Genomic DNA, 57,671 nt, shown 5'->3' with positions numbered 1-57,671 from the left:
TGGGGTAGCTCGAGGGGGGTGCTTGTCGGTGTCATTAGCGCAATGCTCCTTGATCAAGCAGGTATTTAGCAATTTTTTCAGGGGATTCGTTAATATCAAACAGTTGATGATGAATACCTATGGTGGCCAGTTTTTTTCGCAATCTAGCATTGTCTTCGAAGAAGTCTTTTTTGGCTTGTTCGGTGCTTTTTTTTGTTACTTGAAGGGTTTTGGAGCCATTGGCATCGGCAAAGCGGTATTCCCCCGGAGGCAGTTCAAACGCATGATAATCGAAAACTTGTACCCAATGGACTCGATTATGTTTGGCTAATTGCCACAAAGAGAGCTGCTCTTGTTCGCTCCAGCTTTGCTTGTCTGTTAAAATAATGACATCTCTATTGTGAGCCTTGTTGGTGATGGCCGAGCGATGCCAGCAAGCAGTACTTGGTTCATGTTGGCGGTTTTTGACTTGGGTGGCAGTGGTCAAGTGTGAGAGTAGCTGGTGAATGGATTGTTTGTTGTTTTGTTCGTGGCTTTCGTTGCCAAATACAAAGCGATAAGACAGTTTGTCGCCTTGTTGTTCACTACGCCAAGCAATAATACCAGCTAGTTGGCTCAACCGAGTCGAAATAAATGTATGGCGAGTGCTAAAATACGCCGTCTGCGATAATCCTAAAAATAATAAACGTTGATGATCATTTTCCTGACTATAGACGCGGGTGTGTGCGTGACCTGTTCGAGCGGTGACGCGCCAGTCGATGTGTCTTAAATCATCGCTAGGCTGATATTGCCGCAGTTCCAGCATTTCCATGCCGTGCCCTTTTTGATTAGAGCGGCGTTCACCGTTCTTAAGCGTAAAGCGTGTTGCTTTGTTGGCGCGCCCTAGGTGTTTTGCATAATGGGCTAATAGCGCAAAATCTGTTTCTGCAAGTTCTGGTGAATCAGGTGATAATAGTGGGTTCATGGTAAGGCTTATAAAGCAGGTACATGGTTAATTAACCGTGTGAGTAATTCGTCCGTTGAAATACCGCTTGCCTGTGCCTCAAATGACGTGATAACACGGTGACGTAGAACGGGCAAGGCGACTACTCTTACATCGTCGGGTGTGACAAAGTCACGACCATTTAGTAAGGCGTTTGCTCGAGCACAACGATCTAATGCGAGAGTGGCGCGTGGGCTTGCACCATAGTCAATTAAACTTTCGCCGTTTGGACTCAGCCCTAGGTAGTGCTCAGGATGGCGAGTCGCCATAACCAGTTGTACAATATAATGTTCGACGGATTCCGACATGTAAAGTGACAAGGCTTGTTGTTGTAATGCTAGGATGTCTGTCGGTGTACAAATAGCGGCAGTAGTCGCGGCAAGTGTTTTGTGTTGATCTTGCTGACGGACGAGTCGAAGTACTTCTAATTCGCTTTCTGTGCTGGGATAACCTAACTTTATTTTTAGTAGGAAGCGGTCAAGTTGAGCTTCTGGTAGAGGGTAGGTTCCCTCTTGTTCAATGGGGTTTTGTGTGGCTATCACAAAGAACAGAGGAGGTAGTTGGTAGCTGTGGTTGCCAACTGTGACTTGGTTCTCTCCCATGGCTTCAAGTAAGGCGGATTGTACTTTTGCAGGGGCTCGGTTGATTTCATCGGCTAGGACGACTTCATTCATGATAGGGCCAGCAACAAATGTAAATTGCCCCGTTTCCTGCTGATAAATATCTGAGCCTGTGACATCGCCAGGTAAGAGGTCCGGGGTGAACTGGATGCGTTGAAAACGACAGTCAATGGCGCCTGCAAGGGCTTTAGCTGCGGTGGTTTTGGCGATACCCGGTGGCCCTTCAAGCAATACATGGCCGTTTGCAATGAGTGCAATCAGTAGCTCTTGGGTTAAGTCAGGCTGGCCGATAACGGCGTGATTAAGGTGATCTTTTAATCTTTCAATTACTGATTCCATCGAAGCTAAGGACCTCATGCATCTGTCAAAAAAGGTGTCAACACAATATAATGCGTACCATCTTATCGGATTCAAAACTTTACATACAAGGCGTTAGTTGTAAGAGTCGCGTAAGCATAGGAAAGAAAATTGGCAAAAATTGTCGTAGAAGTGACACTGAGTGCATCACAATACCAGACTTTGTATTCAGGGCAAGCCAAAAACGTTGTGGCATACAGTCTAGATGGGCGTAAAGTTCAGTTGCCTCTATCTGCTTTTCGGCGCTTTGTTACCCATGGAGGCATTGATGGAATTTTTGACGTAGAATTTGATGATAAACATAAGTTAGTGGCGATAACGCGAATACGTTAGTACGCCCATTTTATACTTAACACGGTTAGGAGCCTTGTCTATGTATCACCTTGCTCGAGCACTACTTTTCAAATTAGATCCTGAAGTGTCTCATGAATTATCATTGGATCTTTTGACGGCGAGTAGTCGGTTGGGGCTAACGAGGTTTTTTGATGGTTTGCCTTCTTCTCAGCCCGTTGATGTAATGGGGTTGCGTTTCCCGAATGCGGTAGGGTTAGCCGCTGGATTAGATAAAAATGCCGATGCGTTTGAAGCACTTGGTGCATTGGGTTTTGGTTTTGTTGAAGTGGGCACGGTGACGCCAAAAGGTCAGTCTGGAAATCCCAAACCACGCCTGTTTCGTTTACCTGAATACGACGCCATTATTAATCGTATGGGATTTAATAATAAAGGTGTTGACCATATGGTTGCGCGAATTAAGTCTCATCGTTACCCAGGCGTTCTTGGGGTGAATATTGGTAAAAACTTAACCACGTCAGTAGAAGAGGCAGCAGCAGATTATTTGACTTGTTTTGAGCAGGTGGTGCCTTATGCCGATTACATTACAGCCAATATCAGCTCGCCGAATACGCCTGGGCTGCGTAGCCTGCAATTTGGTGACAGTTTGGCACAATTAATTAACCCACTGGTTCGGGCTAGAGACCGTTATCAAGATCAACATGGCAAACGCGTTCCTTTGGCAGTGAAAATTGCCCCAGATATGACAGATGATGAGATTAAGTTGGTGGCGGATACTCTAGTAGAGCAGGGCGTGGACGGCATTATAGCAACCAATACCACTTTATCTCGTGATGCGGTTCAAGGTCATCGATTCGCAAATGAAGCGGGCGGTTTAAGCGGTGTCCCTGTTCGTGAGGCTTCTACTCATGTGGTCCATGTTTTGGCGGAGCGCCTTAAAGGCGCCTTACCTATTATTGGTGTAGGGGGAATTTCAAGTGGTGATGATGCAATAGAGAAGCTTCAAGCAGGGGCTCAACTCGTGCAGATCTACTCCGCATTCATTTATCAAGGGCCTGAGTTAATTAAAGAGGTGGTCGCCAGTACGGATGCATACTACCGAGAGTTACGATTAGATAAATAGAGAGTGTTGTTCGCTCATTATGGCGGATAAACACCTTTGATATAAGTAGAGTTACAAAAGCAGGCGGGATAGTCCCGCCTGCTTTTTATAAGAGTTTTTCTGATTCGCTCATCGTGATACGACATCAGAATAGCGGGAAAATTAATGAACCATGCTGAATGTTTTGTGGGTGCCTTCGACGGGTGTTAAGCCATTCCACATATCTTCACGTCCTTCGCGCCATCCAGCGAGCCAATGCGGGCGGGTATTTTCATGGTATTGCATTGAAAGGCCTTTTGTTTTGCCTGCCATCCCTGCGCGGTAGCCACGGATGTAAGCGCGATGATGAAGATCTCTTTTTTGCTTCTTCATTAGTTTTTCCTCTTATTCTGTTCCATGTTGAACTTTGAAATTAGTCGAGAACTGATGGATTGTCTAAAAACTCTTTGCTCTAACACATTTATAGAACGTTTAAAAAAGTAATTAAAAATGAACACACCAGTAGAAACAGTGGATACAGTTGGTCAGATGTATCACTTAGAGATTACCTGCCCACTAGGATTAGAGAATGTGCTTGAACAAGAGTTGCACAGCGAAGGCCTAATGGATACTCGTTTAGGTGAGGCGCAGGTAAAATTAACGACCGATTTAGAAGGTATGTACAAGGCCTGTCTTTGGTCTCGAGTTGCGACTAGGGTTATGTTGCCAGTTGCCAACTTTAAGATGGAGTCAGCCGATGACCTTTATGAAGGTGTAAAGGCTATTGTGTGGTCTGATCATATGACGGCAGCGAATACCATTGCCATTGATTGTCATGGAACAAACCATCATATTCGTAATACGCAATTTGGCTCGGTCCGTGCGAAAGATGCGATTGCTGATTACTTTGTGGCACTTTCCGGCGAGCGTCCTAATGTGGAAAAGGTACAACCGGATGTGCGAATTTCCATTCGTATTAAGCGTGATATTGTGACCGTGAGTATCGATCTGTCGGGTGACAGCATGCACCGTCGTGGTTATCGTCAACAAGGCTCTATGGCGCCGCTTAAAGAAAATCTTGCCGCAGGATTGCTGCTCCGAGCGGGTTGGAACCGTGATTGTGGCTTAACACAGCTGATTGATCCCATGTGTGGGTCTGGAACCTTCTTAGTCGAAGCGGCGATGATGTCACTCGATATGGCGCCCGGTTTACGCCGAGGCTACTGGGGGTTCAAAGGTTGGAAGCAGCACGATCATCGTTTATGGCAGCAACTGATGGATTTTGCCAAAAACCGCAAGAAAGATCCGGCTGAGTTAGGTATTCGTTTCCAAGGTACGGATCGAGAGCAACGTGCTATTGCCGCGTCCCGGGAGAACATTAAGCGTGCTGGGCTGGTGGGCGTGATTGATGTGTCCATGGCGTCTTTCCAGCAGCATGATTTTGTCATTGACCAAGAAAAGCCTGGATTAGTGATTTGTAACCCTCCTTACGGTGAGCGTTTGGGAGATGAAATGGCGTTAATTGCTTTGTATCGCCAATTGGGGGAATGGGTTGTAACGCATGTGCGTGGTTGGCAGTTTATGATGCTAACCAGCAACGAACATTTAGCCCGTCAGATTCCGGTTCGTCCTGAGAAAAGTACCCGAGTGATCAATGGTGGTTTAGAGTGCCGTGCCTATCGATTCCCGTTGTTGGACGGTCATATTAAAGAAGATGCCGTGGCTCAATCTATTATGACCCCTGGTGCTCAAATGTTTGCCAACCGTTTGCAGAAGAATGCCAAGAAATTGAAAAAATGGGTCGAAAAGAACAACATTGAGTGTTACCGAGTTTACGATGCCGATATGCCTGAGTATGCGGTTGCCATTGATGTTTATCAGGACTGGGCACATGTTCAAGAGTATAAAGCGCCCAAAAGTGTTGACCCGGAAAAAGCGAAGCAGCGATTGTTTGAAGTGGTGTCGTCTATTCCAACGGCGCTCAATATTGCTGAAGCTAATGTGATCGTCAAGCACCGCCAAAAACAAACAGGCAAAGCGCAATATGAAAAGCTAGATCAGTCTAATCATGAGATAATCGTCAAGGAGTACGGTTGTGAGTTTATCGTTAACTTGAAAGATTATTTGGATACGGGTTTATTCTTGGATCATCGCCCTGTACGGAAATTGATACAAGATCGCGCTAATGGTAAACGATTTTTGAATTTGTTTTGCTATACCGCATCGGCTTCAGTCCATGCGGGTGAAGGGGGGGCTCGCAGTAGTTTAAGTGTCGACATGTCTAACACTTATACCGAGTGGGCGCGGCGTAATATCGAGCTAAACGAATTCTCTGAACGTGATCATAAGGTTGAACGGGCCGACTGCATAGAATGGCTGCGCCATAGTACAGATGAGTTTGATTTAATTTTTATGGATCCCCCTACTTTTTCTAACTCGAAGAAAATGTCTGAGATCCTAGATATTCAACGTGATCATGGGGAATTACTGCGTTTATCAATGGCACGTTTATCGAAAGATGGTGAGTTGATTTTTTCAAATAACTATCGTCGTTTTGTCTTGGATAAGGATATTGAAGAGGAATTTTCTGTGCAGAATATTACCAAGTTGAGTATGGACCCAGATTTCGAACGAAATACGAAAATTCATCAATGTTGGATTCTTCGTCATCGTTCTGAAGGCTAAGCTGTGCCTTCGATGGGTAAAGGGGGTATCATTTTGCCCATTAAAGTGATGGGCTGTAACGAGCCCTAATGATGTGTATTTAAAGGTTTTATAAGTTTTAGTATGAAAAAAACATTTCGTCTTGTTATTAGTTGTCCCGATCGTATCGGGATTGTTGCGGCCGTGTCTCAGTTCTTGAATGAACGTAAGGGGTCGATAACAGAAGCCAGTCACCATACGGATCAAGAGTCTAAATGGTTTTTTATGCGTCACGAAATTGATGCGGAGTCCTTGTCGGTTGATGTGGCAACCTTTCGCGAACAATTTGCGCCGATCGCTGAAGAATTTGATATGAAATGGTATGTCAAAGACAGTGAAGTACTTCCTAAAGTCATGTTATTAGCCACCAAAGAGTCCCACTGTTTAAACGATATTATGCATCGTTGGCATACTGGAGAGTTGAATTGTGAGATTGTTGGGGTGATTGCTAATCATGAATCGCTGCGTTCTATGGTGGAATGGTATAACATTCCTTATCACTACATCTCCGTGCCGAAAGAAGATAAGATGCCAGCCTTTCATCAGATTGAAAAATGTATTGATGATGCACAGGCTGATACCATTGTGTTGGCGCGTTATATGCAGATATTCCCTGAGTTTTTGTGTCAGAAATATCAGCATAAAGTCATCAATATCCATCATAGTTTCTTACCTTCTTTTATCGGTGCGAAGCCTTATCATCAAGCGGCAGTTCGTGGCGTGAAACTGATTGGGGCAACCTGCCATTATGTCACCGCAGATCTAGATGCTGGCCCAATTATTGAGCAAGATGTAATTCGTGTTCGCCACAGTCATACAGCAACGGATATGGTACGCTTAGGTAAAGATATTGAGAAGCTTGTATTGTCTCGAGGTCTACGATACCACTTGGAAGATCGAGTGATAGTGCATGGTAATAAAACCATTGTGTTTGCTGACTAATCCTATTTATTAGATGTTCCTTAAAAAGAAGGCCAAGTGCCTTCTTTTTTTGTATAAGCACTCAAGGATAAATGTAGTTTATTGTTGTTCACTTTTTGTTCTGTAAAATATTGTCTATAGTTAAGTTCAAGTGGTTCGAGAATAGACAGCTTATGAGGGGAACGTTATGAAGCTTAAGCTAACACCAACTCAAAACTTATGCGTCGGTTTTTTGGAATCAGGTTTTGAAATCGTGCAGATGGAAGAGCAGTTTTTCTTTGTAAAAGGTGATAAGCGTCAGAAGGTGTTGCCAAAAACGCTGGAGGCACTGGTCAACCGTGGGGCCTTAAAATACACCTCGCAAGGGGACTATGAATTGAGTGATGAGTTTGTCGAGCACAGAAAAAAAATGCGCTCTCCTGTGCATAGAAAACATACTCGACATTAATTTTCACTGCGCTTGATTTATCGTCGAGTACATTCATTGCCAAGAAAAAAACCAATCGCACGAAACGATTGGTTTTTTTTATTAGGTATTGTGCTATTGCCCAGATTGTGAGGCTATCTACTGCAGAGTATTGGGTGCCTGGGTAAATAGGTGACTTACTGCTTGTGCCATAGTTGCGCTAATGTGCTCTTGTCTAAGTAGGACCCAAAGTGGTTGTCGTGTTTCAGGGTGTTGGCTTAGCTCAATAGCAATTTGTTTAAAGGCAATAAAAGCATCGTCTCTATGTGCTAGTTTTTCCATGATGATTCTTAATAGTTGGGGGTTACTGGCTAGCCAATGAGGGCATTTTGCTGCTAATGCGGTAATCGGATGAGTTTGCTCATCGGAACATTCTGTTAAATTGCCTAACATAGCAAACAACGGCAATAATAGGTTGTTGTTCAGTGGTGTATTGGAAAGTGCTCGGATATAGCTTGCTTGCATCAGTGGATTTTGTTCAGCAAGTAATTTATCAATTAACGTTTTTTCAATATCTGCGGGTAGCCTGTGATGTTCTAAAGAATGACAAAGTGCACTAACAAAAGGATTTGGAGCGTGCTTCAGTGCCTTGTTGATCAGGGGGCTGTATGTTGTGCTCTCGACTTGCACGGCTAATTCAGCAATCCCTTGAAGGCCAAGAGCTTGCCATGAGTCGTCCTGTTGATCAGCTAGACTTTCGTTTAGTCTATTCGTGACGTAATCCAAGACGCCTTCATAATAATGAGAGGTGGGGGTGCCGAGTTGTTTTGCTAAGATGGCGTGGAAATTTGCCATTCGTTCTTGGTCTGGTTTAAATGCATAGGGGCTATCTTCTAACGCTTCTGCTAGTCCTGCCTCTTCCCCTTTGTGTAATATTTTATCAACGATGGTTTTGATAAAATGGTCACGAGTTCCCAAGTTCAATGCGCCTGATTCGTCTAATGGTAGCTTGATAAACCAGATAACAGCATGGTCTGCTGCCTTTGCTTTATTGGTATCTTTCGTTTTCAGTAAGCAAGCGAGCCAAGCATGTTGGCGGAATGGGTATGGGTAAGCCTGCTGTTTTTTATCAAATTGGATGGCTTGTTGTGGTGTGATTTTCGTGATGCGGCGACCAATATCAAAAAAGCTTGCCTCACATCCTACCATCTCAAAAAGATCGCCAAGCGATTCAATGTTTTTCATGATAAATTAGATGCCTATCAAAGGGTTAAAATTTTCCTTATGTTACCGTTTTTTACAGGAGAAATCAGGTTGAATACAGCTTATCCAATGCATTCCCGACTAGCCGAGCTCTTAATCAATGTAGAAATGGTGATGCGTGAGGGCGGCCTTTGGGAATGTGAGCCACCGAGTGAACAGGCCATGCAAAGCAATGTTCCTTTTTGTGTTGATACAATGAGCTTCGCTCAATGGTTGCGTTACATTATGGTAGAAAAGTTTAAAGTCTTGATTGAACATGGCGCACCATTGCCAAAGCAATGTCATGTTTCTCCCATGGCTGTCGAAGCGTTTAAGGAGATGGATCCAACGGTGCTTAAGAATCTTGTGAAGCGTCTTGATAAAATTGATCAACATTTGAGTAGTCAAACCTTGTCGGATAATTCAGTGTCATGATGACAGCCGAGATCAACCAATATCTCGCTGATTTGGCTTGGGTGGTCGGTAGTGAACAAGGGGAGTTCAGTTGCTCCCCCACTACTAACCTCATTGAAAGCGATATGGATGTGTCTAAGTTTTGGGTGTCAAATAAGAATGAGAGGTTAGCAGCATTGGCTTTGAATCCTGAGCCATTGGGAAATGCGGTTCGTGCCTGTAAGTCCCATTTCTTAGGCAGCTATTTCGAAACCTTGTTTTCATTTGCTATTCAGCATTTATCCAGTTTTAACGTCCTTTTTGAGCATATTCAGATTATGGATAAGGACAAAAAAACGTTAGGTGAAATAGATATGCTGGTGGAAGCCCTAACAGGAGAGTGTATTCAGTTTGAAGTGGCTATCAAATTTTATTTGGAGCGTACCGATTTATACCCGCATCATTGGATTGGTCCCAATAAAAATGACAGTTTGAAAAAGAAAGTAGATCGGGCTCGTGGTCATCAGCTACAAATATTGAAAACGACAGATGGAAAGCAGTTGTTACAGTCTGTTACTAAAGACTCTAACTTTCAGGCAAAACTACTCATTTTTGGTCGTTTGTATTTGGCTTTATCTAGTCCTGAAAAAGTGATTTCGTTTTGTGATAATTCTCATTTTGGCGGGTGGATCAGAGTATCCCAAGTCGATCTTTTGCTGCCTTTCTTTTCATACTATATGCCTTTGAGCAAGCCTCATTGGCTGACGTTTTCAAATAGTTCTCGCGATTTATGCTTCTTTGAAGCACAATGTAAGAATGAATGGAGAAAATCATTCCAAGAGGATGTTCGCCCAAAACATATTATGTTGTTGAGGGAGTTGGAAGGTCGTATGTCCTGTCACTTTGTTTTTATCGTGCCAGACAATTGGTAACGCTTTAAAAGTGAAGGCGCTTTTAATATTCAGCTTTTCCTTATGTAGAATGAATTTTTCATGAGTCAGACTGCGAATAAAATGAGTAATGCTCTGTGCATTGCGTTGTGGGTTGTTGATACTGATCGAGCTAGCATTGCTTGGAGTAACTGTCATGCTAAAACTTTGTTGCGGCAGAATAGTTCGGCTGCCAATTTTGATAGGGAGTTCTTCTTTGATGATGACTTTCTAGCCACGCTAAGATTGATGACCGTAGCTTACGATATTGGTGAGCAAGTCACCTTTGACTGGCCAACGCCCCTAGGTAAGGACGATATTATAGAATGCGTTAGCACCATTATTTCATTGGGTGGTGAGCGCCGTGGTTTGTCTGTTCAAGCACTCTTTTCAAATAGTTCTCCTTTGGATGCCGAAATTGGGCTGATTAAACAGCTTGGTAGTTTATCTGTGGCTATGCTCGATTATGATGGCGGCTTTCTTGAAGTGAGTGATGTGTTTGCCTCTCGTTTTGGTACTGTCTCGTCGATGAGTGATTTGTTTGTCACGAACAGCAACACCTGTGCATTTATGAGTAAGCTGTCTCTTGGCCAGCCTTTTACCCAAGAAATTCGACTCTCCACCCTTAATAGCGTGCACTGGCATCAGCTGGAGGTGGTATTTCATCCAGAGGGTAAAGTGCTCTTAATGGCGAATGATATTCAGCAAGAGAGAGGTCGAGAGAACGAAATTTTTCGCTTACATCATTTTGATGTTTTGACAGGCTTGCCGAATCGCTACCATTTATATCAAACATTAGAGAATATCCTAGAAAGCGGTAATAAACGTTTTGAACATTGGGGTATTCTCTATCTGGATTTAGATAATTTTAAAATTGTTAATGATACTTTTGATCACCGCGTTGGTGATGAGTTGATTCAGCAAGTTGCTTTGAGAATTCAAAGTGTGATTCCGAACAATGCGGAGTTATATCGTTTAGGTGGTGACGAGTTTGTTATTTTGTTGACCAATATATTGGGTGTGGAGAGTTTACAAGAAGTTGCGAACCTCATTACTAGAAATGCGCTGAATACATATTTTATTGCCAATATGGAAATGATGGTAACGGCCAGTATCGGTATCGCTTGTTACCCTGAGCATGGTGATAATGTCGACCATCTACTAAAAAATGCCGACGCAGCGATGTATCGTGCAAAATCGATTGGTCATAATACCTCCTTTGTCTTTGATGTGGATATGATCGATACCATTCGAGCGCATTTAACGTTAGGTGGCGGTTTACGTAAGGCCATTGAAGAAGAAGAGTTCGAACTGTTTTATCAACCTAAAGTGCGCTTGTCAGACGAAGTAACGGTGGGTGCTGAAGCTTTGATTCGCTGGTTTCATCCTGAGCTGGGGCTTATTAGTCCCGATCAATTTATTCCTATGGCGGAAGAAAGTGGGATGATCTTACCTCTTGGTGAGTGGGTTATACGCACGGCATGTAAACAAATTAAAACTTGGCAGGATCAAGGCATTCCCCCCATTAGTGTGTCGGTAAACTTATCTGGTCGTCAGTTTATGCAGACAGATTTAGTCGAAATGGTTGCACAAGTACTTGAAGAGACAGGGGTCGACTCTCAGTACTTAGAACTTGAGCTAACGGAAAGTATGTTAATGGCGGATGCTCAACAAACCATAGAGAAGCTGCATGCATTTCGTAAATTGGGTGTGACCTTGTCGATTGATGACTTTGGGACAGGTTACTCGTCTTTGGCCTACCTGAAAAAATTCCCCATTCAAACTCTAAAAATAGACCGCTCTTTTGTGAATGATCTTGGTATTAGTGGTGGAGATGATGCGATTGTTAAAGCCACCATTGCCATGGCAAAGAGTTTAAATCTCAAAGTGATTGCCGAAGGGGTGGAAAACCGTTCCCAAATAGATGTTCTTAATGGTTTTCAGTGTCAAGAAGTTCAGGGATATCTTTTTGCTAAGCCTATGAGTAATAAAGACTTCGTTCATTATATGAAGACTCAAAAAATGGTCAATGTTAGTGACGTTTTGAGCTCTGTGACATCTACTATTTAACCAATATTGGAAGGGCATGATGGCGGATGTTCTATTTTAGTGGAGCAAGTCACTTTCTTGACTTGTTTATCGGCAATGATGCCCATAAACTAGGCGAAATTTATAAATTTTGGAAGCACTGTGTCAACGTTGGAAAGCCTTTCGTGTCCTATCGATCAATTACCCCTAAGTCAACAAGAGAGAAGCTTACGCTGTTCAAATGGTCATACTTTTGACCTGGCTAAATCTGGTTATGTTAATTTGCTTCCAGTCCAAAATAAGCGCTCTAAACAGCCTGGTGACAGTAAAGAGATGGTGCAAGCGCGCCAAGCCTTTTTAGAGCTGGGTCATTATTTTCCTATCGTTGAAGAAATTACTCGTACTTGGCCTGCGGCTTTAAACACGAAGCTTCCTGTTCGCATATTGGACGCTGGGTGTGGTGAAGGCTATTACCTGCAGCATTTAGCGCAACGTTTGGCTGACTTGTCAGTGATGACAGAATGCGTTGGGCTAGACATTTCTAAGTGGGCGGTTGCCGCCGCGAGTAAACGGGATAAGTTGATGTCTTGGATAGTGGGTAGCAATGCTAGTTTACCCACTCCTGCTGGGCGTTTTGATGCTATTTTATGCTTGTTTGGTTTCCCTGCTTTTTCCGAGTTTCAGCGTGTTTTGTCGGATGATGGTGTATTATTATTAGTTGATGCGGGTCCCGACCACTTAATCGAACTACGTCAGATTTTGTATCCATCAATTCATGAGTACAAAGCGCCCTATACAGAAGGGATTGATGGTTTCCGGCTTATTCAAGAAAGCAGTTTGAGCTATCCGTTTTCTTTGGCATCTCAGGAGGAAATTCAGCAATTACTTTGTATGACGCCACATATACATAAAGCCTCTTATGGCGGCAAGGAAGCCGTCAAACAACTTAGCAATCTGGCGTTGACTGCTAATATTTATTTTCGTTGGTATCAAAAGGATGAAGTTATAAAACATGCCTAATAGTTTGGATACGCTTTTTGAGAGGAATAAAGCTTGGTCTGAAAAGGTCACAGCGGAAGATCCTGAATTTTTTTCCACATTATCCCAGCAGCAGCGTCCTGAATACCTGTGGATTGGTTGCGCAGATAGTCGCGTGCCAGCCAATCAGATTGTTGACTTGCTGCCTGGTGAAGTGTTTGTGCACCGTAATATTGCCAATGTGGTGGTTCATACCGATTTGAATTGCTTATCCGTGATTCAATTTGCGGTGGACGTGCTAAAGGTGAAACACATTATGGTGGTTGGTCATTATGGTTGTGGTGGTATTAAAGCCGCAATGGATTCCCGAGAGCATGGCCTGATCGATAACTGGTTGCGTCATATTAAAGATGTCTATCGTTTGCACAAGGCTGAAGTAGATGCCATTGCTGATGATTGTGAGCGCTTTGATCGCATGTGTGAATTGAACGTTATAGAGCAGGTTGCCAATGTGAGTCAGAGTAGTATTGTGCAGAATGCGTGGCGTATTGGTCAGGAGTTGCATGTACATGGATGGTGTTACAGCATTAATAATGGTCGCATTAAGGATCTACAAGTGTCTGTGACGAACGCTCAAGAAGCACAAGATCAATTAAATAAAGGGTACTGATAGTAGGGGATGCCTTCTATAAGGCAATCTTGAAGGACTGCAATTTTTACATGCCGTTCAACATAAAAATGTGTCGCAGGTTTATGTTGAACGGTCAATAAGCAAGATTGCCTTATAATACTTATAGATGATTGTTTTCGGCAATGGCTCTTGCGCACCCTGCGATGGTCGAACGCAACCAGATGTGGCCTGGATCGTGCTGCAGTAATGGGCTCCAAAGCATCTTTAATTCAACGGGAGGAATCTCGAAGGGCGGCGGCAAGACCACAACATTTTTGTTGCCTTCCATCAGCTTGGTTGCCAATGAGGGTAATGTAGCAATTAAGCCCAATTGTTCCGTAGAGCGCATAGCCACGTTATAGTTACGTGTGAAAAGGCGAATATTTCGCTTAAAACCAAGGTCGGCTAAGCTGCCATCTACCCAGCCAAGTTTTTGTACTTCTTCAGGTTGAATGCCAACCCCTACACCAAACCCTGTCTTGCTGACCCACACGTGAGAAGCTGCTAAATAGGCATCCAGCGTAAAGTTTTTTGCTATATCTGAATCAGCTGGCAATAAACAGGAAAAGCGATCCACCCAAACGGATTTCTGATGAAAAGACTGTGGTAATGTATCGAAGCGGTTAATCACTAGGTCAACTTTGCCTTTTTCCACATCATGAAAGCTAACATCACTCGGATTCATGACGTCTAAAATGACACTTGGTGCTTCGCTTTGCAGCTTTTTCATTAACGGGGGAATTAAGGTGGCTTCCGCATAGTCACTTGCCATAATGCGAAAGACGCGTGAGCTGGATTCTGCCTCGAAGTTTTGCCCAAGATGCAGCACTTCATCTACAGATTGCAGGATACGTTGCACGCGGGGCTGTAATTGAATAGACAGTGCTGTTGGCATCATGCCATCACTGGTGCGAACCAATAATGGATCATGGAAAAGATCTCTAAGACGTCTTAAGCCGTTACTCATAGCTGGTTGAGTAATACCCAGCTGGTTAGCAGCGTGAGTCACATTTTGTTCGCGTAACAGGGAGTCTAAATAACGAAGTAGGTTTAGATCGATTTTATCTAGCTGCATAAGGGGCTCATGTCAATTTGCACTCGCTTCATGATACTGTATTTACGTGTCAAATAGAACGATAAGCCCTGAATTATGGTATCAAATTACTTTTTTCGAGTCAGTTGAGTGATGACTTCATAACAGGCACCCATCGTATGGTAGTCCGTTTTTCCGGCAGGGCTTTTGCAATCATCATAGGCTTGGTTGTCTTGCTGTAGAATACGAAACCAAGCGCCGTACTTATGATCAATCATATGTTGCCAAGCGTATTGCCAAATCGCCTGATAACGCTGCCAGTAGATGTCTTTGCCCGTCACTTGAGCGAGCATGGCGGCGGCGGCAAAGGATTCCGCTTGAACCCAGAAGTATTTATCACCATCACAAATATTCCCTTCGGGATCGTAGCCATAGCAAAGACCTTTATTTTTCTCATCCCATGCTTTTTCCCAGGCTTGATCGAAGAGATAGATTGCTTTATCAACGAACCCACTCTGAGTCTGTTTTTCTGGGTTGACTCGTTGGTGAATCAATAATAACAGTTTGGCCCACTCGGTTTGGTGGCCAGGTTGGAATCCCCAAGGGCGAAACAAGTGTTTCGGGTCGTTTTTGTTGTATTCCCAGTCAATCTGCCAATCTTGGGTATAGTGCTCCCAGATCTCTCCTCCAGCAAGACTGGCTTGTCGTTGGCAAATGTTTTTTGCAAGGAGAACGGCTCTATCCAGATAAGCGGTTTCTCCCGTGGCATCATAAGCGGCTAGCATTGCTTCACAAGTATGCATATTGGCGTTCTGCCCTCGATAAGGCGAAACTTGCTGCCAGTCTGCGGAAATTTCATCCTTATACAGGCCATATTGTTCATCCCAAAAGTGCGTTTCCAATAAATCGACGGTTTCTTGAATCCATGGATAGGCTTCGGTTAGCCCAGCTTGATAAGCGCATGAGTAAGCCAGTAGGACGAAAGCAAGGCCGTAACAATGGTTGGTTTCATCAAGATTGGTGTCTTTATTAAGCAGCCAGACATACCCGCCATTGTCGCGTTTATGTCTCTCTCTTAAATAATGTATCCCATGTCGAACAGCGGCTAGGTATTCAACTTTCGGTTGGCTCTGATAAGCTTTGGCGTAGTTAAAAACAAATCGAGTACTGCTGACTAAATGACGTGTGTCTTTATCATAAATGTCGCCATTATCTTTAAAAAACTGGAAAAAGCCACCATTAGGATCGATACAGGCAGGATGATAAAAATGCATCGTGGAATCTATATGCTGCTGCAGAAAACCCACAGAACGAAAGTTGGGAGGTGTGCTCATATGGTTTTCCTTTTATTGCCATTAATGGGTTTTATGATTGTTTTTACACTCTTTTTTAGACATAGTAATGGTCAGAGATAACTGAATACTAGCGCTTTTTTGTCCCTTAAATCTATCTTCTTTCGTCATCTCATTATAATGGGCTAATGTTCAACTATAGAGCGTTTTATTATTTACTTAAGAGTCATGTTTATGAAATCCCTTGGCAGCACGTCTGAACAAAGTCGCATTTATAACGAACGAATTATTTTGCACTTAGTGCGTCGGCGTCCTGGTATTTCTCGGGTGACGATTGCCGAAGAAACAGGCCTTAGCACGCAAACTATTTCAGTAATTACCTCATCCTTGCTGGAGCATGGTTTGCTGCAAGTGTCGGGTAAAGTACGCGGCAAACGTGGCCAACCATCGGTTAAATTAAGCATTAATGCCCAAGGAGCCTATGGGCTGGGAATGAATGTGGACCGTGATCATATTAGTGCAGTGTTACTGGACTTTAGTGGGCATTGTGTTTTATCACTGGAGCGAGATGTGCCGTTTCCAACGGAGCAAGTTGCAAAAGATATTGCTAGTGAGTTGATCAGTGAAGTTAAAGCGCGTCTGCAGGACGATTGGGTAAAAGTGAAGGGGATTGGTTTTGCGAAGCCGGATTATATGGATGCTTGGCTAGACTCGTTAGTGACCGATAGCGAGTTGCGAGTGGATTTAGCTCGCTTACAGGCAGAATTAACCTATTGGCAATCCGATGCGTTTGAGACTTGGTTAGCCAGCGAAACGGGCTTAATGTGTTATAAAGAAAACGACGCTGTTGCGGCAGCAACCAGTGAATTATTATTCACTCAAGGGAATCAAGTTAGGCACTTTTTCTATTTGTTTGTCAGTATTGCCTGCGGAGGGAGTATCGTTGCGGACGGTGAGTGTTATCTTGGGGCTCATGGTAAAGCCGGTAGTTTTGGGTTAATTCCTACTTTATCGGGTAAGCATGGTCGTTGGATTCTTGAAGCGTTATCTCTTTCCTCATTAAAGCGGTTTTTTGCCCATCACCTTCATGAATATCCACAGTCGCATGAGGCTTGGCAAGCACCGGTTGTTGTGGGTTTAATTGATAGATGGAGTTGTGAGGTCGCTGAAGAAATACAACCGGCCCTCAGCGCGGTGATTGCATTGCATGATCCACAGATGATTATGATTGGAGGTCGTTTACCCATTGTTGTCGTTGATCAGTTGATTTGTCATATGACTCGGTTACTCAATCAACAAAGCGTTTTGCCCGTGCCAACAATTAGTGTTGCTCAGCATACGGCCACAGGGGTTACCTTAGGGGCGGCAGTTCTGCCTCTTTATGAAACATTTGCTCCTCAACGTGATGTTTTGTTGTTAAATACGCAATACGCCAAGTAATCGATATCTATACGAACGAGTATCACGGTGAATTTGTGGGTTGCGCTTGATCACTGAAATAGTGATGTTATTAACATACTATCGTTTACGACAGAGAAGGCCATGCGTTTAGAGATCCAGTGTGAAGATAGAATTGGCATGATAAGGGGAATTCTTGATTTTTTTATCCCTTACCAAATTGATATTCGTTTGATTGAAACGGACTCAAAGCGTCGGTGTTTATATTGTGGCTTTCCTGATATCCCTTTTGCTGACTTGCAGTCTTTGTTAGCCGATATTCGTCGTCTTGATGGGGTTGAGGACGTTAAAACCGTTATGTTTACGCCCTCGGAGCGTGAATATAATGCCTTGAATACGTTGCTTGAAGCCTTACCAGATGGTGTTGTTGCGGTGGATTTAAAAGGCTATATCACCATGGCCACCGAGTTGGCCGCGGCCGATCTGGGAGTGCCGATTGGCGTATTAGTGGGAAAGCCTTTACAGCAGTTTATCAAAGGAGTGAATTTCTCCAGAATGGCTTGGGAAGATATGGCAGAGGGAATCAGTAAGCGCATTCGTCTGCAAAATAAATCAGTTCTTTTAGAAATGAAGCCCATTTTTGTTCCTGATGGAGAGGAGCATGCTAATCTAGCCGGTGCAGTTATTCATTTGAAGTCCCAAGCAAGGTTGAACCGGCAAACAGAGCATTTTAAACGGGCGCCGGATATTGAGAAGCATCTTGAAACTTATTTTCAGAAGGATGTGATTCAAAGTGCGGCCATGTGCGACATGCTACAAAAAGCCAAAGCGTTTTCTATCATGTCAGAACCCTTATTGTTGTATGGGGGTGTAGGGACGGGTAAAAAGGAGTTGCTGCGGGCTTTATATCAGTATTGGGTAGAGCTGCAAGCGGACGGTGGTGCCCTGATGCTTCGTCATGCTCGCGAGATGAGCGCTGAGGACATTGCTAAACTGGATCATGCTTCTGGCTGGTTTGCCATTGAAGAATTGGAATATTTAGCGCCAGAACTGCAGGTAGATTTAGCGAATTGGTTATTACGTCAACCAGAGCATTCGATTAGTGAACAAGGGAAAGTAAGGTTAATTGGCTTGACTTCCTTGCCGAAAGCGCAACTGATTAGCGAACAAATCCATTCGACTTTGTATTTTGCGTTATCTTGCTTGCAATTGCGCGTTCCTTCTCTACAAGAGCGTACAGATGATCTTAAAGGGCTAGTTCAGCAGACACTTCAACGGTTATGTGAGCGTTACACTGTGCCTATGCCAAGCTTGACTAAAGCGGCCTTAGTGAAGATGTCGTTGTATTCATGGCCTGGCAATATCAAAGAATTAGAGAATGTGTGCTTACAGTCACTTGGTTTGGGTAAAAGTCAATGGGATGCTGATGACCTTGCCTTAATCGATGGCTCTAACGAAGGAGTATCGCTTGAGCTTGTGGATGGTTCTTTAGATAAAACGCTGAAATTATTGGAATCACAACTACTTAGGCAATTGTACCCACAGTATCCGAGTACTCGGCGTCTGGCGAAAGCGGTAGGTTTAAGCCATAGTGCGATCGCCAATAAATTAAAAGAATACAATATTAGCGGTTAAAGGCGAGTAGGGAGGAAGTGATAAAAAAGCCATTCATCGAGGATAAATAGCTTCTTACTGTACTTGATTTTTTAGTAGGTTAGCAGACAGTTTCATGATAGCTCTTATCTATTTAAACCTGAATCCTATCTAACACCGTTTGGTTAAGTACTAGTAGTAGCGGCGGTGTGGCATGCGCTTTGGTGATTTTTTCTCAGTCTCAATTTTAATCGGCTGCATGGTTTTTTTGGGCTGAGAAACTTGTCTCTGAATAGTCACTGCAAAAAATGCAATGGCAGCGCAAGCAGCTACGAACATTATAAATTCAAACATCGTGTCTCTCCAAAAATATCTTTATTAATACAATCATGAGTCATAATCACGATTGCGTAAAGCCTGTTTTGTTGTAATTAAGTAAATGGGGATGCTAAAGGCAATAACAACCCTGTTTAAACAACGATCACATTTTTAGCCACTTTGAACCGTCTATTGCCTTAGTTGGCGATTTGCCAAAAAGGCTAATAAGCCTGCCTTTTCCACCAAATCACGTTGGTATGCATATACTAGCTGGAAAAACGGTTAAAGACTGTATCGTTCACGTAAATATCGCGCAACACCATCTTCATCATGATGGCCGATAACATTACCCGCTGCCTTTTTTATATGTTCTAAGGCATTGTCTGTGGCGTATGCTTCATCTGCCATGGCAAACATGGTTAGGTCGTTATCGCCATCACCGAATGCGATAATGCGTTGTGCTCCTATCTCCTCTTTCAATTCCATCAAGGAAGAGCCTTTGCATGCATCGCTATGGTGTATATCTAGCCAGTAAGCGTCTTTATTATAGATGCCGCCACCGGAATAAGCGGTGATGTGCTTGTGCTCACGGCTGTCTATCACAATGCGCTCAATTAATTCGGGTCGACCTAATGCACTGATGTTCGTGATGACAGCATTAGGGTCGAGCTCTTCTATAGGGTGTAGACTCAGTTGGTCGTGGCTCCCTAATTCATTGGCAATGTGATCACTCAAGCGACCTTTTAGTGCTGGGTGGTAGACTTTATGTGCGCCATTTTCGTCCAAACAAAACACGAATGGCGTGATCTCATGCATTTCGAAAGATAAGAGTGTTTGGGAAATTAATTCGGGAGTTAAAAAATTGCGATGTCGATAGGTTTGGCTACTTGGGTTCCACCATTCCACACCATTTTTGAAAATTTGCCAGAGAGGAAAGTCATGACCTGCGATGCAGGGTTTTGCAGCAAAATGCGTGCGTCCAGTGGCCACTGTATATGCTATTCCGGCGGCTTTTAATCGTTCTAGTGTGTCGCACGTATAGTCTGATAGACGCTGCCCTTGATTTAATAAGGTACCATCCAAATCAAATGCTAATAAATCCATCTCTACCTCACGTTTATAGGGCTACTCATAGGGAAAGACACTATCGATAGCACAGTTGTGTTAACAAGCCAGTATAGAGTTGAACACTGGCTTGTTCGGGCCGAACAATTAATTATTCGGCTTTTTTGCTTAACGCAACCCCATCAAAGGCGATGCCATCCCAGCCATGTTGCATAAATTGGCGAATGTTTTGATGATCTGTCCCTTCTGGGTTCTCTAGCACATCGATGCGATAGAAGTGGCCAAATAAGGGTAAGGTTTCTTCAGGTGAAAGCTGATGTAATTGGGCAAAGTAAAAAATTTTACATGAACCATTGTTTTCATTTAGTCCATTGACTAACTGGCCATTGGTGAATGAGGTAGCCGTGAAATTGTATTCGTTTTCAATGACGCTAATCACTTCTTTAAACTGTACTTGATCTGGCGTGCTCTTAACTTGTTCTAATATTGAGTCGGTTGTTAGCATGAGTTCTCCATTCTATAACGACTGAAAGAAGAGAGGAATAAGTTTGGCCTCTCGGATTATCAGCAAATTGGCATTGCCAGTTCAAAGAACGGCCATGCCGGAATAATAACCGAGCAGTGTTTATTCTCATCTTTCGCTAAAGCCAGTTACGGCTTAGGGAATTATAAAACGGAATACTAAATATTTGCACGACCATTACATTCTAACCGATTGAAAAGTTATTAGCAGATTTATGCTGCCTCTTCTTGCTCTGGGGAGTCGAAGTATCTGATGACAATTTGATAAGTGATTACGCATAAAATACCGCATGCTGCCATGGTGCCAAGCATGGGGATAAAGGTGCCGTTGTCGAGTAAGCTGACGATCACACCGCTCAGTGCACCGGAAGAAAAGCGTAAGGTGCCTGCTAACGCTGCGACGCTACCGTTATGCTTGCCGGAATGTTTTAATGCGCCCGCCATGAAGCCGCTACCTAAGATGCCAATGCATCCGGTAAAGAGCATACAGCTGATGACGAGTGCTGCAAGAGGTGGGTGTTTAAAGAAGGTTAAGATAATGATCGCGACAGTGGCACTGAACAATACTCTGACGGTGTATTTAACTAGGTATTCAATGCCGACTTTTTCGACAAAGCGATTATTAATTGTGGTAGCAATCATCATGGTTATGATATTGAGACCAAATAGAAAGCCGAAATGGGATGGTTCTACTCCGTAGAGTTCAATATAGACGAATGATGAGCCTGTTACAAAGCACATCAAGCCTGCAAACTGAAAAGATCCCGCTAGAATGTAACCCACCACGGCAGGCTTTCTCAGAATAACACCATAATTGCTTAACGCAGACTTAAAGGATAATGGTGAGCGATTATCCTTATGTAATGTTTCCGGAATAGTCTTTAAAAAGAGCCAGATGGCTGTGGCTGCAATGAGAGCTAAGAAAATAAAAATAAAGTGCCAGTTAAATAGGGTTAAAATCGCTCCTCCTACAATAGGAGCAACTAAAGGTGCAATGGACATCACTAAGATGATCATTGACATGGCTTTGGCAAATTGATCTGTTGAAAGGCTATCTTTGACTAATGCTGGAATGCTAACCGCCACTGCTGCGCCACCAATAGCTTGTATCGCACGGCCAATAATTAGGGTATTGAAGCTATTTGAAAACGCACAAAAAAGACTGCCAACGATGAAAAAAGAGAGACCTGCAACGACGACTTTTCGGCGCCCAATGGCATCGGAAATGGGGCCAAATAAAATTTGTAGCACAGCAAAAACAATTAAGTACATGCTGAGCGTCATTTGTACCAAATGAACGGGGACATTCAAGCTCACCGCAATGGTGGGAATGCTGGGTAAATAGGTATCGATCGCTAGCGGCGTAATGCCAGCTAAAAGACCAAGAACTAAAAAGACAGGTAAGGTTAATTTCATAAAGTTGGCTGCATATCAATATAGAGAAATAGAGTATCAGATCTGAATTCAGGTTTTTGTCTGACACTGGGTCGGCTATTATAAGAGGGTTCTAATCAATATCATTCCTTTGAAAGGTGTAAGTATTGTGGTCGATTGTTTGTTAGACAAGATTTGACCCTGTTTTGCCATCACTTTAGTAGTAAACTAGTCGAATTTTCCCAATGGTTTCGATCTCTATCATAGATCTTAGCACTAATTCTTGCTACGGCGTCAGAGATTAATGAACAAGGAAGCATATGTTACGTTTTTTTGAAAAGTGGGTAAATCCTTACCCTGAAATAGAAGTTCGTGAAGCACCTAATACGTTGTTCGCTTTTTGTCGGTACTATTCAAAGGGGGTCGAAATCCCTCTTCTCGTTATGTCGCTATTAACCGCCACTATAGCGGTTTTGGAAGTGACGATGTTCAGCTTCATGGGCCAATTGGTCAATTGGTTAGTCAAGAAAAATCCCGACACCTTTTTAAAAGATGAAAGTGCTCATCTTATTACTATGGGGGTTGTGGTGCTGGTGGCGATGCCGTTAGTGTCATTTTTACATTCGGCGGTTCTGCATCAGACTTTGTTGGGGAATTACCCTATGCGCATACGTTGGATGTTTCACCGTTATGTGCTGAAACAAAGTATGACATTTTTTCAGGATGATTTTGCTGGCCGTGTCGCGACGAAAGTAATGCAAACCTCGTTAGCTGTTCGGGAAAGTGTCATGAAGCTGATGGATGTGTCGGTATACATCATCGTGTACTTTTTCTCCATGTTGTTTTTAATAGCCAAAGCGGACTTTCGATTGGTTATACCTATTCTTATTTGGATGGTGCTGTACCTGATTTTGCAATTTTATTTTATCCCTAAACTGAAAAAAATCTCCTCTGAGCAAGCTGATGCTCGCTCCAGTATGTCAGGGCGTATTGTTGATAGTTACACCAATATTTCGACCGTCAAATTGTTTTCACATACGCAGCGTGAAGCTGGCTATGCGAAAGACAGTATGGATCTTTTTTTGCAAACGGTATACAAGCAAATGCGCCTCGTGACAGGGCTGAATGTAGGGGTGCAAGTTTGTAACTATCTATTGGCTTTTTCTGTAGCTGGCTTGTCTATTTGGTTATGGAAGGAAAGTATTATTAGTGTGGGAGCTATTGCTATTGCGGTGAGTTTAGCATTGCGTTTAAACGGTATGTCCCAGTGGATTATGTGGGAAGTCAGTTCATTATTTGAAAACATCGGTACGGTTGTGGATGGCATGAAAACCATGTCTAAACCCTTGTCGATTCAAGATGACGAGGATGCAAAACCATTGAATATCACGAAAGGTGAAATTTGCTTTGAGCATGTTCATTTTCATTATGGAAAAAAACATCGAAAAGTCATCGAAGACCTCAATTTTATGGTCAAACGGGGGGAAAAGGTGGGGTTGGTCGGTCGATCTGGTGCAGGTAAATCGACCATCGTCAACTTGTTGATGCGCTTTCATGACTCTGAGTCAGGTCGAATTCTTATTGATGGGCAAGACGTCAGTAAAGTGAAGCAAGATTCATTACGTTCTCACATTGGCCTAGTAACGCAAGATACCTCTCTATTGCATCGTAGCGTTCGTGAGAACCTATTATATGGTCGTCCCGATGCAACAGAAGAAGAGATGATCTCAGCGGCAAAAAAAGCAGAAGCTCATGATTTTATCCTGCAGTTGACTGACCCTTATGGCAATACAGGCTACGATGCAATGGTGGGGGAACGAGGGATAAAGCTTTCGGGTGGACAGCGCCAACGAATTGCGATTGCTCGAGTGCTTTTAAAAGATGCGCCATTGTTAGTCTTAGATGAGGCCACATCCGCGTTGGATTCAGAAGTAGAAGCGGCCATTCAAGAAAGTTTGTATCGTTTGATGGAAGGGAAAACGGTGATTGCTATCGCACATCGTTTGTCTACTATCGCAGCCATGGATACGCTTATTGTATTGGATCAAGGTAATGTCGTGGAGCAGGGGTCTCATGATGAGTTGATTCAACACGGTGGCATTTATGCCAAACTATGGGCACACCAGACGGGCGGCTTTTTAGGGGAAGATATTGTTGAAGAGGCAGTTTATTAACAATGTTTGAAAAAACTGTCGGATAGTAGAGCGGGTCCTGTAAGTAGAATAATCTAGTCCATTGATATAAGAGGGGAATAGAATGACATACATAATTTTATGTTTAGCGATTGTGTGTGAAGTGTTCGCGACAACGTCGTTAAAAGCGTCCGATTCCTTTTCTAAATTAGGGCCAACGGCCATGGCTCTGATAGGTTATTGTGTATCCTTTTATTTGCTTAGTGTGGTGATGAGAACACTCCCTACTGGAATTACCTATGCGATTTGGGCAGGGCTAGGGATTGTGTTGATATCTTTGTTTGGCTACCTGTTTGCCGGTGAAAAATTGGATCTTGCTGCGTGGCTAGGGATGAGTTTGATAGTGATTGGTGTGGTGATCATCAATCTATTTTCTAAAACAGTTAGTCACTGATTCGCTTGGAGGCTCTTAAAAATGGTGTGTATGATACCCACCATTTTTAAGAGTGCAGCGATAACGGTCTACTATCCTACGAGTTTTACCTTACCTTTCTTGTTTGCCAGCCATAAAAATTGGTAGGGCATTAAAGTGACTTTCGCTAAGTGGTCCTCATATACTGTGTCCGTGACTAAATCGGTCCAGTCGTCTGTAGCGATAAGGTTTAGTTCTGATAAGTTAAAGCTTTGAGGTTGATCCGTTATATTGAAAATCGCAAATAAGCTTTGGCGACGATCCAAACTTTGGCGCCAGAAAGCAAATAGATGATCTCCCATGTGTAAGATGTACTGGGTAGCGTTGGGGTGAAACGCAGTCTGTGCTCTTCGTATCTGAGCTAAATTAGTGATGGCGTTGAATACTTTTTGATGATGTGTAGGGGTGTTAAGAACGTGCTCTAAATCGTCCATCTTCCAAATATGACGATTAATAGAACGAAATTGCCCCGTATTATCCACGCGATCCACGTCGTTTTCTGTGCCAAAAAAGCTGTGTATATAAAACGCTGGAACACCCTCGAGGGACATCATCACTGCCGCAGCACAATAGAATCGAGCAAATTGCCATTGATCAGGACCCTGTTGTACCGAGCCAGCTAAGGCGTTCCACAAACTGATGTTTATTTCATACGGCTTGGCTTCGCCGTCAGGTGTGGTGCGAGAGCTAATGCGTCCTCCAAAGCGTTTCATGGTATTGATTAAGGTTTCTAGCTCCCAATCTGTGAGTAAGCCTTCCGTTGGACGCAAGCCAATACCATCATGGGAGGCAATGAAGTTCAGGTAGGTGGTGCCCTGTTGAGCGGGTGGCATGCTCATTAACCATTGTTTTAGATGTTTGCAGTTACCTGTGACCAAGCTGTTGATCAACAATGGTGGCAGTGAAAAATTGTAAATAAGATGGGCTTCGTTGGCATTACCAAAGTAGGTTAAATTCTCTTGGTTAGGAATATTGGTTTCAGTGATGATGACGGATTCGGGCGCGTAGTGCTCGATGACGAGACGTAACAGGCGGATCATCTCATGGGTTTGTGGTAAGTTAATACTTGGTGAGCCTGGGATTTTCCAAAGGAAGGCGACCGCATCAAGACGAAACCAGCGAATCCCTTTTTCCAGATACAAACGAATAATGCGGAGAAACTCTAATAAAATGTCTGGATTCTCGAAATTTAAATCTATTTGATCATGACTAAAAGTACACCAAACGTATTTTGTGCCATTTTTGGTTTGTACTTCACGTAATAGAGGGGACGTTCGTGGTCTCACGACGGCGCTTAGATCGGCGTTAGGGTCTGCTTCATAAAAATATTTTGCCCCTGGATCGACACCCGCTTTATAGTTTTCAAACCACATACTACGGCTAGAACAGTGATTGATGACTAAATCGCCCATGACCTTGAAGTCTTTCGATATTTCCGAAATATGGTGCCATCTTCCGGATGCGGGATTAACACTTGTGTAATCCATGACGCTAAAGCCATCGTCTGAGCTGTAAGGAAAAAAAGGCAGTAGATGAACAGCAGAAATGCTGTTGATTAACTTGGTTTTAACGAACTTTTGCAGAGTTTCTAATGGTGCTTCATTCTCAGCTCTGAGGGTGTCCGCATAGGTAATCAGCATAATATCGGACTGGTCCCATAAATTTCTGTGGGGGCGTGGGGATTCTGTTTTCGGATCTAAATTAAAGGTAGCCAGACAGTTACGGGCAAGTTCGGTGGCGTCGCGGTTAGGGTATAGAACCTGAAGGTGACCGATGAGTCGTTGTTCTAATTGTGATGGCGCTGTATTTTCCATAGCTGTCTACCTGTAAAAATATCTGAAAATAGTGAAGATGAAGTGGTGGCCTCCATCCGTCTCATCAACTTAACCAGAGGATATGGACACCGATTTATTTGTCTGGGCCAAATTCCTGCATGTCTTGTTCGACAGCAAGGGCCAGTTGTTTCATGACACCAGGAAATGCACTGACAACACGGTTCCAGCTTGGAATAAAGGGAGCTTCCATTGGATTATCAAGATACATATTTCCTGCCTTCATGACATTACTGGCGAACAGTTCAACGGCTTGCTCCTCTTGGTGTACATCTAATTTTAATCCATTAATTTCTGCATCATTGCGATAGGTTTCAATAAAGTCCAATGCTGCTCGATAGTAGGTCGCTTTAATGGTGCGGAAGGTTTCTTGATTAAAAATAGTACCATTGGTTGCCAGTTTGCGGAAAATAGCTTTAGTGATATCAATGGACATCTTCGATAAGCCACCGTCATCGTTATCGGCTGAGAGGTCTTGATGTTTATGATCATAAACATCAGCGATGTCAACTTGGCACAAGCGGTTATTCGAATAGTTGCGTTTCATCTCGCTTAGAACACCAATTTCTAATCCCCAGTCGCTTGGAATGCGCAAATCTGTCATTACATCACGACGGAATGAGAACTCCCCGGCAAGAGGGTAACGGTAGCTGTCTAGATAATCTAAGTATTCTAAGTTTCCAAAGACTTTCTTGAGAGAATAAAGCAAAGGTGTGACCAGTAGACGGCTAACGCGTCCATTCATCTTGCCATTTGCAGTACGCGCATAGAAGCCTTTACAGAACTCGTAGTTGAAATTGGGGTTCGCGACAGGGTAAATCAAACGAGCGAGCAGCTCGCGATCATAAGTGACAATATCGCAATCGTGCATTGCTATGGATTCTGCTTTGCCTGCTGCTAAGTTGTAACCCATGCAGAACCATACGTTCCGACCTTTCCCTGGGTCATTTGGTGAGAGCTGTTCCCCTTTTAATACACTGTCGATGGCTCGGAGGCGAGGGCCGTCATTCCAGAGAACTTTATGTTTTTGTGGTAGAACACTAAAAAACTCCAAAGCATGGCGATATTCTGCTTCAGTTGCTCTGTCTAAACCAATGACGATTTCATCAAGGTACGGAACTTGTTTGAGGTGTTCGATGATGTTTGGCATGGCGTCTGTGGCCAGTTCGGAATATAAACAAGGGAGAATAAGCGACATTGGCCGAGTTTTGGCAAATTCGCACAGTTCTCTCTCCATGTCTTCAAGCGGACGGTTGGCTAAGTTATGAAGCGTTGTGATAATGCCGTTCTGGTGAAAGTCGCCCATTATTATGTCTCCTAGAGTGTTAAATTGTTTTGCCGATTGCAGGCCGCGAATCGTCTATTCACATAGTGCGTATTTTTCTTGTTATAAAATGCCTCGTGAAGCGAGGGCTTTGTTGACAGCTTGTGCCCATCCTTCTGGTCCATAGGCGTCAGTTAGCCATGCATCGTAGCGTCCTGGTATTTCTGGTGGTGCATGAACGGGTGATCGTACGACAACGGGAATATCGGCTTTGCTTAACATGCCAATATCGTTTTCCCCATCCCCAAGGGCCATATTGGTTACAGTGCTTTGATAGAAATCAGCATACCGTTCACTCAGCCATAACATAGCTCGGGCTTTATCGCAGGATTTGCCCATAAGGTGAGTAAAGCGGCCGCCTTTCTGTACTTGAATGTCCGTGTCTTTTAGCGTGTCTCTAAAAAGGTTCAGGGCATTGGCTGAATCTTTCCATACCATAGGCTCTGTAAACTCACGCTGCATGGCCAGCTTTGCACTTTCTTCCGTTAAGCCTGTTAGCTCAGCCACATCTTGCCATGTCATATCGCTAAAGCGTTTAAATTGAAAGCGGTTGCTTAAAGAAGCAGTGATGTCTATCAAAGTTTGTCTATGTGGGCCAAATGCTTTCAGCCAATAATGACCGTGGTCTTCTAAGGCATACTGATCATGGTCTTCATCACGTATAAGTCTTAACTCTTTTGGAATATAGATGGCCGCACCATTTTCGATGATAAACGGGTCTTTGTGGTGTAGTGATTGACGTAGTTCACCCAGCTCTGCAAAAGTTTTGCTAGTGTTTAAAATACAAGGGATAGTAAAAGTTTGAAGCGCTTGGAATGTAGAAAGAGCGGGTTGAAAACTGTATGTATGATGGTCCAACAAAGTGCCATCTAAATCAGTGAATACGAGTAATTGTGTCATATTTTTTAAGATCTTAGTCGGATAGAGTGCGTCTGCTACCGAAAAGTCGATCTATATCCTCCTTCGTCATGCAACAGCTGGGAAAGTTCAGACTCCTTGTTGCTTGTTACCAAATTAAGGAACGGCGCTCAAAAAATGGTAAAGGTTTATTGCTTATAGCAAATCCAATGCCAGTATTTGAAAGTGTTCGTGCCTTCCCTGATGACTGTTTCTATGCGTTTTTTAGCTTAGCTGCTTTTATGAACAAATTAATGACAACCTTCCTAAAACACATATTTTTTCCCTTTACTCACACAACTAGAATGCTGTTAACCCCTATCTTACAACGGCTGCAGGAGGTCATTGCTTCCATACTTTTTTGTGTGAATGCGGCTTGCATACTTCTATCGCTTCGCTCTGTTTTTGAGCAAGAAAACTGTTGTTACCTTGGTCTTTTTGCCTAGCTTTTAGGGAGGAGTTTAATCGACTTCCTGGTCGCTATTCCCTAAAAAGGTGCATAACAAAGCAAGGTGTTTTATGAAAGTGTTCTGTTTTGGTGCGATTTCTGGCCTGAGCTAGAATGTGCCTATGATCGGCTAAGATTAAAAAGAGGGGCAGGTGGAAGAAAGAAAAGACAGACTTTTCTTTCTTAGTGATTAACCGTATTTTTTGACTAGAGCGAAATGCAATGGTGAGTGAGCTAGCTTATTCTTCACAAAGTGCGACATAACCTACTGTGAATGCGCCTTCTTGAAAGGCTCTTAATCCCGTTGCCTTGAATGGAATTGGCATAGGATGTTTTTTTAGAATGTCTTTCACCGTCGCACCGCTAAACAAATCTACCTGAATGGTATCGATTAGTTGAATGGCTGCTTCAATTTTAAATCCGATGGCACTACCAGCAAACTTCCCTTTTGTTGGGCGCTCTTTAATCACCGCACGGGTTACTTTGTAATCTTCAAACAGTTTTTTCAGTATCAGCTGAAATTTGCGAACACTTTCACAATCATTTGGGTGGTTCAACGTGTGACGCACTTGGCGACAATCGGCTATCTGAAAAAGACCATCCTGCTTAGAAAGTAAGCAAAGAATGATTTCGTTGCTTTTAATCTCGATACCACAAGTAATCATATAGGATCCTGTATAAGGGAATTTCGCGCATTATGTCACACTTCGAGGAGAGCGAGCAGAGTAAAAAACACTGCTTTGCGAATTCAACACACGTCATATGTAATGCAAAATAGAATCACTGTGGTAGATCGTACTCTTTTGTGTGTCATGACTCTTATTTTACAGAAGAATACGCTATTATTTTGGAATATTATTTTGAAAATATGAATTGCACGATATTTTATCCTGATAAATGTCAAAAAAATTGCGATTCATTCGTGCCTTCTTATTTTCAATTGTTGGGATATCTCCTCACAAAACTCATTCTATTTTTGTTAGAGGTTTCCTATTTTTTAACTAACCATAAGGCTACCTACCATGACTGCTTCATCGCCCAAGGGGATTTCTCGTCCCCAGGTGAAATCGCTAGATGAAATCCTTCCTGCTGAACCTCTTTTAATGATGGGCGCAGGCCCAGTTCCTATTCCTGAATGTGTTGCCCGAGCGAACTCGGTGGTAATCAACCACCTTGGCAGTGTCATGGCGCAAGTCATCAATCAAGTAAAAAGTATGGCACGCTACGTATTTCAGACGGAATCTAAATGGGTATTGGGTGTGGCGGGACCGGCGTCGGCGGCGATGGAAATGGCTGTGTCTAACTTAATGGAGCCAGGGGAACCGATTCTGTGTATTAACAATGGCTTTTTTAGTCATCGTATGGCCGAGATGGCAACACGCATTGGCGCGGATGTTCACGAGTTGCATGTTCCAGTATTGGAAGCGGCAGATCCTGAACGTGTGCGTAAAGCCATTGAGACAGTGCGGCCGAAAGTGTTGACTCTAGTTCAGGGGGAAACCTCCAATACGGTTTTCAATCATGCTTTAGAAGACATTGCTAAGATCGCTAAGTCTTATGGCTGTTTAGTGGTTGTTGATGCGGTTTGTACGTTGAGTACCATGCCGTTAAAAATGGATGAGTGGCAAGTGGACGTGGTGATTACTGGTGGTCAAAAAGGCTTGTCGTCTATTCCAGGGGTGTCATTGTTAGTCTTTTCTGATGAGTCATGGAAAACGGTCAAAAATCGCAAAAAGCCGGTTGTGCAATGGTGTTTTGATGCGCAGCTTGCGGAAAACTTTTGGCACAATGATGGCTACCATTATACCGCTCCTGTTTCGGGTATCATGGCTCTGCATGAGGCTCTGAAACTGGTGTGCGATGAATCTTTAGAGCAACGATTTGCAAGACATTTGCGCTGCTCTACAGCGTTGCAAGCGGGTATAGAAGGTTTGGGATTGAATTTGTTTATTCCTGAGTCGTCCCGTTTGAACTCGGTAGTCGGTATTCAGTTACCTGAAGACTTAACTGCAGGGCAAATATGCCGCCATATTTCTGAGGTGTACCGAGTGGAAATTGCTGGCTCTTTTGGGCAGCCGATTGTGCGTATTGGCCAGATGGGTGAGCAATGTCGTGAGCATAACTTATTTCGAACCTTGCATGCCTTGGGTAGTACCATGCGAGATTTAGGTGTTAAGGTAGACCAGCCTAATGGTATGGCAGAAATGGAAGCCTGTTTACAGCGTATTCCTCGGACGTTGTCTCAAGTGGCTTAGAAACAGCGAATTGGCCTTAGCCTTTTTTTGCAACAACCCCCATGCTCCATTTGGATATGGGGGTTGTTGTTATGGCTTTTGTCTGAGTGATGTTTTTCGTTTGGTGGGCATTAGGCTTGCGAAAAGAGCACTAGCTGTGATCATCTCTCAGTTGCCTTTTTGTCGGTCGGTAAAAGGCGATTAATACGCCAATGACGACTATGGCACCTGCAATTATTTGTTCGTTAACAATCGTTTGCTCGCCAAAGAGGGCGGTCCATAAAATAGACAGAGCTGGGGCTGTATAAGATAAAACACCCAAGAGAGATAGGTCCCCTCGCTTTGTTCCGATATCCCAACATAAAAAAGCTACACCTATTGGTCCAAACCCCAAGCCTAAAATAGCGATCCATGTATCTTGAGAAAAATTGTACACATGGGGTTCTAGGACAAGATGAAAACTAACTGAAAACAAAGCCGCCACGATACAATTCCAAAGTACGCAGGATGAGGGAACACTTGAGTGTCGTCTATTAGCAAGAGAATAGCTGCCCCAAATAAGGCTGGCGATAAAGGCTGAGAAGTAGCCTAGTATGGTGGGTGAGGTGCTCGTATTGTGGTTAGAGGTTGTATCCAATATGGTGCTCATTTGGGTGCTTGAATGAATCATTAACCCTGTTCCCATTAAGGCAATGATCCCTCCGATAAAATGTGACCAATTAAAAGTACTGAGCTTACGTGAGGACAAACACATGATGATAAGCAATGGCCATGAATAAGCTAATATCCCCGCTAATAGCGTTGGCGAGTGCTGTAATGCATAAAAATAAAAAAAGTGATAGAAAAAATAGCTGGCACCGCTTAGTAACATAGACTTAAGTGGCGTATCCTTCCACGATTGAACAAGTTCACCACGCACAAAGTAAACAATGGTTAAAAACACACTTGCCATGCTAAAGGTAATGGCTATCGTCAGCATAGGTGGTACGGAACCTATTTGTGATGTGAATAAGGCCAAAGAACTCCATAAAAAAATCGCAATAAAGCCAATGCCCGTCGCCTGTTTATTCATTCGTGTCTCTTTTCCGCTCTCTATCTTTTTGGGCTCGTATCACGTGAGGAATGTTTACGCATTAATTTATAAAAACGTATCGTATTTTATTCTTCAATAATAACAACTAATTCCCGCTTTTTATAAACAATTTACATGCCGAACCCTCTCTATATTCAATCAATGGATTGTTGGCTTACTCCAAACAAAGTGCATTTAATTTTCATGAATTAAGAACGCTGACAGGTTGGTGACAGGTTTGCGTAGTAAGGTGTGCGAACTGGCTATTTTGACAATAGAAAAATAACACTCTGATACCAGATCAAAAACAACAAAAATAACAAGCAGGAGAATACCATGCTTAACAAGATATCTATCAAGTCTGTTCTTATTTCAGGTGCAGTTGCACTAACACTTGCCGGACAGGCCTACGCTTACGAACCCGCTCGTAGTGCAGAATGTATTGCCCCCGCAAACCCTGGTGGTGGTTGGGACTTTACCTGTCGTAGCGTCGGTAAAGTACTGGTTGATCAGAAATATATCAAAGGTAATGTTCAAACGGTTAACATGAGTGGTGCAGGTGGCGGTGTAGCCTTTGCTCACACCGTTAGTAAACGCTCAAAAGATGACAATCTTATCGTGGCTGCCAGCACAGCAACCACTACTCGCCTTGCTCAAGGCCAATTCCCCGGATTAAATGCAAGCCAAGTAAAATGGGTCGGTACCCTTGGTGCGGATTATGGCGTTATTGCGGTAGGGAAAAATTCCAAATACACATCATTAACTCAAATGATGGATGCTCTAAAGAAAAATCCTGGTGCCGTTAAGTTTGCTGGTGGTAGTGCCTCTGGTGGTTGGGATCATTTAAAAGTACTTATTGCGGCCAAGGAAGCACACGTTACAAACCTACCTAAAATTCGTTATTTAGCTTTTAGCGGTGGTTCTGAGGCTTTGGTTCAAGTAGTTGGTGGTCACATTGATGCTTTTACTGGTGACATTTCTGAAGTTAAGGGATTCATGGAATCTGGTGATCTTCGAGTATTAGCTGTTATGTCTGAAAAGCGTTTACCTGCTCCGTTTAACAACATTCCTACTGCCAAAGAGCAGGGCATTGATGCGATTGCTCCAAACTGGCGCGGATTTTACGTTCCAGGTAAAGCGGATCCCGCTTCTTATGCTTGGTGGGTAAAAACCATGGATGAATTATATAAGACACAGGAATGGAAAGACATTATGGCGAAAAATGGTTTAATGCCATTCCATAAATCTGGTGCAGAGTTCACTGCGTTTGTTAACAAACAAACAAAAGATATCAATACCTTGTCGAAAGAAATTGGTTTGATTCGATAACGGTCACTAAATACAGACATCCACACAGGAGGGGAGGCTTCTCTTCTGTGTGGGTGTACCTATTTCTATATTTTAATGATTTAACTTACTCGGAGCAGAGACATGCGTATTAATGATCGTGTGTTCGGCATGCTGATGCTGATTCTCGCCGTTGCTTACGGTTGGGAGGCAACACAATTTCCCATTCCTTTTGGTGGAAATGAAAGTGTTGGTCCAGAAACTTTCCCTATTATGTTGTCCATTATATTGGCTATTAGTTCAATTTACTTGATTGTAAAGCCTGATCCAGACGAGAAATGGGCACCTGTCCCCATGTTGCTCCAGCTTCTAAGCGTGGCCGTTGCATTGTTGATTTTTGCTTGGGCGATTGAACCTGTTGGTTTTATACCATCTGCTGCTCTTGTGGTGAGTTTTATTAGCTGGCGCATGGGAGCAACAGTGAAGCATAGTGTGATGACTGGCATTGTTAGCTCCATTGTTATCTTCTTCTTGTTCAACTATGTGCTTGAATTGGCATTACCTCTTGGTATTTTGGAGCTGTAACCATGGAAACAATGACTTTATTGATGCATGGCTTCGCGGTGGCCTTAACCCCAGAAAGCATTATGTTTGCCATTATCGGTGCCATACTTGGTACGCTGATTGGCGCTTTACCAGGTCTTGGGCCTGCCAATGGTGTGGCAATATTGATTCCTTTGGCGTTTAGTTTAGGTTTATCGGCCACTTCTTCTTTGATTTTATTAACGTCTGTTTATGCTGGTGCCATGTATGGCGGACGTATCTCTTCCATTTTGTTGAATATTCCAGGTGACGAGCCTGCCATGATGACCTGTTTGGATGGTTATCCGATGGCGCTAAAAGGTAAGGCGGCAGAGGCGCTGGCTATTTCTGCTATTGCGTCTTTTATTGGTAGCTTTATTGCGACTGTCGGCCTGGTTATTTTAGCGCCGATTCTTGCTAAATTTGCCCTTAAATTTGGCCCGTCTGAATACTTTGCTCTGTTTGTCCTGGCGTTTGCGACATTAGGCGGAGTAACAGGGAAAAATCAATTTAAAACCATTATGGCAGCGGCCCTTGGCTTGATGATTGCCACGGTAGGAATCGATATTTCAACAGGTGTGCAACGCTATACTTTCAACATGCTTGAGTTATTTGAAGGTGTTGATTTTATTATTGCCATTGTAGGCTTATTTGCGATCAGTGAGTTGTTTTTCTTTATCGAGCGTCATGCTGGCGATGGTCTAAAACAAGTAGCTATCAATAAACTCAAATTAACGGCAGCCGACATTATCAGAGTCTTGCCAGCCTCCGTTCGTGGTGGATTACTGGGTTTTGTTGCAGGCGTCTTGCCAGGCGCTGGTGCTTCCTTGGGGTCGTTTATCAGTTACTCGTTGGAAAAGAAAATTTCCGATAAAGGCGAGTTTGGTAAAGGGGATCCTCGCGGGGTTGCTGCACCAGAATCGGGTAATAATGGTGCCGCATCGGGGGCGCTGGTTCCAATGCTGACCTTGGGGGTGCCAGGTAGTGGTACCACTGCTGTGTTATTAGCGATGCTGATTTCTTTGAATATTTCGCCAGGCCCGATGCTCTTCCAGCAAAACGCTGACCTAGTGTGGGGGGTTATTGCAGCGATGTTTGTAGGTAACCTCGTGCTATTACTACTCAACATTCCGATGATAGGTATTTTCGTTAAGCTATTAAGTATTCCGCCTAAGTATCTTATGCCCGTAGTGACTTTAATTGCTTCTGTTGGTATTTATGCGGTGAGTCATAGTGCGATTGATTTATACTTTATGGTTGCGTTCGGTGTATTGGGCTACATTTTACGTAAAGTGGATATCCCATTAGTGCCCGTTATATTGGGTATGTTGCTTGGCCCTGAAATGGAAAAAAATCTACGTCATGCTTTAGTGTTGTCCGATGGCGACTGGAGTGTTCTTTTCAACAGTGGTTTAAGTATTACTCTATGGACGATTTCAGTGTTGGGGCTTGTTTTACCGATTGTAGTCGGGCCAATTATCCGCTCTAAAATGTCTAAATCTAAAGAAGTATAAGTGGATTAAATGCTTATACTTTCCGCATCGGTGTGAGGTATGCTGATGTTCGGAATTAAAGCAAGCATTGCGTTAGTAATGGAAGTTCGAGTTGCAGAGGCAGCTCGAACTTTGTTGCATCTGCTTTATAAACATACTGTGAATGTAGTTGAATTTTTTTATGCGAATTTTGGTGGTAGAGGATACTCAAGTACTTGGGCAGGCCATTTTAGAGCGACTTACCAGTTTGGGACATGGTGTAGATCTGATTGATGATGGTAAACGCGCTCATGATTTGCTTAAGTATCAATCGTTTGATTTGATTTTGTTGGATTTAAATTTACCAGGTTTGTCTGGTTTGCAGTTGCTGCAAAAACTTCGTCAGAAAGAGGACGGGACGCCCGTTTTGATTTTAACTGCAAGAGATCAAATTGAAGATCGTATTCGTTTGCTGGATGAAGGCGCAGATGATTATTTGACTAAACCTTTTGATTTTGGTGAGTTGGAAGCCCGTTGCCGTGCTCTGTTACGTCGTAAGCAGGGGTATGCGGCAAATGTTAGTGAACACGGTAATTTGTTGGTCAACCGTGATAGCCGACAAGTCTTTATTAGTGGCGAACTCACGGCGATTACTAATCGTGAGTTTCGGTTGCTGGAAATTTTTTTAGGTCATCTTGGTCGTGTGCTCAGTAAAGATGACATTACTGATCATCTGTTTAATTTTGATGAAACCCCTAGCCCGAATGCCATTGAGTTGTATGTAGGACGTCTTCGTAAAAAGCTTGTTGCCAGTGATTTTACCATCACAACTCTCAGGGGAATTGGTTATGTGGCAGAAGTTTCTGTGTCGCCAAAAGCCTAATAAAGGGGAGCTGGTGTCAGAGAGTACGCCTTCTTTGCGCCGACGATTTATCATCGGCGGCATTAGCATCATTAGTGTTATTGCTGCGCTTGCTATCAACTTTGTTTTTGAATATAGCCAACGATTGGCGGATATTTCTTATGATCGTTTGCTTCGTAGTGCTTTGTTACAAATGGATGAAAATATTGGCTTAGTACATAACAAAGTGACTATTGATATTCCATGGTCAGCGTTTGCCACCCTTGCCCAAGCAAATGACGATAGGGTGTTTTATAAAGTTGTGAGTTCATCTCAAGGGTTTATTACGGGTTATCGCGACTTAAATATTACGCCACCGAAGCCACCACAATTGGACAAAATACAATTCTTTGATCGCGAATATTCAGGCGAAATGGTGCGTTTTGCTTGGTTGGAACGCCATCTAACAGAGTCTGAGTCGACAGGTACGGTACGTATCATTATTGGTCAGACGCGTTTGTCTCGAGAAGAGCTGTCTTCGTCTGTGACGGAGCGAGCCGTTGAGGTCGTGTTAATGATTGCATTGGTGGCTGTGGCGCTGATTGTTATTGGTAGTCAGTTGGTGCTTAGACCTCTGCATAGAATCAGTCGGGTGCTGGAAGAACGTCAGCCAGGGGATTTGACGCCGATTAATATTAAAACACCAAAAGAAACGCATCATTTAAAAATGGTGATTAATCATTTTATGGCGCGTTTGCAAACCAACCTAGAGCAATTAGAAAATTATACCGCAGACGCCGCCCATCAATTGCGTACTCCTCTTGCTAGCTTACGTGCTTTAGCCGAAAATGCTCGCGATAAAACCTCCCCAGAACGGCAGCAAGAAGCCCTTGAAAATATCGTGACGCAATGTGATTCACTCAGTCAAACGGTCACGTTATTACTGAATCAAGCGGTAGTGTCCCATCGTATGCAAACCAATCCAAAAGAGCCTGTGGATTTGCTGATACCAGTTACTGCATCGTGCCGAGAACAGGCTATTACGGCGTTACATAAAGGGGTGAGTTTGTCGTTAGAGGCAAATGTAAAACGAGCGATGGTATTTGGTGATGCATTTGCTTTGCAGCAGATGATGCAGAATCTTATCGAAAATGCGGTACGCTACAGCAGTCTTGGCGCAGATCAAGCTACGGAAGTGGTTGTCAGGGTAGAAGAATTTTCTAACTATTATCGAATTAACGTCATTGACTACGGTGCGGGGATTCCTAAGGAAGAAAAAAAGCGCGTCTTCGAGCGGTTTTACCGTGGTCGCTACGATACAGCTGGCAGTGGAGTTGGCCTGGCGATGGTCAAAGACATTATTGATCATCATACTGCGAATATTATTATTCTTGATACTCAGCCCAATGGCACTACCTTTCAAATTGACATTGCCAAGTATCAGACGGCTCATGGTGCAGAGGATTTCATGCTATGAAGTGGTTTATTATCTTGCTAAGTGTGTTCTTCATGGGGGGGAGCCAGTTTGTTTTAGCGGATCCAGAGCAAAGAAGTGTTGAGTTTGGTCAAAAGGATGCCCCCCGTGTACTTCGTATTCACTCATCTATCGACTTGGCTTCTTTTGGGCCACTCATTGAAGGTTTTGTTCAGCGTTATCCCAATATTAGAGTCTCTTATAAAGATATTAATACTTTAGAAATGTATAACCAAACGATTCACGACAGTCGGTCCCCTCAGGCTAGTTTGGTTATCAGTAGTGCGATGGATTTGCAAATCAAACTGGTGAACGATGGCTATGCACAAACCTATCACTCATTTTTGACAGATCAACTACCCAATTATGCCCAGTGGCGTCATCAGGTGTTTGCATTTTCTTTGGAGCCTGTGGTGATGTTAGTGAATAAAGATCGTTACCCCGGACCACTACCAAAAGACCGCCAAGACATATTACAAACGATTCGTCAATATTCAAATTTTATGAAGGGCCGCATTGGTACTTATGATATTCGTAAAAGTGGTGTGGGCTATTTGCTTGCCAGTCAAGATGCTCGACAAGCGGATACTACATGGGGGCGATTACTTGAAGCTTTTGGTAGCCACCAAGTCAAAACTTACTGTTGTACGCACGAGATTATTGATAAGGTCGCCAGTGGTAAATTAGTACTTGGTTATAACCTATTAGGTTCTTATGTAGCTCAACGGGTAAAAGAAGACACGCACTTGAAAATGATCCTACCAAAGGATTACAGCTTAATGGTGATGCGAGTTGGATTGATTCCTAAGAAAGCACCTAATGCCCATGATGCTGGGCTATTTTTGGATTACTTACTGACAAATTCGGTGCAAAAGCGCATGCAAGTTGAGACATTGATGTTTCCTATAAAGCCCGATGTGATGACCAAAAATACCCTAAATATACTGGGTAAGTCTGGTCCGCAGCGAGTAGTGGAGCTTGATCAGCAACTTTTAGTTGGACGCGATTTTGCAAAGCAGTATCGCTTTATAAAAAGTTGGGAAGAAGCACTAGAAATCACTCATTAGTATTAAAGAAACTGATCTTTTTACTGAGTTATATTTTCTAGTGCCTTATCCTCTGATTGAGGTTTTTCTGTTAAAGCGTCTTTCTTATTTGTTAAAGTATCTGCTGCAACCTTAGTTGGAGAAGGTTTGCAATAGATGAGTTTTTCGTCGGCCTCTTCGGCTCGTTCTTCACATGACCAATTTGGGTAATGTGTGCTGTATTTACTTTTCTGAATAATAAAAAATGGCTTAGTTTGACTGCTTAACCATTTAGATCTGTCACCAGAGCGGGCTTCGGCTTTTCCTGAAGAATAAAACAAGGCAGAAAAAGGGCGTTTGTGAAGATAGAAAAGGTCCGCTGTTTTTGTTTCCGCTTGTAGTTTCCAATCTGAGATGATGGCCATTTGCGAATAGTTTTTTGTCAAATGGAAGTGAATGCCTCCCACTAACATCATCAAAAATACAGGAGTAGCAATACCAAGACTATAGACCCACTTTGGCAGTGGATAATTGGCTTGGTAGTAAGCAATCAGCATGGCCATGGCTGGTAATGATGGCATAACAAAGCTGATGAGGATATTTCCTGTGAAGGTGTATAGCACTAGCGGAGTGAATAGCCATAAAAGCAAATAGCTGCCAACACCGTCACTGCTTCCTTCTGTATCGCCCCCTTTTTTCAGAATACGTACCCATTGAATAATGAGTAGCGGCGTCCAAGGCAGCATGGCGATCAAAGCAAAAACCCAAATCATGCCGCGTACGTGATGATGAATTGAAGCGTAAAACTCCCCTTGAGAGTTGCCTAGGAAAAACCATTGGATGTACTCACTGCTGATATAATAGTGCAGAACTCCTGGCATTCTATGCTCTGCTAATACAATCCAAGGGAGGGTCAAAAGTAGAAAGAGCAGTGAGCCATAACCCCAAGGCAGTCGCTTTTTGAGATGCAGCCAACGGCCATTGGACAATAACCAGAATGTTAAGCTTAAACAGATTAATAGAAGGGCGATTGGCCCTTTTGATAGTAGGCTAATGGCGAGGCCGATAAAAAATCCATAGCCCCATAGTGTGTTTTTGTTATTCCAAGCAAACCAGAAGCTCACCATGGTGAGAGTGATGCCAAAAGTCATCGATGTTTCGGGAGAGACGGCCCCAATGAGGATTAAGAATACGCTGGTTGTCGCTAAAATGGCGCTTGCGATACACCCCATGTTTGCTGATTTAAAGTAATGTTTAGCAAAATAATACACTAGGACTAAGGTGCCGATACCTGCTATTAGGTGTGGGAGACGCGCCGCGACACTGTTCATACCAAAAAGTGAAAAGCCTATAGCGCTCATCCAAGCGAACATAGGAGGATTTCCCATATATGGCATATGTGGGCTAAGCATTGGGATAACCCAGTTATGCGTTGCAGCCATAAAGCGAGCAACTTCCGCGTATCTTGCCTCTGTTGAGTCTAAAATAGGGTACATTGAAAGTGACAAGAAGCGTACAACCACGCTGCCGATCAGCAAAAATAGAAGTCCCTTTATAGAAGGGAGCTTGTTATATGGATGAGGCATAATTTGCTTCCAGAAGAATGAATGTTGTTTTCTCTTCCTTGAAGGTAAAAAGGAATGGCTGTTCTAAAGCAAACAAGAGGTCGGACTTATGGTTTAACATAGTAAGTCTTACTTAGATGCAGGTAGATGCAGAGCTTTCGAAGCAGCACGACAAAAACAGTGATGTATAGTAACGATCTTGTAAAAAGCCGCCAAGCTTGCAGTGCCAAGCGAATGTAAAGCTTTTTTACTAAATGAGATTTTCGCGATTTTCATTATGATTTTGAGGCATATCCTGTGAAAGATGTTCTATATGACCGAATGTTCTTTTTCTATGCTTATCAAACAGTGAGTTGGTTTATAATCCCGTTTTAGGCTGTTCCTAGTTCCTTTATGTCGTGAAAAGAGCTATTGATATATGCAACTTTTTCTCTAAAAGCTCTAAATATCTACATGGATGAGGGCGATTAGAGAAATTATTGCTATTTTAAGTGGTGGGATGTCGTAAAAAAGTGATTCACCTTTTTTTCATTTAAAGACAGAGACAATAACGAATGAGTGTCTAATTTTATATTGGGAGAAGCAGGCATGAAATTATTGCTGGTGGAAGATCACAAAGACATAGCGGGTATTATTTTTGATTATTTTGAGATTAAAGGGGATGTATTAGACTACGCCAGCAATGGTTTGCAAGGCTACGAACTGGCTAAAAGTGAGCATTATGATGTTATTATTTTAGATGTTATGCTACCTAAAATGGATGGGCTTACTGTGTGTCAATCATTGCGAGAAAGTGGCATTGATACCCCCATTTTGATGTTGACTGCGCGAGATACAAAAGAGGATATATTGGCAGGATTTGATCATGCGGCGGATGATTATCTAGTAAAACCTTTTGATTTAGATATCTTGGATATTCGCTTGCGGACGTTGGTGCGTCGCCGTAGTGGTAGTATGGCTAACCGTGTTTTAACGTTTGGTGCGTTATCCTTAGATATGAATACCCGTGTGTTAGAGCGAGAAGGTAGTCGTTATTCCTTGAATCCATCACAATATAAAATACTGAAATGTCTAATGAATCGAGCTCCGGAAGTAGTGACTAAAGAAGAAATTGGTGATGCGTTGTGGGGAGATGAAGAGCCAGATAGTAAGGTGCTACGTAGTCATATTTATCAGTTAAGAAGTTTGATTGATCGGCCTTTCAAGCATGCCTATCTTAGAACCATTTCGAAGGTAGGGTATCGGTTGGTCGCAGAAGGAGAAGAATGAAACGGATAAAAAGTGCTAAACAGCTGACTTTTACTTACTTTTCGATTGTTGCCTTCGCCATTATTACGTTTCACTTCACCATGTTTGATACGATGTTGGAGAGTATGGAAACAATTTATGCGCAAAATAGGATGCATAAAGATCTAAACACAGCCATACATTTATTACAAGGAACCCATCTTACCCACGTGGCTATACCACCCTTTTCTGATGCCTATGTGGGAGAGAAAAGCTTACCACCTTGGGTTGTTCTGGAACCTGATGTGTCAGATGACAAACCTTATCATTTAGCCCCCAGTTCAGACACTGACTTAGAATATTTCTCTATGAAAAAACGGGTTATGCTGAATGGTAAAATGCAGAACATTTATTTGATTCATTACGATGAAATTTATGAAGAAAGTGAATCACAAATGTTCAAAACCCAGACGACGCAAACCATCATGTCTGTGTTGTTGTTGGTGATTAGTCTATGGGTTGTGATGCGTATTTCTGCACGTTTAACCAATCCACTTGCTCGTTTAAGTCAAGAGCTTGAAGGGCGTAATGCCCAAGATAGTACACCTATACCAGTGCCTGATGGTGCAGCAACTAGAGAAATTCACCAACTGGTTAGTCAGTTAAACAGCTATCAAAATCAAATCCAAGCTTTGTTACACAGGGAGCGTGCCTTTAATCGCTATGCAAGTCATGAATTGAGAACCCCACTGATGGTGATGAAAGGGGCGTTGACGCTACTAGGAAAATCCGATTCTAAAGTCTTTTTAGAGCGTCAACGAGTGCGAATGAGTAGCGCTTGTCAAGAAATGGAAGATTACATCACTACGCTACTCTCTTTGACACGAGAAGATGATATCGATGCCATGTTGCTCCGAGAGGTTGATGATAATGAACTGCAAGCAATAGTGCGTGCCCATACCGAGTATAATTCAGGAAAACCAGTTGAAGTGGTGCAACACCGTCATGGTGCTGTCAAAACTAAGTTACCGATGCCGACGTTGCATATTCTTATCGGTAATTTGGTCAAAAATGCCATTGCTTGTACAGAGCAGGGCCAGATTGATCTGATCATGTCTGATCAAGAGATCAAGGTGGTTGATCCTGGGTGTGGTTTACAAGGTAAGCCAAGTGGTGAAAGCTATGGTCTTGGCTTAATGATTGTTCGAGATATTTGTCAGAAATACCATTGTGAATTCAGCTTAAAGGATAACGAAGTGCAGGGTTGTACTGCCAAAGTAATCTTTCCCGAATGACTCGAGTGGTAAAATGGGAGAACAGATTCAATAATTAGATGGGTAGGATTGAATATCAGCATGAATTAGTGACGCTTGTCAGTGGTATCATAAGGGTATTCGTAGTTTATTCAGGAGGTAAAAATGAGTTCTGCTATCCTAAAGCGTTTACCCCTTCAGATGTTCTGGCCAACATTTGACCCGTTTTTATTTTGTGCTTTTCATAAGGATCGTTATCCAAAGGCGACGGCTGAGATGGAACCCGCTGCATCGTTACAAGGTAGGCCGTTGGGGCAAGATTTTCACGGTATCGATGGCTGGCGTATGTATCACGGCCGCAAAGTGCCTGGTTTTCCCGTTCATCCGCATCGCGGTTTTGAAACGGTCACCATTGTCAACCAAGGCTTTGTCGATCATGCGGATTCTATTGGTGCGGCTGGACGTTATGGACAGGGCGACACGCAATGGATGACCGCTGGTAGTGGGGTTCAGCATTCTGAAATGTTTCCATTATTGGATGAGGAAAATGAAAACCCGCTTGAATTGTTCCAGGTTTGGTTAAATTTGCCCGCAAAAAACAAGATGGTGCCGCCGCATTTTGGTATGTTATGGAATGAAGACACGCCTATCGTTAAACATCAAGATGCTAATGGTGCTGAAACGTCTGTTAAAATCATCGCAGGCGAGTTGGGCTCAGTGACTGCATTGGATTGTCCACCTGACTCTTGGGCGGCGGATAAAAACAATGATGTTGCTATCTGGTTGATCGATGTGCCTGAAACTGGGTTATGGATCATGCCAAAAGCTCAGTCTGGTTTGAATCGTACCTTGTACTTCTTTGAAGGTGGCAGTGCGGTCATAGATGGCGTAGAGGTTAGCGTTAACGAGGCGTTTGTGCTTAAAAGTGACGAAGCTCTTAGCATTCAAAATACAGGTAAAAAAGCTCGTTTCTTGTTGTTGCAAGGTAAGCCCATTGGTGAGCATGTCGAGCAGCATGGTCCATTTGTGATGAATACAAGACAGGAGTTGCAAAAGGCCTTCCATGACTATCAACGAACTCAGTTTGGAGGTTGGCCTTGGCCACGCAACGACCAAGTGCACGACAAAACAAAAGGTCGATTTGCGCATCATGCAGATAAGTTGGACGAGCGCCCGGCTTGATCATAGAAAGGCCTCTACTATGGAGGTCTTTTTTATAGTGTGGTCGGTCAAGTTAAATAGGAGGGAATCCGGTTTAATGGATTACAACTGAGTATTTTCAGTGTATTTTAACTGGCTGTTGGCAAAGTCTACTCATCATGAAAAGACAGTTAATCGTTTAAATTTACACTTTAAGATAAGGAATGTTATATGAAAATTATTGCTTTTGGAGCGAGTTCTAGCCGTCAATCCATTAATAAAGCGCTTGCAAGCTATACTGCAAGTTTGATAGATGGTGCAGAGGTGACGGTATTAGATCTCAATGATTTTGATATGCCCATCTTCAGTGAAGACAAAGAAAAAGAGTTTGGTATTCCAAACGAAGCGCAAGCTTTCGTCGATGCGATTGCGCAAGCAGACTTAATTATCGCATCATTTTCAGAGCACAATGGTTCTTACAGTGCGGCTTATAAGAATGTGTTTGACTGGGCATCACGTATCGAAAAAGCCGTGTATCAAGACAAGCCAATCGTCGCGCTTTCTACGTCTCCAGGCCCAGGTGGGGCAAGCAGTGTATTAGCCCAAGCTGTTAATAGCATGCCCTTTTTCAAGGGTAATGTGGTAGGTAGTTTGAGCGTGCCAAATTTCTATGATGCGATGAAAGACGGTGAGATCGTCGACGCCTCTGTTAAACAATCCATTCAAGATATTCTCTCGAAAGTGTAGCCTTTCAACAGGCTTGTATTCGCTTAAATAAGAACCAGCCACATGGCTGGTTTTTTTATGGCAAATTGATTATTTTACTGATGGAGCTTTGCTTTTATGATGATGAAAAGCAAAAATGATTGGACAGTGAGAGTACCTTGAACGCCATAACGTAAGTGGTACAAGAAGACAGCTAAACATCAAGAAGCAAAGGAGGATGGAGTGGGTAGAGTGGTATCGTTAAGCAAAGATAAAGTGCATCAATTTTCTAAAAAAGTGGTTGATAGTCTATCCATACTGGAAGGGTTAGGGGTCGAAGGGGATGCGCATTGTGGTAAAACGGTGAAGCATCGTTCTAGGGTGGCTGTTGATCCAACGCAATCTAACCTCAGGCAAGTGCATTTAATCCACTCTGAATTACTTGATGAATTGCAGGGCAAAGGGTTTGATGTAACAGCGGGGACGATGGGAGAGAACATCCTCACAGAAGGGATCGACCTTCTTAGCCTTCCTCAAAATACGCTATTAAAAATTGGCAAAGACGTTGAGTTAAGAGTGACTGGATTAAGAAATCCTTGCGCCCAGCTAGATAATTACCAGGAAGGGTTGACTAAAGCGGTTCTGGACCGAAATGAAAAAGGCGAACTCATTCGAAAGGCTGGCATTATGACCGTGGTGGTTCGAGGTGGGGTAGTAACGTTACAGGATGCTATTGAGGTCATATTGCCGCCAAAGCCACATTTGCCCCTTGAACGTGTATAAAGTTTTCAATGTCATCGCTTAATACATTCTTGGACATAGCGTTTTGCTCTTTTGACTTCCTGAAATGTCTAGCGAGTTTTGTTAAAAACGATCATTACTAAATGCTTGTTTTGCCTGACCTAAATTGATAAGTTAACAGTATGACAACGTATTCTAAGTTACGCATTATCGCTATTTTTTGGTGGCGCTCTATTTTTTAGAGCGGCGTTGAATCACATTTATTCAAAAGCCGTCGGTAGACTGACTGTTTTTGAATCGACAAGTGATGTCTCCGATGGGGTATACAATAGGAGACATACTATGCACAGTAATACATCTAACCATTCTAATACTGCTTTCTTTACTAAAAACACTTTTCAGGAAAGCTATCAAGAAAAAATTCTTACAGGTGATAGACCAACAGGTCAGTTGCATCTTGGTCATTTTGTCGGGTCTCTCCAGCAACGTGTTGTACTCCAAGAGAGTCATCAGCAGACGATTTTAATCGCTGATTTACAAGGTCTAACCGATAATGGGCATAATCCTCACAAAGTTTCGACTAATATTTTAAATGTGCTTGCAGATTATCTTGCGGTTGGTATAGACCCGTCTAAAACAACCATTAGTTTGCAATCCGCTATTCCTGCTCTGTCTGAGTTGACCATGTATTATTCGAATCTAGTTTCTGTCGCGAGGCTGCAGCGAAATCCAACGGTGAAAAATGAGATTGCGACTAAATCTTTTGGTCTCTCTATTCCTGCTGGGTTTTTAACTTACCCAATTAGTCAGGCAGCGGATATTACAGCCTTTAATGGCACATTGGTTCCTGTCGGGGATGATCAACTGCCGATGATCGAGCAAACAAATGAAATCGTAAGAAAGCTCAATCGAATTGCAAAAGAGGACATTTTGCTTGAATGTCGCCCTCTGCTGAGTCATGTTCCGCGCTTACCTAGTACCGACGGGAAAAGCAAAATGTCTAAATCGCTAGGGAACTGTATTTTATTAGACGCCTCAGAAAAAGACATATCGCAAGCGGTCAAGTCTATGTATACCGATCCGAACCATTTGAAAGTCGACGATCCAGGTCGTGTTGAGGGGAATGTGGTTTTTACCTATTTAGAGGCATTTTGTTCAGATGTGGCCTATGTTGAAACATTAAAATCGCAATATCGACGAGGTGGGTTAGGGGACGGTGCCATCAAAAAAATTCTGGAAGATTGTCTTCAAGAAGTGATAAAGCCGATTAGAGAGCGGCGTCACCTATTTGCTTCTGATAAAGCACAACTTATTGATATTATTCGAGAGGGGAGTGACAAATCTCAGACTGAAGCGAGTGCGGTGTTGCATCGCGTCAAACACGCTTTTGGTCTTACTCTGTTTTGAATGTCTATATTGCTCTTAACATAAGGACGGCTCTAAGATGACTAGCATTTATAAAGGAAGTTGTTTATGTGGTGAAGTTCGGTTTTCTGTGGAGGGATTTTGTGAGCAAGCGGCAAATTGTCATTGCAGTATGTGTCGAAAATTTCATGGTGCTGCTTTTGGCTCTCTTGTTGGTACCATTGGTTTAAAGTGGATATCGGGTCAAGATTATCTCGAAGAGTTTACGGCACCTAATGGCACAGTACGAACGTTTTGTCGTCAGTGTGGTTCGAGTTTAGGTTTTAGAAGCAAAGATAGGCGACCCGAAGACATGGAGATTGCTATAGCAACGTTTGACCAAGACATTCCTGTTCAGATAGACGCGCATATTTTTACAAAATACAAAGCGAATTGGTGTGTGATTGACGAAAAATTACCTGCTTTTTTGGAAGATCGAGAAAATGAAATTAGATCCTAGATGAATCGAATCATCCCGTTTGATAAGCAATATCCTATGTGAATGAAAATATTGGGCCGTATCTGTCGGCTTGTTTACGCCGACTAGATCGAGAATTTTTGTACACTAATAATCAAGCTTTGTGCTATTTCTTTTAGATGATTTGCTGCCGCCGATACCTCGTGTACCGCTTGGGTGTTGTTTTTATTGAGTTGGGCACTTTCTTCAACGCTTTGCGCAACTTCGTTACTGGCTTTGCTTTGCTCTTCCAGTATGCTGGTGATTTGGTCGAGTGAGTCTAATACTTGTTTGCTGCTGTTTTCGATTTCTTTCATGGCATTGTCGGTGGCGTTCGCGCCATCAATAACGGGTTGCATTTGATTGGCGCTGTTCTCCATGACATCAATCGTTGTTTTGGTATCCCGTTGGATACTACTGATTGTCTCGGATATTTCAGCGGTTGATTGGCCCGTTTTTTCGGCTAGGCTACGTACTTCATCTGCCACGACGGCAAAGCCTCTTCCTGTTTCCCCTGCTCTGGCTGCTTCTATGGCGGCGTTTAGGGCAAGAAGGTTTGTTTGGTCAGCAATTTCTTGAATCACAGCAATCACGTTGTAAATTTTATCCGATTGCGAGCCGAGTTTATGGATAGCATCGGTGGCTTCTTTAATGGACTTGGCTATTTGCTTAATATCATTAATATTGCTTTTCAGCTGTTTGGCACCAATGAGAGATGCCTCTCGTGCGTTACTAGACAGTTCATGAGCGGCGTTGGCACTATTAGATACCTCACTTATTCCATAGGTAAGCTCTTCGATCGAAGCCGCTATCGCCGTCGAAGCATCACTTTGTTGGGTACTGCTTGTGGCAACTTGATGGGATGAGGCTGCCAGTTGTTGCGAAGAGCCTACTAGAGCGTGACTGGCATCTCGAATTTGTTCAATGACAACTTTTAATGATGATTGCATTTTATACATCTGTGCGAGTAAGCTGCTTTCATCGTTTACTTTTATGTTGATATGATTAGTAAGATTGCCTTCGGCAATTCTTTTCACTATGCCTGCCGCATAAGCGGGGTCACCTCCTAATTGGCGCAGTACATTGCGATTTATCCAGATAGCTAGGGTAGTAATGACGCACATAATTAACAGACAAATGATAATGGACTGAATTTTGGCCTCTTGATTCGTTTGATCAAGAAAGACGAGCTGCTGTTCTAATTGATTACTAAAGTCATGTTCTAATCTAGCGACGAGACTATCCATGGCGACTAGGGCGGGGCGATCTATGCCTTTTACCAGTAAGTCTGTCTCTTTGCCTGCATTAGGATTGTTTGTATCGAATTGATCTAACGCTTGCTGATAAGCGTTGCTTAATTCTTGGTGAAGATTGATAAGATTAACAACTTCCGTTGTATTCATTTTATCTTGTTGCATAAGAGACTGAGTCTTAGATAGAAGTTGTGTTACCTCACTTCTATGCTGCTTAAATTCAGCTTTGTACTTTGTATAGTTCTGCGGATTGTTGCCACGAATCAATACATCTTTAAACGCTTTCACTTGAAGCGCAAACGCCATTTTAGCATTTTCTACCGTAAGCAGTTGATGACTTTTGTGTTTGATGGATTGAATATTTTCATGCGTTGTATGACCTATTGATGAAATACTGAATGTTCCACTGAGCCCAACAACGATGATACCTAGTATGGTTATAGCGGCAAAGAGCCAGAGTCTTGTTGCCGTAGTGAGATTATTTTGCATTGATTTTCCCTAATGTATATACGACATAGATTATTTATTTTTAGTTGACAATGAGTCATAAGTATAGGAAAAGTTAATGTGAATACAGTATTGCATTGATGACGAGGACAATATATGAAGGTCAAATCCCATTTTGTGTTGATGGCGGATTACAACCAGTGGATGAATCATAATCTCTACAAGGGCGCTGGAAAACTAACAGAAACTGAACTTTCGCAAAGTCGAGGGGCATTTTTTGATTCTATTATTGGTACGCTAAATCATCTCTTGGTAGCAGACACAATATGGTTGAAGCGTTTTGCGGGTCACCCTGATTCATTTGTGGCGCTTGATTATGTGCGAAGGTTAGATTCGCCAAAGACATTAAACGAGCGATTATATTCACGGATTGATGTATTACACGAAGCTCGTTCAACGCTTGATGCCTGTATTGTTGCGTTTGTTAATGAATTGACAGATCAAGCTCTATCATCGACTTTGCAGTATCAAAATACTAAAGGCGATGTTTTTGCTAAAAATTTTGGCCTTTTGTTACTGCACTTTTTTAACCATCAAACGCACCACCGAGGCCAAGCGTCGACACTGCTTTATCAAGCAGGTATCGACATAGGTGTGACAGATTTGCTCGTTCATATACCCAATGAAGCCGCTTAGGCCAAATAAACTTAGGCTTAAGCGGCTGTGTTTTTAAACGCTTTTCGCTAATTTTAATTTTTCAGAGTGTATAATGGCTTCTTTGCACATTAGTTGTTTGTAAGCGATCGCGGCAATTCCACCACTAATAAACAGTGAAAAATTCGCTAAATCAGTCAGGACAAACGATGTGATGATCGAAGCAACACCGGCAATGATTAGGGCATAAACCGCTTTTTTATTGAGGCCATTGTCATACCAATAGGCTTGGTCGGTGTCCTCGGTATACAGAGCATCCACATCAATTTGCTGTTTTCGAACGATGAAGTAATCCATCAAGATAATCCCGTATAGTGGACCAATAAGAGCGGCCAGTAAATCGACGGTGTAATGAATCATTTCTGGATTGTTGAATAGGTTCCATGGTGTGAGCAGGACGGAACCAAATGCAGCAATAAAGCCACCCGTTTTAAAGCTGATTTTACTCGGGGAGACGTTAGAGAAATCAAAAGCAGGAGCAACGAAGTTGGCGACAATATTAATACCAATGGTTGCCAGAATAAACGTCAGTGCGCCCAGTACCGTAATCATTCCAGAATCAAGCTGCTTTACTGTTTCAATGGGGTCGGTAATCATTTTGCCGAATAAAGGAATAGACGCTGCAACAATCACCACACTGAAAATCGAAAACACCATAAAGTTGAGTGGAAGCCCCAATAGATTGCCAAACTTCATGTTCTTATGGCTGCTGCAATAACGTGCAAAGTCACTAAAGTTTAATGTTGGGCCTGCAAAGTAGCCAGCGACCAATGCGGTAGCCACAATCATCATATTGAATGCTTGCCAACCAGTGAGAGACTTTGACGATAAGTCAAAGTTGATTGCACTCCAGCCTGTTTGTGTGAGCATGTAAGCACACAAAGCAAACATGGCGATGTATATAGCGGGGCCAGACCAGTCGATTACTTTACGGATCATGCTCATGCCGAACATAAAGACGAATGCCTGAATCACCCACATGGACATAAAGCCAATCCAGCCAAGCGTCGAAAGTCCTAAGAATGTTGTTTTTTGTAGGGAAGCCATTTCAGGAAAGAAATATAAGATTAGAATGATAAAGGAGCTGGAAGCAAGGAAGGTTTGTATGCCGTACCATACTACCGCAATGAGACCACGAATAATGGCAGGTATGTTCGCACCCTTTACCCCGAATGACATACGACACACAACAGGGAAAGGGACACCTGCTTTTTGTCCGGGTGTTCCCATTAAGTTAGCAAAAAAGTATACAATCATGATGCCTATGAGCAGACAAATAAATACTTGCCAGACAGCGAGGCCGAGGGCAAATAAACTGGCAGCGAATACATAACCGCCAACACTGTGAACATCAGACATCCAAAAGGCAAAAATACTGTACCAACCCCATTCCTGTTTTGTGTCAGGGGCAAGGTCATCGTTGGTCAGGTTGTGGCTTGTTGAAGGGGGCGTTTTCATTGAATTATTCTCCATCGTTAATTGTATACAATGGTTAGTACAATTTTAATGCCAAAATGTTTAGACTAAGGAAAAATAAGGAATTTTAATAATTAGGCGCCGTTTATTTGCAATGGAAAAACAATTTGATGTCTTTTTTTGGTGCGGAATGGTTTTTTTAGTGCGACCAAGTCTCAAATTTTTTTATGAAATAAGTGTTGTATTTTTATATTGTATACAATTAAATGGTGATAGGTTTGTGAGTATATGAGAAAAGACGAGTTTATTTATCAGCAAATGCTCAAGGCAATTGTCGAGCATCACCTGTTACCTGATGTCAGATTGCCTGAAGACCAATTAGCCGAGGCCTTTCAAGTCAGTCGTACTGGCATCAGGAAGGTTTTGCATCGATTGGCTTTGGAGAGGTTTGTCACTATTACGCCGAATAAAGGGGCGCATGTGGCCAAGCCGACAGCGGAAGAGGCCGAGCAAGTGCTGGATAGTCGTATTTTGATTGAGCCTGTGTTGATCGACGGAGTCGTTGCACATTGGAGTGAATCGAGCAAAACGCGTTTATATGACATTGTAAAACAAGAGAAAGTCGCGGAGCAGAATAATAATCTCAAAGATATGATTCAGTTGTCTGCGTCATTTCATACGGAGCTTGCGACACTTTCTGGGAATTTGGTTATGGCGGAATTTGTGAATCAGCTTACCTTGCGTTCTTCTTTGGTGATTGCTGTATTTGGTTCGAAACAGAGTGTCGGATGTGATTGTGGTCATCACCATGATTTAGTAGACATGCTGGATAGGGGGGAAGCTGAATCCGCTAAAGTTTGGATGAAACGACACTTAGAGGCCATTAAAGCATCTTTACAATTTACTATCGATAAACCCAAAAGTATTAATTTTAAGGACCTTTTTTCAACGATCTAAGAGTGGAGTATCCAACCATGCATGTGCACATTATTAACCCTAATGCCAATAAAGAGATAACGGAAAAGATTCGTTCAGCTGCTCAGAGTGTGGCGCACGATGACACATGCATTATTGCTCGTAATGTGGCGCATGGGCCAGAGACAATTGAATGTGCGGTTGATGAGGTGTTGGCAAGCGCGGGTGTGTTGGATCTTATCCGTCAAGGAGAGCAGGATCATGTTGATGCCCATGTTATCGCGTGTTTTGGTGATCCTGCCTTGGATGCTGCACGGGAATTGTCGAGTGTGCCTGTGATTGGTATTGCGGGTGCGGCGTTTCAAATAGCGAGTTTAGTTTGTCATCGTTTTGCGGTGGTGACAACCCGTAAGCGTACTGTGCATTTTGCCAAAAACTTGTTAGTGCGTTATGGCCATGAACATCAGTGTTCTGGTATCTATGCGAGTGATTTGGCGGTTGCCGACTGCGAGTCAAATCCTGAAGTAAGTTTTCTTCAGATTCGAAAAGACGCAATCAAAGCGCTAAGTGACGGGGCCGAAGCGATTGTTTTAGGTTGTGCGGGGATGGCAGACTGGGAAGATAGGTTAACCCGTGAGTTACAGGTGCCAGTGATTGATGGAGTTAAAGCCGCAGTGACCCTAGCGGAGTCTTTGGGGCGATTGAAGATCGGTGTGGCTAAAACAGGCCAATATGGTTTGCCTTTTCCAAAACGCTTTATTGGCCGCTACGAACACTTTTCTGCCTAGAGGGTGGCATTTTGACATAGGGGGTTGCATAGATAATTTGTCACATCGATGCAATAGACAAAACAAAAAGGTTCGATCATTTGATCGGGCCTTTTTGTTTCAATAAACACGTTTTAAGTGTTTGTGTTGGATTCAATTAAGTGGGCTTTAATAATAGGCCCTATTTGATCCATGTAGTGGGGATCTAATATTTCCTGATGACGACATTTGATATCGTGGATATCTAGCTTGCCTGTCACTCTTGAACGCCATGCTTGCGCCTGGTGCTCTAATATCTCCCCCATTGAACCGTTCATGCTGCCTTCGGCAACAAAAAATAGTAAATTGGCATCGACTTGGCGGGGGGTAAAGTGGCTGGCAATGGTGAGATTGTTGGTTATTACCCGTTCAATATGATCCAAAATATTGCTATGTTGCTTTTGAATTTCCGCGACGACTGCTAGGGATGAGTCATCAAACTCTTGCCATAAAAAAGCCGCGAGTTCAGCTTTGTTTTTTGGAGGGGAGGGGATGTTATCAAGGTCATAACCAAGGAATAAAAGGGATGACTGGATCATGCCCGCCTCATCTTTTGGTTTTGCTACACTCAATTGATAGGGGTAGCTATCCAGCATGCATAGAAAGGAAATATCTTCACCCAGAGCTTGGAGTTTTTCAGCGATGGCGTGAGAGACCAGTCCACCAAACGACCAGCCCAGTAATCGATAAGGGCCTTTTGGTTGGATTCTTTTAATGCGGATAATATAATCTTCAGCCATTTCTTCTACAGACATGGGTAAGCGTGAGGTATGATTTAACCCATCGGCTTGCAAGGCATATAATGGTGTTGATTTAGGAAGATAGCGTAATAAATTAGTGTAGCTTAGGGACAGCCCAAGAGCCGGGTGAATGCAGAATAGAGGTGCTTCGTCCCCATCGGTTTTTAGTGGTAGGACATGGGCGAGTGGGTCGTGATGATGATCGCTGTCTAGCATTTCTGCAAGGTCTGATATAGTGGATGTTTTAAAGAGTACGCCCAGAGGAATCTCAATCAATAGCTGCTTTTTTACTAGGTTAATCATTTTTGTGGCCGATATTGAATCTCCACCAATGGCGAAAAAGTTATCGTGAATACCCACTCTGCGAACTCCGAGCACGTCTTCCCATAGTGTGGCCAGAGCGGCTTCTGTTTTATTGCGTGGGGCCACATAATGACTTGAATCAGTCCAGTTGGGTTTGGGTAAGGCTTTACGATTAATTTTACCGTTTGGTGTGAGTGGCATTTCTTTTAGCATGACGTAATAGTTAGGCACCATATAATCCGGTAAGCTGGCAATCAGTTGGCTGCGAATGGTTTGGCTGTCCAGTGTTTCATCGACTGGAATAATATAGGCTACAAGCTGCATTTCATCTGTGTTGGAGGCTTGTGCAACAACAACCGCTTGCTGGACTTCACGACAGGACAGCAAGCTTGTTTCTATATCGCCCGTTTCAATACGGAAACCGCGTATTTTTACCTGATTGTCTTCACGGCCTAAGTATTCAAGTACACCATCTTGACGCCATCTGGCTTTGTCACCTGTTGCGTATAGGCGTGTGCCGCTCTCAAATGGGTTGGGTGTAAAGCGTTCTTGCGTTAAATCGGGGCGTTTGTAATAGCCTAATGCCAATCCTTCCCCTGCAATATATAGATCGCCAGTGACATCTACGGGAACTGGTTCCATTGCCTTATCTAACACGTAGACTTGAGTGTTGAAAATGGGGCGTCCTATTGGTGGGTGGTTAAGATCAGTAGGGTTGTCCAGAAACATGATGGTAGACCAGATGGTGGTTTCTGTGGGGCCAAACAGGTTAAGGACAGGATGCCCAAGCTTTGCCATATGATTCGCCAATTGGCCTTGCAGGGCTTCGCCGCCAACCAAAGGTCTGATGCCATACCACTGCTCTGAGTAGGTGGGTAAAATAGCTTGCCACAAGGAGGGGGTTGCCTGCATTAGGGTAGCATTGTGATCAACGGCAAAACGAGTGAGTAATTCTGGGTCACGCACGCAGCTTCGTTCTGCGATTAAGACAGACGCACCCACGGTAATAGGCAAAAATAATTCCAGTATGGAAATGTCAAATGAAATGGTGGTAACGGCGAGAAATCGATCTTTTGGTGTCAGTGCTAAGACATTTTGCATAGCATATAGAAAGTTGATAAGTGCTTTATGAGGGATTTCAACACCTTTCGGTCGTCCAGTGGACCCAGATGTATAAATCACATAGGCGGGTGAGTCTCCGGTAATAGCGATATTGTCTAAGTGCTGATGAGCCTCGGCTTGATGGATGTTAAAATCGGGCTTATCAAGAAACAGGGTCTGAGTATTTGTGTTTGGGAGTTTATTGACTGCGGCTTGGCAGCTTAGGACTATTTTGGGTTGGGCATCTTCTAAGATTTGTAGAAGACGCTCCTCAGGAAAGTCTGGATCTAATGGTAAATAGGCCGCTCCCGTTTTTAGTGTGGCTAACAAAGCCACCAACATATCGGTATTTCGAGTTAGTGCGATAGCGACTAGGTCATGAGTTCCTACTGTTTCTTGTTGTAGTCTACGGGCCCAAGCATTGGCACGGCAATTTAGCTCAAAGTAGGTGAGAGACTCTTGTTTATCGGTGACGGCAATGGCCGAAGGCGTTCGCATTACTTGGGCGTCGAAGAGGTCGACCACAGAAAGCTTAGGAATGGGTTTAGAAGTATCATTCCAGTGTTTTAATATTTTATTTCGTTCACCGTCACTCAATAAACTGGCTTTGCTGATTGGCTGGCTAGGATCCATGACTAGATCTTTCACCATGCGCTTGAATTGTTCTGAATGGTTGGTTAAATCTTGCTCAGTGTAGCGGTTTGGGTTCACATCAAATTCTATTTTTAGTCCACTGTTGTCGTGTCTGTCGAAAATAAACACTGTTAAGTCATCAATGACGGCATTGGATAGATTATGGAGAGATGTACTGCAGTTGCCAAAAGTAAGATTGTAATCAAAGGGCTCAATATTGACCCCTAAAGAGGCAATTTGCTGTCCGTTTGACATCAGCCCTAGGTCACGTTTTAGGTCTTCGTATCGGTATTGTTGGTGCCTAAGAGCTTTAAGGACCACTTTTGATACCTGCTTAATTAGGCTTTCAAAATTCGTATTGGTGTCAATATTAAGTCGAATCGGAACTGCATTTGCCATCATGCCCGGAGTGCTGCGGTGTAGACGACTTGTTCTTGCGGTAACAGGCATGGCAAACACCAAATCCTCTGCCCCTGTCATACGGTAAAAATAGGCTGCAACCAGAGCAATTAGTGCTTGGGGAAGGCTGGCCTGAAGATGTTTGCTCATTATAGATAGTTCGTCTTTTAATGCTTGAGGAAGCTGAATCGCTTTGCGTAGTAAGCTTTTATTCGAAGGTGCAATTCGTTTGGATAAAGAGACGGCATCTGGAATATGGACAAGGTTTTCCAGCCAGTATTTACGGTCTTTTTTGAAGCGGCTAGAGTGTTTGTACTCTGTTTCAATATTGATTAAGTCAACCAAAGAGCCAAATGGATTGGGCCCTGTATCTTGGCTAGTTTCTATGGCGTTATAAATTTCAGATAATCGTTGTGTTAGCAGGTTTCCAGCATAGCCGTCTAGTGCGACATGGTGGCAACGGTGATACCAGTAATGATGTTCTTCTCCTACTTTAATCAGGGCACTGCACCACAGGGGTTCATGACTCTGGTTGAGAGGTTGCTGCATGTCTTTATGCATCCAGCTTATTGCGGCGGCATGAGGGTTAGCTGAAATGCTAAAGTCCAATAGGGAATGATAGCCTCTATCATCATCAAGAATGATCTGTAAGGTTTGGTCATCTTCTTCAATAATGCGGCTACGTATGCAGTCCGCTTCCCTAATCAGTTGCTTGATAGCTAATGAGAATGAGTTGGGATTGAGGTTGCCAATGATGTCCAGATATTCCGCAATATTAAATGCTGCATTTTCATCATTGAGTTTTTGGGCGATCCATTGACCTCTTTGCGCTGTTGATAGCGGTAGTTTGTGTTGTAAGCATAGCGCAGCTTTTTTCAATTCAGCTTGATGCTGGGTTAGCTCAATCATTTTTCTGCTCCTGCAAAAAGTAGTTGTCCATAAAATTTCAATGATTATTTCTTAAAGCTGTTTATAAACGTAACATTTATTTACAATATAGGAAATAATTAATTTGTAAGTTAATTAAGTGATTTGTATCAGGTTTGTATTTGTTTTTTATGATAGACCTCTTTTTTTCTCGTTGAGATGGTAATAAATTATTTTTATATCAATGTCTTGGAATTGCTCTTCCAATGTAGAGAAAATGTGACCAAAAAGGAGAATTCAGTAGATTTTTCGATTTTA

The 57,671-nt window shown here is 43.0% G+C and carries 51 protein-coding genes (1 of these 51 cut by a window edge); 31 read left to right on the top strand and 20 right to left on the bottom strand.

Annotated elements, in window-relative coordinates:
- The 3 genes in view from MSP8886_RS08815 to MSP8886_RS08805 are tightly spaced (at most 8 nt apart) and all read right to left on the bottom strand, a layout consistent with a single transcriptional unit that may run on beyond the window.
- Positions 1-35 carry the start of a DUF4381 domain-containing protein gene (locus tag MSP8886_RS08815; protein ID WP_067015146.1) on the bottom strand. It extends 442 nt beyond the left edge of the window, so the window shows 35 of its 477 coding nt (coding positions 1-35); it begins with the start codon at positions 33-35; its stop codon lies off the left edge, out of view.
- Entirely contained in the window at positions 35-943 is a 909-nt protein-coding gene (locus MSP8886_RS08810) for a DUF58 domain-containing protein (RefSeq protein WP_067015143.1), read from the bottom strand. The genes MSP8886_RS08815 and MSP8886_RS08810 overlap by 1 nt, the downstream gene beginning before the upstream one ends.
- 8 nt (positions 944-951) lie before the next feature.
- Positions 952-1,920, bottom strand: a complete 969-nt coding sequence (locus MSP8886_RS08805; protein ID WP_067015140.1) for an AAA family ATPase — start codon at positions 1,918-1,920, stop codon at positions 952-954.
- A 129-nt stretch (positions 1,921-2,049) separates the two neighbouring features.
- Here MSP8886_RS08805 and MSP8886_RS08800 point away from each other — a divergent pair, with 129 nt between their 5' ends.
- A complete protein-coding gene (locus tag MSP8886_RS08800; RefSeq protein ID WP_067015137.1) occupies positions 2,050-2,271 on the top strand; it encodes a DUF2835 domain-containing protein in 222 nt (73 codons plus the stop codon).
- Positions 2,272-2,311: 40 nt separating this feature from the next.
- Positions 2,312-3,352 carry a quinone-dependent dihydroorotate dehydrogenase gene (locus MSP8886_RS08795; protein WP_067015134.1) on the top strand — a complete coding sequence of 347 codons (1,041 nt, stop codon included), beginning with the start codon at positions 2,312-2,314 and terminating at the stop codon, positions 3,350-3,352.
- Positions 3,353-3,493: 141 nt separating this feature from the next.
- On the opposite strand, the gene rmf is transcribed toward MSP8886_RS08795, so the two are convergent.
- The gene (rmf, locus tag MSP8886_RS08790; protein ID WP_067015130.1) at positions 3,494-3,703 is read right to left on the bottom strand and encodes a ribosome modulation factor; all 210 of its coding nucleotides are present in this window, start codon (positions 3,701-3,703) and stop codon (positions 3,494-3,496) included.
- A 117-nt stretch (positions 3,704-3,820) separates the two neighbouring features.
- On the opposite strand from rmf, the gene rlmKL reads away from it, so the two are divergent.
- From rlmKL to MSP8886_RS08775, 3 genes are all read left to right on the top strand, one after another.
- Positions 3,821-5,995: a bifunctional 23S rRNA (guanine(2069)-N(7))-methyltransferase RlmK/23S rRNA (guanine(2445)-N(2))-methyltransferase RlmL gene (gene rlmKL / locus MSP8886_RS08785; RefSeq protein WP_067015128.1), complete on the top strand. Its 2,175-nt coding sequence runs from the start codon at positions 3,821-3,823 to the stop codon at positions 5,993-5,995.
- A 102-nt stretch (positions 5,996-6,097) separates the two neighbouring features.
- Entirely contained in the window at positions 6,098-6,955 is an 858-nt protein-coding gene (purU, locus tag MSP8886_RS08780) for a formyltetrahydrofolate deformylase (RefSeq protein ID WP_067015126.1), read from the top strand.
- A 166-nt stretch (positions 6,956-7,121) separates the two neighbouring features.
- Complete coding sequence (locus MSP8886_RS08775) at positions 7,122-7,382, top strand: formyltetrahydrofolate deformylase (protein WP_067015124.1); 261 nt, start codon at positions 7,122-7,124, stop codon at positions 7,380-7,382.
- Positions 7,383-7,499: 117 nt separating this feature from the next.
- On the opposite strand, the gene MSP8886_RS08770 is transcribed toward MSP8886_RS08775, so the two are convergent.
- Positions 7,500-8,585 (bottom strand): DUF3549 family protein, encoded by a 1,086-nt coding sequence (locus MSP8886_RS08770; protein WP_067015121.1) that lies wholly within the window; start codon positions 8,583-8,585, stop codon positions 7,500-7,502.
- 69 nt (positions 8,586-8,654) lie between these two features.
- Between MSP8886_RS08770 and MSP8886_RS08765 the strand changes: the two genes are divergently transcribed.
- The 5 genes from MSP8886_RS08765 (at position 8,655) to can (ending at position 13,580) form a co-directional block, all read left to right on the top strand.
- Positions 8,655-9,017, top strand: a complete 363-nt coding sequence (locus MSP8886_RS08765) for a YqcC family protein (protein WP_083200881.1) — start codon at positions 8,655-8,657, stop codon at positions 9,015-9,017.
- The gene (locus tag MSP8886_RS08760; RefSeq protein WP_067015115.1) at positions 9,014-9,907 is read left to right on the top strand and encodes a DUF1853 family protein; all 894 of its coding nucleotides are present in this window, start codon (positions 9,014-9,016) and stop codon (positions 9,905-9,907) included. Before MSP8886_RS08765 ends, MSP8886_RS08760 begins: the two co-directional genes overlap by 4 nt.
- 60 nt (positions 9,908-9,967) lie before the next feature.
- A complete protein-coding gene (locus MSP8886_RS08755; protein WP_067015112.1) occupies positions 9,968-11,974 on the top strand; it encodes a putative bifunctional diguanylate cyclase/phosphodiesterase in 2,007 nt (668 codons plus the stop codon).
- Between the two features lie 120 nt (positions 11,975-12,094).
- A complete protein-coding gene (locus MSP8886_RS08750; RefSeq protein ID WP_067015102.1) occupies positions 12,095-12,952 on the top strand; it encodes a putative RNA methyltransferase in 858 nt (285 codons plus the stop codon).
- Positions 12,945-13,580 (top strand): carbonate dehydratase, encoded by a 636-nt coding sequence (gene can / locus MSP8886_RS08745; protein ID WP_067015100.1) that lies wholly within the window; start codon positions 12,945-12,947, stop codon positions 13,578-13,580. Before MSP8886_RS08750 ends, can begins: the two co-directional genes overlap by 8 nt.
- A gap of 121 nt (positions 13,581-13,701) precedes the next feature.
- Here can and MSP8886_RS08740 read toward each other — a convergent pair whose 3' ends face one another.
- Together MSP8886_RS08740 and MSP8886_RS08735 are read right to left on the bottom strand one after the other, a co-directional pair.
- The gene (locus MSP8886_RS08740) at positions 13,702-14,655 is read right to left on the bottom strand and encodes a LysR family transcriptional regulator (protein WP_067015098.1); all 954 of its coding nucleotides are present in this window, start codon (positions 14,653-14,655) and stop codon (positions 13,702-13,704) included.
- 86 nt (positions 14,656-14,741) lie between these two features.
- Positions 14,742-15,947, bottom strand: coding sequence for an AGE family epimerase/isomerase (locus MSP8886_RS08735; protein ID WP_067015096.1), 1,206 nt, complete (start codon positions 15,945-15,947; stop codon positions 14,742-14,744).
- Positions 15,948-16,139: 192 nt separating this feature from the next.
- Between MSP8886_RS08735 and MSP8886_RS08730 the strand changes: the two genes are divergently transcribed.
- Both MSP8886_RS08730 and MSP8886_RS08725 read left to right on the top strand, forming a co-directional pair.
- On the top strand, positions 16,140-17,345 hold the full coding sequence (locus tag MSP8886_RS08730; protein WP_067015093.1) for an ROK family transcriptional regulator: 1,206 nt from the start codon (positions 16,140-16,142) through the stop codon (positions 17,343-17,345).
- Between the two features lie 102 nt (positions 17,346-17,447).
- Positions 17,448-18,938: a TyrR/PhhR family helix-turn-helix DNA-binding protein gene (locus tag MSP8886_RS08725; protein WP_067015090.1), complete on the top strand. Its 1,491-nt coding sequence runs from the start codon at positions 17,448-17,450 to the stop codon at positions 18,936-18,938.
- Between the two features lie 150 nt (positions 18,939-19,088).
- Here the strand turns inward: MSP8886_RS08725 and MSP8886_RS22330 are convergent, their stop codons facing one another.
- The 4 genes from MSP8886_RS22330 to MSP8886_RS08710 all read right to left on the bottom strand — a co-directional run bounded on the left by MSP8886_RS22330 (position 19,089) and on the right by MSP8886_RS08710 (position 22,217).
- Complete coding sequence (locus MSP8886_RS22330; protein ID WP_175365291.1) at positions 19,089-19,250, bottom strand: hypothetical protein; 162 nt, start codon at positions 19,248-19,250, stop codon at positions 19,089-19,091.
- A gap of 246 nt (positions 19,251-19,496) precedes the next feature.
- Entirely contained in the window at positions 19,497-20,318 is an 822-nt protein-coding gene (locus MSP8886_RS08720; RefSeq protein WP_067015086.1) for an HAD-IIB family hydrolase, read from the bottom strand.
- A gap of 112 nt (positions 20,319-20,430) precedes the next feature.
- Complete coding sequence (locus tag MSP8886_RS08715; protein WP_067015083.1) at positions 20,431-20,784, bottom strand: HopJ type III effector protein; 354 nt, start codon at positions 20,782-20,784, stop codon at positions 20,431-20,433.
- Positions 20,785-21,014: 230 nt separating this feature from the next.
- Positions 21,015-22,217: a Bcr/CflA family multidrug efflux MFS transporter gene (locus MSP8886_RS08710; protein WP_067015079.1), complete on the bottom strand. Its 1,203-nt coding sequence runs from the start codon at positions 22,215-22,217 to the stop codon at positions 21,015-21,017.
- Positions 22,218-22,495: 278 nt separating this feature from the next.
- On the opposite strand from MSP8886_RS08710, the gene MSP8886_RS08705 reads away from it, so the two are divergent.
- Positions 22,496-24,349: an ABC transporter ATP-binding protein gene (locus MSP8886_RS08705; RefSeq protein WP_067015076.1), complete on the top strand. Its 1,854-nt coding sequence runs from the start codon at positions 22,496-22,498 to the stop codon at positions 24,347-24,349.
- A gap of 82 nt (positions 24,350-24,431) precedes the next feature.
- Positions 24,432-24,761 (top strand): DMT family transporter, encoded by a 330-nt coding sequence (locus MSP8886_RS08700; RefSeq protein ID WP_067015074.1) that lies wholly within the window; start codon positions 24,432-24,434, stop codon positions 24,759-24,761.
- Positions 24,762-24,832: 71 nt separating this feature from the next.
- On the opposite strand, the gene MSP8886_RS08695 is transcribed toward MSP8886_RS08700, so the two are convergent.
- From MSP8886_RS08695 to MSP8886_RS08675, 4 genes are all read right to left on the bottom strand, one after another.
- The gene (locus MSP8886_RS08695) at positions 24,833-26,593 is read right to left on the bottom strand and encodes an alpha-amylase family glycosyl hydrolase (protein WP_067015071.1); all 1,761 of its coding nucleotides are present in this window, start codon (positions 26,591-26,593) and stop codon (positions 24,833-24,835) included.
- A gap of 94 nt (positions 26,594-26,687) precedes the next feature.
- A complete protein-coding gene (locus MSP8886_RS08690; protein ID WP_067015067.1) occupies positions 26,688-27,917 on the bottom strand; it encodes a glycosyltransferase family protein in 1,230 nt (409 codons plus the stop codon).
- Positions 27,918-27,998: 81 nt separating this feature from the next.
- Entirely contained in the window at positions 27,999-28,835 is an 837-nt protein-coding gene (locus tag MSP8886_RS08685; RefSeq protein ID WP_067015064.1) for an HAD-IIB family hydrolase, read from the bottom strand.
- Between the two features lie 684 nt (positions 28,836-29,519).
- Complete coding sequence (locus tag MSP8886_RS08675) at positions 29,520-29,945, bottom strand: DUF3010 family protein (RefSeq protein ID WP_067015061.1); 426 nt, start codon at positions 29,943-29,945, stop codon at positions 29,520-29,522.
- Positions 29,946-30,302: 357 nt separating this feature from the next.
- Here MSP8886_RS08675 and MSP8886_RS08670 point away from each other — a divergent pair, with 357 nt between their 5' ends.
- Entirely contained in the window at positions 30,303-31,535 is a 1,233-nt protein-coding gene (locus tag MSP8886_RS08670) for a pyridoxal-phosphate-dependent aminotransferase family protein (RefSeq protein WP_067015060.1), read from the top strand.
- A 130-nt stretch (positions 31,536-31,665) separates the two neighbouring features.
- Here the strand turns inward: MSP8886_RS08670 and MSP8886_RS08665 are convergent, their stop codons facing one another.
- Complete coding sequence (locus MSP8886_RS08665) at positions 31,666-32,586, bottom strand: DMT family transporter (RefSeq protein WP_067015058.1); 921 nt, start codon at positions 32,584-32,586, stop codon at positions 31,666-31,668.
- A gap of 336 nt (positions 32,587-32,922) precedes the next feature.
- Between MSP8886_RS08665 and MSP8886_RS08660 the strand changes: the two genes are divergently transcribed.
- From MSP8886_RS08660 to MSP8886_RS08635, 6 genes are all read left to right on the top strand, one after another.
- Entirely contained in the window at positions 32,923-33,915 is a 993-nt protein-coding gene (locus tag MSP8886_RS08660; protein ID WP_175365290.1) for a Bug family tripartite tricarboxylate transporter substrate binding protein, read from the top strand.
- A gap of 102 nt (positions 33,916-34,017) precedes the next feature.
- A complete protein-coding gene (locus tag MSP8886_RS08655) occupies positions 34,018-34,458 on the top strand; it encodes a tripartite tricarboxylate transporter TctB family protein (protein WP_067015057.1) in 441 nt (146 codons plus the stop codon).
- 2 nt (positions 34,459-34,460) lie between these two features.
- Positions 34,461-35,969 carry a tripartite tricarboxylate transporter permease gene (locus MSP8886_RS08650; protein ID WP_067015055.1) on the top strand — a complete coding sequence of 503 codons (1,509 nt, stop codon included), beginning with the start codon at positions 34,461-34,463 and terminating at the stop codon, positions 35,967-35,969.
- 160 nt (positions 35,970-36,129) lie between these two features.
- Positions 36,130-36,810 (top strand): response regulator transcription factor, encoded by a 681-nt coding sequence (locus MSP8886_RS08645; RefSeq protein ID WP_067015054.1) that lies wholly within the window; start codon positions 36,130-36,132, stop codon positions 36,808-36,810.
- Positions 36,776-38,245 carry a sensor histidine kinase gene (locus MSP8886_RS08640; RefSeq protein ID WP_067015052.1) on the top strand — a complete coding sequence of 490 codons (1,470 nt, stop codon included), beginning with the start codon at positions 36,776-36,778 and terminating at the stop codon, positions 38,243-38,245. The genes MSP8886_RS08645 and MSP8886_RS08640 overlap by 35 nt, the downstream gene beginning before the upstream one ends.
- The gene (locus tag MSP8886_RS08635) at positions 38,242-39,309 is read left to right on the top strand and encodes an ABC transporter substrate-binding protein (RefSeq protein ID WP_067015049.1); all 1,068 of its coding nucleotides are present in this window, start codon (positions 38,242-38,244) and stop codon (positions 39,307-39,309) included. The genes MSP8886_RS08640 and MSP8886_RS08635 overlap by 4 nt, the downstream gene beginning before the upstream one ends.
- Positions 39,310-39,329: 20 nt before the next feature.
- On the opposite strand, the gene MSP8886_RS08630 is transcribed toward MSP8886_RS08635, so the two are convergent.
- Positions 39,330-40,853, bottom strand: a complete 1,524-nt coding sequence (locus MSP8886_RS08630) for an ArnT family glycosyltransferase (protein WP_067015047.1) — start codon at positions 40,851-40,853, stop codon at positions 39,330-39,332.
- A 567-nt stretch (positions 40,854-41,420) separates the two neighbouring features.
- Here MSP8886_RS08630 and MSP8886_RS08625 point away from each other — a divergent pair.
- The 7 genes from MSP8886_RS08625 to MSP8886_RS08595 all read left to right on the top strand — a co-directional run bounded on the left by MSP8886_RS08625 (position 41,421) and on the right by MSP8886_RS08595 (position 47,762).
- Complete coding sequence (locus MSP8886_RS08625) at positions 41,421-42,101, top strand: response regulator transcription factor (RefSeq protein ID WP_067015044.1); 681 nt, start codon at positions 41,421-41,423, stop codon at positions 42,099-42,101.
- Complete coding sequence (locus MSP8886_RS08620) at positions 42,098-43,354, top strand: sensor histidine kinase (RefSeq protein WP_067015042.1); 1,257 nt, start codon at positions 42,098-42,100, stop codon at positions 43,352-43,354. Before MSP8886_RS08625 ends, MSP8886_RS08620 begins: the two co-directional genes overlap by 4 nt.
- A 123-nt stretch (positions 43,355-43,477) precedes the next feature.
- Positions 43,478-44,494 carry a pirin family protein gene (locus tag MSP8886_RS08615; protein WP_067015039.1) on the top strand — a complete coding sequence of 339 codons (1,017 nt, stop codon included), beginning with the start codon at positions 43,478-43,480 and terminating at the stop codon, positions 44,492-44,494.
- 189 nt (positions 44,495-44,683) lie between these two features.
- Complete coding sequence (locus tag MSP8886_RS08610) at positions 44,684-45,199, top strand: NADPH-dependent FMN reductase (RefSeq protein ID WP_067015036.1); 516 nt, start codon at positions 44,684-44,686, stop codon at positions 45,197-45,199.
- 201 nt (positions 45,200-45,400) lie between these two features.
- A complete protein-coding gene (locus MSP8886_RS08605) occupies positions 45,401-45,940 on the top strand; it encodes an MOSC domain-containing protein (protein WP_067015032.1) in 540 nt (179 codons plus the stop codon).
- A 300-nt stretch (positions 45,941-46,240) separates the two neighbouring features.
- Positions 46,241-47,305: a tryptophan--tRNA ligase gene (gene trpS, locus MSP8886_RS08600; protein WP_067015031.1), complete on the top strand. Its 1,065-nt coding sequence runs from the start codon at positions 46,241-46,243 to the stop codon at positions 47,303-47,305.
- A gap of 37 nt (positions 47,306-47,342) precedes the next feature.
- The gene (locus MSP8886_RS08595) at positions 47,343-47,762 is read left to right on the top strand and encodes a GFA family protein (protein ID WP_067015029.1); all 420 of its coding nucleotides are present in this window, start codon (positions 47,343-47,345) and stop codon (positions 47,760-47,762) included.
- Between the two features lie 83 nt (positions 47,763-47,845).
- On the opposite strand, the gene MSP8886_RS08590 is transcribed toward MSP8886_RS08595, so the two are convergent.
- Positions 47,846-49,501, bottom strand: coding sequence for a methyl-accepting chemotaxis protein (locus MSP8886_RS08590; RefSeq protein ID WP_067015028.1), 1,656 nt, complete (start codon positions 49,499-49,501; stop codon positions 47,846-47,848).
- 114 nt (positions 49,502-49,615) lie between these two features.
- Here MSP8886_RS08590 and MSP8886_RS08585 point away from each other — a divergent pair, with 114 nt between their 5' ends.
- Positions 49,616-50,155 carry a DinB family protein gene (locus MSP8886_RS08585; protein WP_067015027.1) on the top strand — a complete coding sequence of 180 codons (540 nt, stop codon included), beginning with the start codon at positions 49,616-49,618 and terminating at the stop codon, positions 50,153-50,155.
- 33 nt (positions 50,156-50,188) lie between these two features.
- Here MSP8886_RS08585 and MSP8886_RS08580 read toward each other — a convergent pair whose 3' ends face one another.
- On the bottom strand, positions 50,189-51,631 hold the full coding sequence (locus tag MSP8886_RS08580; protein ID WP_083200880.1) for an NCS1 family nucleobase:cation symporter-1: 1,443 nt from the start codon (positions 51,629-51,631) through the stop codon (positions 50,189-50,191).
- Positions 51,632-51,877: 246 nt separating this feature from the next.
- Between MSP8886_RS08580 and MSP8886_RS08575 the strand changes: the two genes are divergently transcribed.
- Together MSP8886_RS08575 and MSP8886_RS08570 are read left to right on the top strand one after the other, a co-directional pair.
- Entirely contained in the window at positions 51,878-52,546 is a 669-nt protein-coding gene (locus tag MSP8886_RS08575; RefSeq protein WP_067015025.1) for a GntR family transcriptional regulator, read from the top strand.
- Positions 52,547-52,563: 17 nt separating this feature from the next.
- Positions 52,564-53,292, top strand: coding sequence for an aspartate/glutamate racemase family protein (locus MSP8886_RS08570; protein ID WP_067015023.1), 729 nt, complete (start codon positions 52,564-52,566; stop codon positions 53,290-53,292).
- A gap of 113 nt (positions 53,293-53,405) precedes the next feature.
- Here MSP8886_RS08570 and MSP8886_RS08565 read toward each other — a convergent pair whose 3' ends face one another.
- On the bottom strand, positions 53,406-57,395 hold the full coding sequence (locus MSP8886_RS08565; RefSeq protein ID WP_067015022.1) for a non-ribosomal peptide synthetase: 3,990 nt from the start codon (positions 57,393-57,395) through the stop codon (positions 53,406-53,408).
- Positions 57,396-57,671: the final 276 nt, after the last annotated feature.

It is taken from the genome of Marinomonas spartinae (assembly GCF_900089775.1).
GTDB lineage: Bacteria > Pseudomonadota > Gammaproteobacteria > Pseudomonadales > Marinomonadaceae > Marinomonas > Marinomonas spartinae.
Note: the sequence above shows the minus strand (reverse complement) of the source record. Positions and strands in the feature narration are given on the sequence as shown.

Bases quoted from the DNA above. Each gene is read 5' to 3' on its own strand.
- MSP8886_RS08810 (WP_067015143.1), bottom strand. From the start codon at position 943: ATGAACCCACTATTATCACCTGATTCACCAGAACTTGCAGAAACAGAT.
- MSP8886_RS08805 (WP_067015140.1), bottom strand. From the start codon at position 1,920: ATGGAATCAGTAATTGAAAGATTAAAAGATCACCTTAATCACGCCGTT.
- MSP8886_RS08795 (WP_067015134.1), top strand. From the start codon at position 2,312: ATGTATCACCTTGCTCGAGCACTACTTTTCAAATTAGATCCTGAAGTG.
- rmf (WP_067015130.1), bottom strand. From the start codon at position 3,703: ATGAAGAAGCAAAAAAGAGATCTTCATCATCGCGCTTACATCCGTGGC.
- rlmKL (WP_067015128.1), top strand. From the start codon at position 3,821: ATGAACACACCAGTAGAAACAGTGGATACAGTTGGTCAGATGTATCAC.
- purU (WP_067015126.1), top strand. From the start codon at position 6,098: ATGAAAAAAACATTTCGTCTTGTTATTAGTTGTCCCGATCGTATCGGG.
- MSP8886_RS08775 (WP_067015124.1), top strand. From the start codon at position 7,122: ATGAAGCTTAAGCTAACACCAACTCAAAACTTATGCGTCGGTTTTTTG.
- MSP8886_RS08770 (WP_067015121.1), bottom strand. From the start codon at position 8,585: ATGAAAAACATTGAATCGCTTGGCGATCTTTTTGAGATGGTAGGATGT.
- MSP8886_RS08760 (WP_067015115.1), top strand. From the start codon at position 9,014: ATGATGACAGCCGAGATCAACCAATATCTCGCTGATTTGGCTTGGGTG.
- MSP8886_RS08755 (WP_067015112.1), top strand. From the start codon at position 9,968: ATGAGTCAGACTGCGAATAAAATGAGTAATGCTCTGTGCATTGCGTTG.
- can (WP_067015100.1), top strand. From the start codon at position 12,945: ATGCCTAATAGTTTGGATACGCTTTTTGAGAGGAATAAAGCTTGGTCT.
- MSP8886_RS08740 (WP_067015098.1), bottom strand. From the start codon at position 14,655: ATGCAGCTAGATAAAATCGATCTAAACCTACTTCGTTATTTAGACTCC.
- MSP8886_RS08735 (WP_067015096.1), bottom strand. From the start codon at position 15,947: ATGAGCACACCTCCCAACTTTCGTTCTGTGGGTTTTCTGCAGCAGCAT.
- MSP8886_RS08730 (WP_067015093.1), top strand. From the start codon at position 16,140: ATGAAATCCCTTGGCAGCACGTCTGAACAAAGTCGCATTTATAACGAA.
- MSP8886_RS08725 (WP_067015090.1), top strand. From the start codon at position 17,448: ATGCGTTTAGAGATCCAGTGTGAAGATAGAATTGGCATGATAAGGGGA.
- MSP8886_RS22330 (WP_175365291.1), bottom strand. From the start codon at position 19,250: ATGTTTGAATTTATAATGTTCGTAGCTGCTTGCGCTGCCATTGCATTT.
- MSP8886_RS08720 (WP_067015086.1), bottom strand. From the start codon at position 20,318: ATGGATTTATTAGCATTTGATTTGGATGGTACCTTATTAAATCAAGGG.
- MSP8886_RS08715 (WP_067015083.1), bottom strand. From the start codon at position 20,784: ATGCTAACAACCGACTCAATATTAGAACAAGTTAAGAGCACGCCAGAT.
- MSP8886_RS08710 (WP_067015079.1), bottom strand. From the start codon at position 22,217: ATGAAATTAACCTTACCTGTCTTTTTAGTTCTTGGTCTTTTAGCTGGC.
- MSP8886_RS08705 (WP_067015076.1), top strand. From the start codon at position 22,496: ATGTTACGTTTTTTTGAAAAGTGGGTAAATCCTTACCCTGAAATAGAA.
- MSP8886_RS08700 (WP_067015074.1), top strand. From the start codon at position 24,432: ATGACATACATAATTTTATGTTTAGCGATTGTGTGTGAAGTGTTCGCG.
- MSP8886_RS08695 (WP_067015071.1), bottom strand. From the start codon at position 26,593: ATGGAAAATACAGCGCCATCACAATTAGAACAACGACTCATCGGTCAC.
- MSP8886_RS08690 (WP_067015067.1), bottom strand. From the start codon at position 27,917: ATGGGCGACTTTCACCAGAACGGCATTATCACAACGCTTCATAACTTA.
- MSP8886_RS08685 (WP_067015064.1), bottom strand. From the start codon at position 28,835: ATGACACAATTACTCGTATTCACTGATTTAGATGGCACTTTGTTGGAC.
- MSP8886_RS08675 (WP_067015061.1), bottom strand. From the start codon at position 29,945: ATGATTACTTGTGGTATCGAGATTAAAAGCAACGAAATCATTCTTTGC.
- MSP8886_RS08670 (WP_067015060.1), top strand. From the start codon at position 30,303: ATGACTGCTTCATCGCCCAAGGGGATTTCTCGTCCCCAGGTGAAATCG.
- MSP8886_RS08665 (WP_067015058.1), bottom strand. From the start codon at position 32,586: ATGAATAAACAGGCGACGGGCATTGGCTTTATTGCGATTTTTTTATGG.
- MSP8886_RS08660 (WP_175365290.1), top strand. From the start codon at position 32,923: ATGCTTAACAAGATATCTATCAAGTCTGTTCTTATTTCAGGTGCAGTT.
- MSP8886_RS08655 (WP_067015057.1), top strand. From the start codon at position 34,018: ATGCGTATTAATGATCGTGTGTTCGGCATGCTGATGCTGATTCTCGCC.
- MSP8886_RS08650 (WP_067015055.1), top strand. From the start codon at position 34,461: ATGGAAACAATGACTTTATTGATGCATGGCTTCGCGGTGGCCTTAACC.
- MSP8886_RS08645 (WP_067015054.1), top strand. From the start codon at position 36,130: ATGCGAATTTTGGTGGTAGAGGATACTCAAGTACTTGGGCAGGCCATT.
- MSP8886_RS08640 (WP_067015052.1), top strand. From the start codon at position 36,776: ATGTGGCAGAAGTTTCTGTGTCGCCAAAAGCCTAATAAAGGGGAGCTG.
- MSP8886_RS08635 (WP_067015049.1), top strand. From the start codon at position 38,242: ATGAAGTGGTTTATTATCTTGCTAAGTGTGTTCTTCATGGGGGGGAGC.
- MSP8886_RS08630 (WP_067015047.1), bottom strand. From the start codon at position 40,853: ATGCCTCATCCATATAACAAGCTCCCTTCTATAAAGGGACTTCTATTT.
- MSP8886_RS08625 (WP_067015044.1), top strand. From the start codon at position 41,421: ATGAAATTATTGCTGGTGGAAGATCACAAAGACATAGCGGGTATTATT.
- MSP8886_RS08620 (WP_067015042.1), top strand. From the start codon at position 42,098: ATGAAACGGATAAAAAGTGCTAAACAGCTGACTTTTACTTACTTTTCG.
- MSP8886_RS08615 (WP_067015039.1), top strand. From the start codon at position 43,478: ATGAGTTCTGCTATCCTAAAGCGTTTACCCCTTCAGATGTTCTGGCCA.
- MSP8886_RS08610 (WP_067015036.1), top strand. From the start codon at position 44,684: ATGAAAATTATTGCTTTTGGAGCGAGTTCTAGCCGTCAATCCATTAAT.
- trpS (WP_067015031.1), top strand. From the start codon at position 46,241: ATGCACAGTAATACATCTAACCATTCTAATACTGCTTTCTTTACTAAA.
- MSP8886_RS08595 (WP_067015029.1), top strand. From the start codon at position 47,343: ATGACTAGCATTTATAAAGGAAGTTGTTTATGTGGTGAAGTTCGGTTT.
- MSP8886_RS08590 (WP_067015028.1), bottom strand. From the start codon at position 49,501: ATGCAAAATAATCTCACTACGGCAACAAGACTCTGGCTCTTTGCCGCT.
- MSP8886_RS08585 (WP_067015027.1), top strand. From the start codon at position 49,616: ATGAAGGTCAAATCCCATTTTGTGTTGATGGCGGATTACAACCAGTGG.
- MSP8886_RS08580 (WP_083200880.1), bottom strand. From the start codon at position 51,631: ATGAAAACGCCCCCTTCAACAAGCCACAACCTGACCAACGATGACCTT.
- MSP8886_RS08575 (WP_067015025.1), top strand. From the start codon at position 51,878: ATGAGAAAAGACGAGTTTATTTATCAGCAAATGCTCAAGGCAATTGTC.
- MSP8886_RS08570 (WP_067015023.1), top strand. From the start codon at position 52,564: ATGCATGTGCACATTATTAACCCTAATGCCAATAAAGAGATAACGGAA.
- MSP8886_RS08565 (WP_067015022.1), bottom strand. From the start codon at position 57,395: ATGATTGAGCTAACCCAGCATCAAGCTGAATTGAAAAAAGCTGCGCTA.